Source organism: Oerskovia turbata (genome assembly GCF_000718325.1).
Classification (GTDB): domain Bacteria; phylum Actinomycetota; class Actinomycetes; order Actinomycetales; family Cellulomonadaceae; genus Oerskovia; species Oerskovia turbata.
In genome coordinates this window covers 1-57,671 of the sequence record NZ_JOFV01000011.1, presented here as the reverse complement: position 1 = coordinate 57,671, position 57,671 = coordinate 1, and the positions used below count along the sequence as shown (strand labels likewise).

General features: G+C 72.8%; 42 protein-coding genes. 38 read left to right on the top strand and 4 right to left on the bottom strand.

Annotated features, from left to right (window positions below; all coding sequences use genetic code 11):
* Positions 1–28: 28 nt before the first annotated feature.
* Positions 29–994 (bottom strand): 1,4-dihydroxy-2-naphthoyl-CoA synthase, encoded by a 966-nt coding sequence (locus tag IE95_RS0112840; protein WP_030152022.1) that lies wholly within the window; start codon positions 992–994, stop codon positions 29–31.
* Positions 995–1,234: 240 nt separating this feature from the next.
* Here IE95_RS0112840 and IE95_RS0112835 point away from each other — a divergent pair, with 240 nt between their 5' ends.
* The 4 genes from IE95_RS0112835 (at position 1,235) to IE95_RS0112820 (ending at position 6,381) form a co-directional block, all read left to right on the top strand.
* Positions 1,235–1,843, top strand: coding sequence for a TetR/AcrR family transcriptional regulator (locus IE95_RS0112835; RefSeq protein WP_051703079.1), 609 nt, complete (start codon positions 1,235–1,237; stop codon positions 1,841–1,843).
* 49 nt (positions 1,844–1,892) lie between these two features.
* Positions 1,893–2,897: an o-succinylbenzoate synthase gene (locus IE95_RS0112830; RefSeq protein ID WP_030152020.1), complete on the top strand. Its 1,005-nt coding sequence runs from the start codon at positions 1,893–1,895 to the stop codon at positions 2,895–2,897.
* Complete coding sequence (gene menD / locus IE95_RS0112825) at positions 2,894–4,702, top strand: 2-succinyl-5-enolpyruvyl-6-hydroxy-3-cyclohexene-1-carboxylic-acid synthase (RefSeq protein ID WP_206053336.1); 1,809 nt, start codon at positions 2,894–2,896, stop codon at positions 4,700–4,702. Before IE95_RS0112830 ends, menD begins: the two co-directional genes overlap by 4 nt.
* Positions 4,703–4,815: 113 nt before the next feature.
* Complete coding sequence (locus tag IE95_RS0112820) at positions 4,816–6,381, top strand: S1C family serine protease (RefSeq protein WP_051703078.1); 1,566 nt, start codon at positions 4,816–4,818, stop codon at positions 6,379–6,381.
* 228 nt (positions 6,382–6,609) lie between these two features.
* On the opposite strand, the gene IE95_RS19010 is transcribed toward IE95_RS0112820, so the two are convergent.
* A complete protein-coding gene (locus IE95_RS19010) occupies positions 6,610–7,170 on the bottom strand; it encodes a GNAT family N-acetyltransferase (RefSeq protein WP_036571987.1) in 561 nt (186 codons plus the stop codon).
* A gap of 149 nt (positions 7,171–7,319) precedes the next feature.
* Positions 7,320–8,723 carry an isochorismate synthase gene (locus tag IE95_RS0112810; RefSeq protein WP_051703077.1) on the bottom strand — a complete coding sequence of 468 codons (1,404 nt, stop codon included), beginning with the start codon at positions 8,721–8,723 and terminating at the stop codon, positions 7,320–7,322.
* 33 nt (positions 8,724–8,756) lie between these two features.
* Between IE95_RS0112810 and IE95_RS0112805 the strand changes: the two genes are divergently transcribed.
* The 29 genes from IE95_RS0112805 to IE95_RS0112665 all read left to right on the top strand — a co-directional run bounded on the left by IE95_RS0112805 (position 8,757) and on the right by IE95_RS0112665 (position 52,459).
* Positions 8,757–9,452 (top strand): demethylmenaquinone methyltransferase, encoded by a 696-nt coding sequence (locus IE95_RS0112805; protein ID WP_030152015.1) that lies wholly within the window; start codon positions 8,757–8,759, stop codon positions 9,450–9,452.
* Positions 9,453–9,664: 212 nt separating this feature from the next.
* Positions 9,665–10,966, top strand: a complete 1,302-nt coding sequence (locus IE95_RS0112800; protein ID WP_030152014.1) for a geranylgeranyl reductase family protein — start codon at positions 9,665–9,667, stop codon at positions 10,964–10,966.
* Between the two features lie 151 nt (positions 10,967–11,117).
* Positions 11,118–11,480, top strand: coding sequence for an NADH-quinone oxidoreductase subunit A (locus IE95_RS0112795; protein WP_030152013.1), 363 nt, complete (start codon positions 11,118–11,120; stop codon positions 11,478–11,480).
* A 25-nt stretch (positions 11,481–11,505) separates the two neighbouring features.
* Complete coding sequence (locus tag IE95_RS0112790) at positions 11,506–12,057, top strand: NuoB/complex I 20 kDa subunit family protein (protein ID WP_030152012.1); 552 nt, start codon at positions 11,506–11,508, stop codon at positions 12,055–12,057.
* An 89-nt stretch (positions 12,058–12,146) separates the two neighbouring features.
* On the top strand, positions 12,147–12,851 hold the full coding sequence (locus IE95_RS0112785; RefSeq protein ID WP_030152011.1) for an NADH-quinone oxidoreductase subunit C: 705 nt from the start codon (positions 12,147–12,149) through the stop codon (positions 12,849–12,851).
* Positions 12,848–14,197 (top strand): NADH-quinone oxidoreductase subunit D, encoded by a 1,350-nt coding sequence (locus IE95_RS0112780; RefSeq protein WP_030152010.1) that lies wholly within the window; start codon positions 12,848–12,850, stop codon positions 14,195–14,197. Before IE95_RS0112785 ends, IE95_RS0112780 begins: the two co-directional genes overlap by 4 nt.
* Entirely contained in the window at positions 14,194–15,033 is an 840-nt protein-coding gene (gene nuoE / locus IE95_RS0112775; protein ID WP_030152009.1) for an NADH-quinone oxidoreductase subunit NuoE, read from the top strand. Before IE95_RS0112780 ends, nuoE begins: the two co-directional genes overlap by 4 nt.
* 11 nt (positions 15,034–15,044) lie before the next feature.
* On the top strand, positions 15,045–16,379 hold the full coding sequence (gene nuoF, locus IE95_RS0112770) for an NADH-quinone oxidoreductase subunit NuoF (RefSeq protein WP_036571999.1): 1,335 nt from the start codon (positions 15,045–15,047) through the stop codon (positions 16,377–16,379).
* Positions 16,379–19,138, top strand: a complete 2,760-nt coding sequence (locus tag IE95_RS0112765; protein WP_030152007.1) for an NADH-quinone oxidoreductase subunit G — start codon at positions 16,379–16,381, stop codon at positions 19,136–19,138. The genes nuoF and IE95_RS0112765 overlap by 1 nt, the downstream gene beginning before the upstream one ends.
* Positions 19,135–20,592, top strand: a complete 1,458-nt coding sequence (nuoH, locus tag IE95_RS0112760) for an NADH-quinone oxidoreductase subunit NuoH (protein WP_084690228.1) — start codon at positions 19,135–19,137, stop codon at positions 20,590–20,592. Before IE95_RS0112765 ends, nuoH begins: the two co-directional genes overlap by 4 nt.
* Positions 20,585–21,253: an NADH-quinone oxidoreductase subunit NuoI gene (nuoI, locus tag IE95_RS0112755; protein ID WP_051703076.1), complete on the top strand. Its 669-nt coding sequence runs from the start codon at positions 20,585–20,587 to the stop codon at positions 21,251–21,253. The genes nuoH and nuoI overlap by 8 nt, the downstream gene beginning before the upstream one ends.
* Before the next feature lie 47 nt (positions 21,254–21,300).
* A complete protein-coding gene (locus IE95_RS19005; RefSeq protein WP_420819393.1) occupies positions 21,301–22,146 on the top strand; it encodes an NADH-quinone oxidoreductase subunit J in 846 nt (281 codons plus the stop codon).
* Between the two features lies 1 nt (position 22,147).
* Positions 22,148–22,447 carry an NADH-quinone oxidoreductase subunit NuoK gene (nuoK, locus tag IE95_RS0112745; protein WP_030152003.1) on the top strand — a complete coding sequence of 100 codons (300 nt, stop codon included), beginning with the start codon at positions 22,148–22,150 and terminating at the stop codon, positions 22,445–22,447.
* A 10-nt stretch (positions 22,448–22,457) separates the two neighbouring features.
* Positions 22,458–24,497, top strand: coding sequence for an NADH-quinone oxidoreductase subunit L (nuoL, locus tag IE95_RS0112740; RefSeq protein ID WP_051703075.1), 2,040 nt, complete (start codon positions 22,458–22,460; stop codon positions 24,495–24,497).
* A gap of 7 nt (positions 24,498–24,504) precedes the next feature.
* Complete coding sequence (locus tag IE95_RS0112735; RefSeq protein ID WP_030152001.1) at positions 24,505–26,070, top strand: NADH-quinone oxidoreductase subunit M; 1,566 nt, start codon at positions 24,505–24,507, stop codon at positions 26,068–26,070.
* Complete coding sequence (gene nuoN, locus IE95_RS0112730; protein ID WP_030152000.1) at positions 26,067–27,863, top strand: NADH-quinone oxidoreductase subunit NuoN; 1,797 nt, start codon at positions 26,067–26,069, stop codon at positions 27,861–27,863. The genes IE95_RS0112735 and nuoN overlap by 4 nt, the downstream gene beginning before the upstream one ends.
* Positions 27,860–28,882, top strand: coding sequence for a polyprenyl synthetase family protein (locus tag IE95_RS0112725; RefSeq protein ID WP_030151999.1), 1,023 nt, complete (start codon positions 27,860–27,862; stop codon positions 28,880–28,882). The genes nuoN and IE95_RS0112725 overlap by 4 nt, the downstream gene beginning before the upstream one ends.
* 446 nt (positions 28,883–29,328) lie before the next feature.
* Positions 29,329–35,349 (top strand): Ig-like domain-containing protein, encoded by a 6,021-nt coding sequence (locus tag IE95_RS0112720; protein WP_051703074.1) that lies wholly within the window; start codon positions 29,329–29,331, stop codon positions 35,347–35,349.
* Between the two features lie 58 nt (positions 35,350–35,407).
* Positions 35,408–36,382 (top strand): AAA family ATPase, encoded by a 975-nt coding sequence (locus tag IE95_RS0112715; RefSeq protein WP_030151997.1) that lies wholly within the window; start codon positions 35,408–35,410, stop codon positions 36,380–36,382.
* Between the two features lie 4 nt (positions 36,383–36,386).
* A complete protein-coding gene (locus IE95_RS0112710; protein WP_030151996.1) occupies positions 36,387–37,841 on the top strand; it encodes a DUF58 domain-containing protein in 1,455 nt (484 codons plus the stop codon).
* On the top strand, positions 37,841–40,345 hold the full coding sequence (locus IE95_RS0112705) for a transglutaminase-like domain-containing protein (protein WP_051703073.1): 2,505 nt from the start codon (positions 37,841–37,843) through the stop codon (positions 40,343–40,345). The genes IE95_RS0112710 and IE95_RS0112705 overlap by 1 nt, the downstream gene beginning before the upstream one ends.
* Positions 40,345–41,832 (top strand): RDD family protein, encoded by a 1,488-nt coding sequence (locus IE95_RS0112700; RefSeq protein WP_129429597.1) that lies wholly within the window; start codon positions 40,345–40,347, stop codon positions 41,830–41,832. Before IE95_RS0112705 ends, IE95_RS0112700 begins: the two co-directional genes overlap by 1 nt.
* Positions 41,829–42,671: a PP2C family protein-serine/threonine phosphatase gene (locus IE95_RS0112695; RefSeq protein ID WP_036571986.1), complete on the top strand. Its 843-nt coding sequence runs from the start codon at positions 41,829–41,831 to the stop codon at positions 42,669–42,671. Before IE95_RS0112700 ends, IE95_RS0112695 begins: the two co-directional genes overlap by 4 nt.
* Positions 42,668–44,554, top strand: a complete 1,887-nt coding sequence (locus IE95_RS21115; RefSeq protein WP_030151992.1) for an FHA domain-containing protein — start codon at positions 42,668–42,670, stop codon at positions 44,552–44,554. Before IE95_RS0112695 ends, IE95_RS21115 begins: the two co-directional genes overlap by 4 nt.
* Positions 44,551–46,323 (top strand): serine/threonine-protein kinase, encoded by a 1,773-nt coding sequence (locus IE95_RS0112685; RefSeq protein ID WP_030151991.1) that lies wholly within the window; start codon positions 44,551–44,553, stop codon positions 46,321–46,323. Before IE95_RS21115 ends, IE95_RS0112685 begins: the two co-directional genes overlap by 4 nt.
* Positions 46,320–47,018: an FHA domain-containing protein gene (locus tag IE95_RS0112680; protein WP_030151990.1), complete on the top strand. Its 699-nt coding sequence runs from the start codon at positions 46,320–46,322 to the stop codon at positions 47,016–47,018. The genes IE95_RS0112685 and IE95_RS0112680 overlap by 4 nt, the downstream gene beginning before the upstream one ends.
* A gap of 37 nt (positions 47,019–47,055) precedes the next feature.
* Positions 47,056–51,513: a type VII secretion EssC family protein gene (locus tag IE95_RS0112675; protein ID WP_030151989.1), complete on the top strand. Its 4,458-nt coding sequence runs from the start codon at positions 47,056–47,058 to the stop codon at positions 51,511–51,513.
* Between the two features lie 107 nt (positions 51,514–51,620).
* The gene (locus IE95_RS0112670; protein ID WP_030151988.1) at positions 51,621–51,917 is read left to right on the top strand and encodes a WXG100 family type VII secretion target; all 297 of its coding nucleotides are present in this window, start codon (positions 51,621–51,623) and stop codon (positions 51,915–51,917) included.
* The gene (locus IE95_RS0112665; RefSeq protein ID WP_030151987.1) at positions 51,914–52,459 is read left to right on the top strand and encodes a hypothetical protein; all 546 of its coding nucleotides are present in this window, start codon (positions 51,914–51,916) and stop codon (positions 52,457–52,459) included. The genes IE95_RS0112670 and IE95_RS0112665 overlap by 4 nt, the downstream gene beginning before the upstream one ends.
* 174 nt (positions 52,460–52,633) lie before the next feature.
* On the opposite strand, the gene IE95_RS0112655 is transcribed toward IE95_RS0112665, so the two are convergent.
* Entirely contained in the window at positions 52,634–53,581 is a 948-nt protein-coding gene (locus IE95_RS0112655) for a hypothetical protein (RefSeq protein WP_129429596.1), read from the bottom strand.
* Between the two features lie 230 nt (positions 53,582–53,811).
* Here IE95_RS0112655 and IE95_RS19000 point away from each other — a divergent pair, with 230 nt between their 5' ends.
* The 5 genes from IE95_RS19000 to IE95_RS20450 all read left to right on the top strand — a co-directional run.
* Positions 53,812–54,108, top strand: a complete 297-nt coding sequence (locus tag IE95_RS19000) for a hypothetical protein (RefSeq protein ID WP_036571985.1) — start codon at positions 53,812–53,814, stop codon at positions 54,106–54,108.
* Positions 54,105–55,538 carry a WXG100 family type VII secretion target gene (locus IE95_RS18995; protein WP_036571984.1) on the top strand — a complete coding sequence of 478 codons (1,434 nt, stop codon included), beginning with the start codon at positions 54,105–54,107 and terminating at the stop codon, positions 55,536–55,538. The genes IE95_RS19000 and IE95_RS18995 overlap by 4 nt, the downstream gene beginning before the upstream one ends.
* Positions 55,517–56,317 (top strand): hypothetical protein, encoded by an 801-nt coding sequence (locus tag IE95_RS20680; protein ID WP_164984143.1) that lies wholly within the window; start codon positions 55,517–55,519, stop codon positions 56,315–56,317. Before IE95_RS18995 ends, IE95_RS20680 begins: the two co-directional genes overlap by 22 nt.
* 79 nt (positions 56,318–56,396) lie before the next feature.
* A complete protein-coding gene (locus IE95_RS0112640; RefSeq protein WP_164984142.1) occupies positions 56,397–56,873 on the top strand; it encodes an LpqN/LpqT family lipoprotein in 477 nt (158 codons plus the stop codon).
* A 626-nt stretch (positions 56,874–57,499) separates the two neighbouring features.
* Positions 57,500–57,671 (top strand): NAD(P)-binding protein (locus IE95_RS20450; protein ID WP_157283422.1); only part of this gene is annotated, 172 nt, incomplete at its 3' end.

Genomic DNA, 57,671 nt, shown 5'->3' with positions numbered 1-57,671 from the left:
GTGAGAGCCGACCGGCCCGACCCTCCCGTCAGAAGGAGTACGGGAAGCCGTCCCACTGCGGGTCGCGGCGCTCGAGGAACGCGTCGCGCCCCTCGACGGCCTCGTCGGTCATGTACGCCAGTCGCGTGGCCTCGCCCGCGAAGACCTGCTGGCCCGCGAGCCCGTCGTCCGCGAGGTTGAACGCGAACTTGAGCATGCGGATCGCCTGCGGCGACTTGGTCGCGATGATCCGTGCGTACTCGAGCGCGAGCCGCTCGAGGTCCGCGTGGTCCGCGACCTCGTTCACGGCACCCCACTCGTAGGCGTCCTGGGCCGAGTACTCGCGGGCGAGGAAGAAGACCTCGCGGGCGCGCTTCTGGCCGACCTGCCGGGCGAAGAGCGCCGATCCGTAGCCTGCGTCGAACGAGCCCACGTTGGCGTCGGTCTGCTTGAACCGGGCGTGCTCGCGGCTCGCGATCGACAGGTCCGCGACGACGTGCAGCGAGTGCCCGCCGCCCGCGGCCCAGCCGTTGACGACGGCGATGACGACCTTGGGCATGGTCCGGACGAGACGTTGGACCTCGAGGATGTGGAGCCGCCCGGCCTTGGCGGGGTCGATCGCGTCGGCCGTCTGGGCGTCCTCGCTCGTGGTGTACCGGTAGCCGTCACGCCCCCGGATGCGCTGGTCGCCGCCCGAGCAGAACGCCCAGCCGCCGTCCTTGGCCGACGGACCGTTGCCCGTGAGGAGGACCGTGCCGACGTCGGAGGTCATGCGGGCATGGTCGAGGACCCGGTAGAGCTCGTCCACGGTGTGCGGGCGGAACGCGTTGCGGACCTCGGGTCGGTGGAACGCGACGCGGACCACGGGCAGGTCGCGCTCGTGCGCCTCGCCGTCGCGCGTGCCGCGTTCGACACCGCGGTGGTACGTGATGTCGGTGAGCCCTTCGAAGCCGGCGACGGTGCGCCAGGCCTGGGGGTCGAACGTCTCGGACACCTGTGCGGGGATGCTGCTCACGACCGTCACCCTAGCCTCCCGGGACGCGGGAGCGGGGTCCGTGCCGAGATGTCCGGGGCGGACGCGGGACACCGGGGGCGGTCCTCGTGCCCTACGGTGTGGAGGCGAGGACCTTGGAGGTCTTGACGGCGGTGCACGCAGTCGTGTACTTCGGTGGAGCCCCTTGTGTGCTCAAGATCATGTCGCTGGTCCTCGTCGTGGAGGGTCGTCGGCCTCGAAACCTCCCGGAGGAAGTCACTGATGGCCCCAGAGACCGAGAAGCACGTCCCCCGCAGGCAGGCCCGGGGCACGCAGCGCCGCGACACGATCGTGTCGGCCGCTGCCGAGCTGATCCTGCGCGACGGTCCGTCGAGCGTGACGCACCGGTCCGTGGCCGCGCAGGCGGACGTGCCGCTCGCGGCGACGACCTACTACTTCTCGGGCCTCGACGACCTCCTCGCGGCGGCCGGGCAGCGCATCGTGCGGGACTGGGCGGACCGTGCTCAGGCGATCGGCCACGCGGTCGCGGACGCGGTCGCCGACGGCGGGGTCGACGCGCTGAGCACGCGCTCGCGCGCGCTCCTGCTCGTGGACGCCGTGCTCCCGCCAGGGGACCACGGAGAGCTGCTCGGCTTCTACGAGCACGTGGTCAGCGCGGGACGCAGCCCGGTGCTCGCGACCGCGTTCGCGCAGGGCCGAGGGGAGCTCGACGTCGTCGTCGACGAGCTGCTCGCGCAGCTCGGTCTCCGGTTCTCCGCGGTCCTGCTGATCGCGGTCGTGGACGGTGCCGCGGTCACCGCGCTGTGCGAGGGGCGCACCGTCCGCGACCTCGCGGTCGACTGTGTCACCGAGCTGCTCGGCACCGCCTGACGCGCGGCTCGCGCCGCCCCGGGGCCCGGCACGGAGATAGCCTGTGACCGTGCCTCCCACGTCCCTCTCGACCCCGAGCCCTCGTCTCGTCGCCTGGTCGACGCCCCTGCGCACCCGCTTCCGCGGCCTCGACGCGCGCGACGGTCTGCTCGTGCGGGGCGAGGCCGGTTGGGCCGAGTTCTCGCCGTTCTGGGAGTACGACGACGCCGAGTCCGGCGCGTGGTTGCGGGCGGCGCGGGAGGCCGCGGACGAGGGCTGGCCGGCGCCGGTCCGGGCGAGCGTGCCGGTCAACGTCACGGTCCCCGCGACGGACCCGCAGCGCGCGCACGACATCGTGACGTCGTCCGACGGCTGCCGGACCGCCAAGGTCAAGGTCGCGCAGCGCGACGGGCGCGGCGTCGTCGAACCGGTCGACCAGGAGGTCGCGCGCCTCGAGGCCGTCCGGGACGCCCTGGGGCCGGGCGGCCGGATCCGGGTCGACGCCAACGGCGGCTGGGAGCTCGACGAGGCCCTGCGGCGACTGCCGCTGCTCGACCGCGCGGCCGGCGGGCTCGAGTACGTCGAGCAGCCGTGCGCGAGCGTCGAGGACCTCGCCGCGGTGCGCCGCGCGACGTCGGTCCTGGTGGCCGCCGACGAGTCGATCCGCCGCGCCGAGGACCCGTTCGCGGTGCTGCGGGCCGAGGCCGCGGACGTCGTGGTGCTCAAGGTCCAGCCGCTCGGCGGGGTCCGGGCATGCCTCGACCTGGCCGAGCGGGTCGGGCTGCCCGTGGTGGTCTCGTCCGCGCTCGAGTCCTCGGTCGGGCTGGCTGCCGGGCTGGCGCTCGCGGCGGCCCTTCCCGAGCTTCCCTTCGCGTGCGGTCTCGCGACGGCCCAGCTCCTGACGTACGACGTGGTCGACGAGCCGCTGCTGCCCGTGGGCGGCGAGATCGTGGTCCGGCGTCCTGAGCCGTCGGCGGCGGCTCTCGCGCGCGCGTCCGCGGACCGGGCCACGGCCGAGCGGTGGGTCGAGCGGTACCGGCGCGTGGGTGCCCTCCTCGACGGAGCGGCGGCGTGAGCGCCGCCGACGGGGAGGGCCCGGCCCTGCCGCCTGCGGTCGCGGCGGCCCGCGAGATCGTCGCGGGTCTCGTCGCTGACGGGGTGCGCGACGTCGTCGTGTCGCCGGGGTCCCGCAGCGCTGCGCTCGCCTACGCGCTCGCCGCGGCCGACGCGGCGGGCCTGCTCACGCTGCACGTGCGGATCGACGAGCGGTCCGCCGCGTTCCTGGCCCTGGGGCTCTCGCGCGGGTCGTGGACGACCGAGGGACCGGGCGGGCTGCTCCCCGTCGCCGTGGTGACGACGTCCGGGACGGCCACCGCCAACCTGCACCCCGCGGTGCTCGAGGCGCACCATGCCGGGGTCCCGCTCGTGCTGCTCACGGCCGACCGGCCGCACGAGCTGCGCGGCACGGGGGCGAACCAGACGACCGACCAGGTCGGGCTGTTCGGGGCCGCGGTCCGCCAGGCGGCCGACGTCCCGGCGCCGGACGGGCGGCCGGGCGAGCTGAGGGACCTGCGTGCGGTCCTCGTCCGGGCGCTCGCCGCGGCCCGCGGTACCCGCTCGCGGTATCCCGGCCCGGTGCACCTCAACGTGGCGTTCCGTGAGCCGCTCGTGCCTCCTGCGTCGCTGGGAGCGCTGTCGTCCGGTGCCGACGAGGCCTGGGTCTCTCCCGACCGGACCCTCGTGGCGGGGGTGCGCGACGACGTCGGGCCGTGGCCGCTCGACCCGTCCCCGGCGACCGTGCTCGTCGCGGGCGACGGAGCGGGGGCGGACGCGCGACGCCTCGCCGAGGCGCGGGGCTGGCCCCTGCTCGCCGAGGCGTCGTCGGGGGCCGCCGCGGGCAGCCACGCGATCGCGGCGCACCGGCTCGTGCTGGGCGCGCTGGGAGAGCAGGTCGAGCGCGTCGTCGTCATGGGGCGCCCCACGCTCTCGCGCCCCGTCCAGCGGCTCCTCGCGCGCGCGGACGTCGAGGTGCTCGTCGTCGCGCCCGGGGGCGGGCCCTGGCCCGACGCGGCGCGCTCGGCGAGCGCGATCCTGCCCGGTGTCCCGGCCGGGTGGTGGTCGGGACCGGCGGGCGACCCGCACTGGCTCGACGTGTGGCGCGGCGCGGGGGAGGCGGCGCGCAAGGTCGTCGCCGACCGGTCGTCCGCCCCCGGCCCGACGACGCCGCTCGCCGTCGCGGCAGCGGTCGCCCAGGCCTCGGGCCCCGACGACGTCCTCGTGGTCGGGTCGAGCAACCCGGTGCGCGACCTCGACCTCGTGGTCGACTGGGACGTCTCGCCGCTCGTGCTCGCCAACCGCGGGCTCGCGGGCATCGACGGGATGCTGGCGACCGCGACGGGGGTCGCGCTCTCCGCGGCGCGCGCGGGCCGGCGCACGCGCGCGGTCGTGGGCGACCTCACGTTCCTGCACGACGTGGGCGGGCTCCTGCGCGGACCGCACGAGCCCGCCGCAGACCTCCAGGTCGTCGTGGTCAACGACGACGGCGGCTCGATCTTCGCGACGCTCGAGTACGGGGCGCTCGCCGAGGACGCCCCCGAGACGGCGACGGCGTTCGAACGCGCGTTCTCGACGCCGCACGGTGCCGACCTGGCAGCGCTGTGCGCGGGGTACGGCGTCCGCCACCGGCTCGTCACGAACACCGCTGACCTCCGGGCCGAGCTTGCGCGCGTGCCCCGCGGGGTCGAGGTCGTCGAGGTCCGCGTCGAGCGTGCGGGACGACGCGCCGAGGGTGCAGCGCTCGCCGCCGACGTCGCCGAGGCCGTGCGGCGCGTGCTGCCACGGGGGCGCGACGGCCGTGGCAGCGCCGGGACGGGCGCCTGAGAACCCTCCCAGGGGCCGTCGGGAACTCGCAGCGAACTCACAGGGACGTTCAAGGGACGTTCCAGCGCCGGGGTGTGAAGTAGTCCTCAGAACGAACGAGGAGGGAACACCCCATGACCGAGAACACCCCGCAGGTCCCCGAGCCCCAGGCTCCCCGCGACGGCGACACCCAGCGCATCGAGGCGCAGCCCACGCAGCAGCTCCCCGTGTCCCCGACGAGCCCGGCTGCCCCCGCCCCGCAGGCACCCGCGCGGCAGCACTTCGCCGCCCCGCACCCGGGTCCCGTGCCCGCGCCGCCGGCGCAGCCCGCGCCGCAGCAGCCGGCACCCCAGCAGCCCGCGCCGCAGCAGCACGCGCCGTACGCCGCGCAGGGGCCGTACGCGCCGCCGCAGCACGCCCCGGCCGCGACCAGGCGCAGCAGGACGTGGATCCCCGTGGTCGGCGCCGCCGCTGCGGCCGCGGTCCTCGCGAGCGCCGGCACCGCCGGGCTGCTCGGCGTCCTCGACGGCGACGGCTCGACCCGCAGCTCGCTCGCGTCGGTCGGGGAGGCCGAGGGGAGCTCGACGGTCCCGGTCTCGGACTCGACGTCGGAGAACCCGAACTGGCAGGCCGTGACGAGCGCCGTCGCGCCGTCGGTCGTCTCGATCCAGGTCACCACGGCCGCCGGCGGAGGCGAGGGGTCGGGCGTCGTGATCGACACCGAGGGCCACGTCCTGACGAACAACCACGTCGTCGAGGGTGCGCAGGACGACACCGTCCAGGTCACTCTCAGCGACGGTCGCCTGTACGAGGCGAAGATCGTGGGTCTCGACCCGACGACCGACCTCGCGGTGGTCAAGCTGGTCGACCCGCCGAGCAACCTCACGCCGGCCTCGTTCGGAGACTCCGACGACGTCACCGTGGGCGAGTCGGTCCTGGCCGTCGGCAACCCCCTCGGCCTGGCCAACACGGCCACGACCGGCATCGTGTCCGCGCTCGACCGCCCGGTCGCCGCGTCGGGCTCCGACGGCGGCAGCACCGTGGTCACGAACGCGATCCAGATCGACGCCGCGATCAACCCGGGCAACTCCGGCGGGCCGCTGTTCAACGCGCAGGGCCAGGTCATCGGCATCACCTCGTCGATCGCGACCACGTCGAACCAGTCCGGTTCGATCGGCCTGGGCTTCGCCATCCCGGTGAACCTCGCGAAGAACGTCAGCGCGCAGCTCATCGAGAACGGCACGGCCGAGCACGCGTTCCTGGGCGTGAGCATGACGGACGCGACGGCCACGGCCGACGGCGTCACGCGCCGCGGCGCCGAGGTCAGGTCTGTCTCGGACGGCTCCCCGGCGGCCGAGGCAGGCATCACGACCGGTGACGTGATCGTCGCGATCGACGGCAACCCCGTGAGCGGCGCCGAGTCGCTCACCGGGTTCGTGCGCGAGCGTGCGACCGGTGACGTCGCGAAGGTCACGCTGGTCCGGGACGGCAAGACGGTCGACGTCGACGTGACGCTCGCCGCCAAGCCGACGGAGACGACCTCGGGCGACCAGAGCGGCTCGGGCCGGCAGGGCTCGGGCTCCGACCAGGGTGGTTCGAGCCAGGACGGCTCGGGCCAGCGGGCGCCGGGCAGCGGTTCCGACCAGTCCAGCCCGAACAACCTGCCCAACCCCTTCGACTGGTTCAACGGTCAGGGCTGAGGCGCCACAGCCGGGCCCGGCGGCGTCGGCGGTGGCGGCGGGGATCCCCCCTGTGCCCGCCGTCGGCCGACGCCGCTGCGGTCCTTCGAGCGTCCCCCGGTCCGCGTTCCCCCCTGTCGACCGGCGGGACCACCGAGGTGAGGCTCTGTTCCCCTGCGGGCGCCCCTCGGCACGGATGCCCCGGTCCGTACGGTTCGCCGTACGGACCGGGGCATCCTCGCGTCCGGCCTACTGGTCGCGGACCGGTAGCGCCTCGTCGTCCGGCGTCGGGGCGGCGATCACGGCGGGACCGTCCCAGGGGGACGTGAGCAGGGGGTCGGCGTCGAGCAGCGCGAGCGTCTTGGTCGAGCGCACCTCGGTGGTCGTGTACCCGAGCGCGTCGGCCACCTCGCGGGGCAGGACGTCGGCGAGCGTCACGCGCGTGGCCCGGAACTCCTGGCCCCAGGCCTCGACGGCGGCGACGAGCTGTCCGGCGACGGTCGTACGGTCGGCCGCGGGGTCGACGGCGATCTCGTCGATCTCGACGACCGCGCCGTTGGCCGTGAACGTCAGGCGCTGGCTGGCCAGGAGATAGCCGACGACGCCCGTCGAGTCCTCGGCGACCAGCAGCAGGGTGTCGAGCGCCCGCAGCAGGGGCCCGACGACGCGGTCGTGCGTGGCCCGGTCCGGTGCGTCCGGCTGGAGGCGGACGACGAGGAGCCAGAGGTCCTCACGGTCTGCGGTCGTGGCGCGGCGTACGGCGACGTCGCTTTGCGTGGGGGCCAGAGTCATCGTCGTCGCGTCGGTCACCGGGTGAACTTAACAGGCGGGACCGGCCACTTCCGAGACCTGTCCGTCGAACGGTCGATCCGTCGCGTACTTCACGAAACCACGGGTGGAGTCCGGCGTCCTGGCGCCGTTCCAACGGTGGAGACGCGTCCACCGTGCGGACGCCCGTCTCACTCCCCGAGCGCGTACCGCATGGGTTCGAGCTTGGCCTCGGACTCCGCGAGCTCGGCCGCGGGGTCGGAGGCCGCGACGATGCCGCAGCCCGCGAAGAGGCGCACGTGGTGCGGGTCCCGGGCCGACAGCTCGGCCGAGCGCAGCGCGATGCCCCACTCGCCGTCGCCGTCCGCGCCGAACCACCCCACGGGCGCGGCGTAGCGGGCACGGTCCATGCCCTCGATCTCCCGGATGAGGTCGCGGGCCGCGAGGGTCGGCGTCCCGCACACCGCGGCCGAGGGGTGCAGCGCGGCCGCGAGCGCCAGGCTCGTGGGTGCCGGGCGCCCGTCGGCCCCGGCCACGAGCACCCCCGTGACGTCGGAGGCCAGGTGCAGCACGTTGGGCAGGTGCAGCACGAACGGCGCGTCGGGGACGTTCATGGACGAGCAGAAGGGGGCGAGCGCGTCGGCGACCGACGCGACCGCGTACTCGTGCTCCTCGAGGTCCTTGGACGAGCGGGCCAGGTGGGCGGCGCGCAGCAGCGAGTCGTCGTCGGCCTCGGCGCCGCCCGACCGGCGGATCGTTCCGGCCAGCACGCGCGAGGTCACGAGACCTTTCTCGCTGCGCACGAGCAGCTCGGGGGTCGCGCCGACCATGCCGCCGACCGAGAACGTCCAGCACGCGTCGTACGCGGTCGCGAGACGTCCGAGCATCCAGCGGGGGTCCACGGGCCGCTCGGCGGTCGCGATCACGTCCCGTGCGAGCACGACCTTCTCGAGGTCGCCCCGGCGGATGCGGTCGACTCCCTCGGCGACGACCGCGGTCCAGTCCTGCGCGCTGAGCGACCCGTCGACCGTGGTGACCCGTCCCGGCCCGACCACGGGTGTGCGGTGGGTCGGGTCGAGGACGGACGCGACGTCGTCGGGCAGGGTGTCGCCCCGCGCGACGGTCGTGACCCAGGCCGTGCCGCCGCGGCGTCCGACGACGACCCGGGGGACGACGATCGTGCCGCCCGGGCGGGCGGATCCGGTGGTCCCCGAGGCGTCGTCGAACTCGAACGACCCGAACGCGACGAGGCCGGTGCCCGGCAGGGACACCTCGTCGTGCACGACGGCGGACCCCAGGAGCTCCTGCCAGGCCTCCTCGGCGTCGGCGAAACGACCCGGGCCCCACGACTCGACGCGGAGGGTCTCGCCCCAGCCGACGATCCCGTCGCCGCGCCGCACCCAGGCGAGCGGTCGGGCGTCGGGCAGGAGGTCGGTCAGTGCGGTGAGGTCGTCCGGCAGCCCGTCGGGCAACCTCGTCGTGCGCACGACGAGGCGCGGGACGGCGGGCGAGCCGGGGGAGCCGGTGCGGGGGGACCCTGCCGGGGCGGTGCCGAGGTCGTCGGGGCCTGCCGGGAGGTGGGAGTGCTCAGTCATCGCCTCCAGCGTAGGCGTGAAACGATGGGCGGCATGTCGCGAGCCAGCCTGGACAAGAAGCCCACCGAGGTCGCCTCCATGTTCGACGGGATCGCCCGTCGCTACGACCTCACGAACGACCTCATCTCCCTGGGGCAGGACCGGCGGTGGCGCAGGCACACGGTCGACGCGGTCGCGGCGCTGCCGGGCGAGCGTGTCCTGGACCTCGCGGCCGGGACGGGCACGTCGAGCGAGCCGTTCGCGGACGAGGGCGTCGAGGTCGTGCCGTGCGACTTCTCGGTCGGCATGCTCCAGGTCGGCAAGCGCCGACGCCCCGACCTGCCCTTCGTCGCGGGGGACGCCACGGCGCTGCCCTTCGCCGACGCGTCGTTCGACGCCGTGACGATCTCGTTCGGTCTGCGCAACGTCGTGGACACGAGCGCCGCCCTGCGCGAGATGCTGCGTGTGACACGCCCGGGCGGGCGCCTGGTCGTGTGCGAGTTCTCGGAGCCGACGTGGAAGCCGTTCCGCGTGCTCTACACCGACGTCTTCATGCGGATGCTGCCGGTCGTGGCGGGGGCCGTGACCAAGGAGAAGGGGTCGTACGAGTACCTCGTCGAGTCCATCAGGACCTGGCCCACGCAGCCCGAGCTCGCGCACCTCATGCTCGACGCAGGCTGGGAGGGCGTCGCGTACCGGAACCTCAGCGGCGGCCTCGTCGCGCTGCACCGCGGGATCCGTCCCGTCTGACACGACCGACCGAGCGAGGTGCGCCCCGACACGCGGGGCGCACCTCGCTCCGTGCTGCCCGCCTGCCTCTGCGAGCAGGGCGTTCGTCGCGCAAGGAAGGGTTGCCTTGCTACACATTCGCGAGCATGTGTGGCTAGAGTGGCGACGTCCATTGTGAGCGACTTCACAAGGGTCTTCCTGAGGCGTGCCCTAGGGCGGAGCGAGGTGAGAACGTGCGTGAGCGGACCGATGACGCCGACGTCATCGTCGTGGGTGCCGGACCCGCCGGTGCCACCGCGGCCCACTACTGCGCCGCCGCCGGGCTGAGCGTCCTCCTCCTCGAGAAGGCCTCGTTCCCCCGGGACAAGATCTGCGGCGACGGCCTCACGCCGCGCGCCGTGGGCGAGCTCGTCCGCATGGGCGTCCCCACGCGTGCCGAGGACGGCTGGATCCGCAACAAGGGCCTGCGCGTCGTCGCGAGCGGTCGCCGGTGGGAGCTGCCCTGGCCCGAGCTCAAGGCGTACCCCTCCTACGGGCTCGCGCGCTCCCGCATGAACCTCGACCAGACCCTCGCCGAGCACGCGCAGCGCACGGGCGCCAAGCTCCTCGAGCGCACCAACGTGACCGGCCCGCTCCTCGACGAGCGCACCGGCCGGGTCGTGGGCGTCACGGCCCGCCCCCTCGACGAGAACGGTCGCCGCGCGGGCGACGAGCACGAGCTGCGCGCCCCGGTCGTCATCGCGGCCGACGGCGTCTCGTCCCGCTTCGCGCTCGCGCTCGGCCTCGAGAAGCGCCAGGACCGCCCCATGGGGGTCGCCGTCCGCACCTACTTCAAGACCCCGCGGCACGACGACGCCTGGATGGAGTCGCACCTCGAGCTGTGGGACGGGCCGGCCGGGAGGTCGAACCTGCTGCCCGGCTACGGCTGGATCTTCGCGCTCGGCGACGGCACCGCGAACGTCGGCCTCGGGTCGGTCAACTCGACCCCCGCCCGCCAGTCCGCCGCGAACGTGGACTACAAGGACCTGTTCGCCAGGTGGATGGCCAACGCCCCCGCCGAGTGGGAGTTCACGCCGGAGAACCAGCTCGGCCCCGTGCGCGGTGCCGCGCTGCCCATGGGCTTCAACCGCAAGCCCCTCTACTCGCGCGGCGTCGTGCTCGTGGGCGACTCGGGCGGCATGGTCAGCCCCTTCAACGGCGAGGGCATCGCGTACGCGATGCAGGCCGCGCGCGTCGCCGCGGACGTCGTCGCCCAGTCCCGGGCCCGTAGCACCGACGCCGCCCGCGAGCGCACGCTCGCGACGTACCCCGAGATCATGCGCCGCGACCTGGGGGGCTACTACACGCTCGGCCGGTACTTCGTGCGGCTCATCGAGCACCCCGAGATCATGCGGCTGTGCACGAAGTACGGGCTGCCCCGGCCGCTCGTCATGCGCTTCGTCCTCAAGCTGCTGTCCGACTGCTACGAACCCCGCGGTGGCGACGTCGTCGACCGGGTCATCGCAGGCCTGACGAGGGTGGTGCCATCGGCATGAGACTCCTCGGTGCGACGGCAACGACGCCGTCCTCGCTGTACCCGCAGTCACCACCCTCGTCCCTCTCGGACCCGGGCCCACGCCGTCCCGCGCGGTCGCCCGCCGGCAGCACTCTCGACACGCCCCCGCGCACCCCCCGGAGAGCAGACCGATGACCAACCCGTACGTGCCCGTCCTCGTCCTGATGGGCATCGGCGCCGTCCTCGCTCTCGGCGGCGTCGCCGCGAGCGCCGTGATCGGCCCCAAGCGGTACAACCGCGCCAAGCTCGACGCGTACGAGTGCGGCATCGAGCCCACCCCGCACGCGGTCGGGGGAGGGCGCTTCCCGATCAAGTACTACCTCGTCGCGATGACCTTCATCATCTTCGACATCGAGGTGGTCTTCCTCTACCCGTGGGCGGTGGACTTCACGGTCCTTGCCACCTTCGGGCTCGTCGCCATGCTGAGCTTCCTCGCCCTGATCACCGTGCCGTTCGTCTACGAATGGCGCCGTGGCGGGTTCGAGTGGGACTAGCCGGAACCAGTTAGGGAGAACGCAGATGGGGATCGAGGAAGCTCCCTCGGGCTTCTTGCTCACGAGCGTGGAGAACCTCGCGGGGTACTTCCGCAAGGCGTCGCTGTGGCCGGTGACGTTCGGCCTGGCGTGCTGCGCCATCGAGATGATGGCGGCCGGCGCGTCGCGCTACGACCTGTCCCGCTTCGGCATGGAGGTCTTCCGGGCCTCGCCGCGGCAGGCCGACCTGATGATCGTCGCAGGTCGCGTGAGCCAGAAGATGGCGCCCGTGGTGCGCCAGGTCTACGACCAGATGTCCGAGCCCAAGTGGGTGCTGTCGATGGGCGTGTGCGCGTCGAGCGGCGGCATGTTCAACAACTACGCGATCGTCCAGGGCGTCGACCACATCGTGCCGGTGGACATCTACCTGCCCGGCTGCCCGCCGCGTCCGGAGATGCTCATCAACGCGATCCTCGCGCTGCACGACCAGATCCAGTCCGAGCCGCTCGGCGTCAACCGGCGCGAGGCGGCCAAGGCCGCCGAGGCCGCAGCGCTCGAGGCGACCCCGACGTTCCAGATGAAGGGACTGCTGCGGTGACGAGCACCCACGACGGACCGGGCGGTCGCCCGGCCGACGACGTCGCACGCGAGAAGGTCGCCCAGGGGGACGTACCCGGCGAGAAGCTCGTGGCGGGACCCGAGGCAGGCGGACGCGAGCCGCTCGAGGTCGTCGAGGTCCGCACGGGCATGTTCGGGGCCACGGGCTCGGGCGACACCTCCGGGTACGGCGGGCTCGTGCGGCCCGTGGTGCTGCCCGGGCCGAGCGCGCGCCCCTACGGCGGCTGGTTCGACGAGGCCGTCGACGTCCTGGCCGAGGTCCTCGCCGAGGGCGGTGTGCGGTTCGAGGACGCGGTCGAGCAGGTCGTGGTGGACCCCCCGGGGCGCCACGCCGAGCTCACGCTGCACGTGCGCCGCGACCACGTCGTGACGGTCGCCCGCGCTCTGCGCGACGAGCAGGACCTGCGCTTCGAGCTGAGCATGGGCGTGAGCGGCGTGCACTACCCGCACGACGTCGGCCGCGAGCTGCACGCCGTCTACCACCTGACGTCGGTGACCCACGGGCGCAGCCTGCGCCTCGAGGTCGCCGTCCCGGACGCGGACCCGCACATCCCGTCGACCACGTCGGTCTACCCGTCCAACGACTGGCACGAGCGCGAGACGTGGGACTTCTTCGGGATCGTGTTCGACGGCCACCCGGCCCTCGCCCGCATCGAGATGCCCGACGACTGGCCCGGCCACCCGCAGCGCAAGGACTACCCGCTCGGCGGCATCCCGGTCGAGTACAAGGGCGCCACGGTGCCCCCGCCGGACCAGAGGAGGTCGTACTCGTGAGCACCACCACCCCCCACGCCACGAAGGCGCCGTACGGGGACTTCGACCCGGGCATCCCCAGCTTCGAGGCCTCGGGCGGCGACTGGGCGGACATCGCCGCAGAAGCCACCCAGCTCGGCGAGGAGCGCATCGTCGTCAACATGGGCCCCCAGCACCCGTCGACGCACGGCGTGCTGCGGCTCATGCTCGAGATCGACGGCGAGACGGTGACCGAGGCCCGCTGCGGCGTCGGCTACCTGCACACGGGCATCGAGAAGAACATGGAGTACAGGACCTGGACCCAGGGGGTCACGTTCTGCACCCGCATGGACTACCTCGCCCCCCTGTTCCAGGAGACGGCGTACTGCCTCGCGGTCGAGAAGCTCCTCGGGATCACGGACGACGTGCCCGAGCGCGCGAGCATCATCCGCGTCCTCATGATGGAGCTCAACCGGATCGCGTCCCACCTGGTCTGCCTGGGCACGGGCGGCAACGAGATGGGCGCGACGACCGTCATGACCATCTCCTTCACGGCGCGCGAGGAGATCCTGCGGGTCTTCGAGGCCGTCACGGGCCTGCGCATGAACCACGCGTACGTGCGCCCCGGCGGTGTGGCGCAGGACGTCCCGCCGGACGTCGTGGCCCAGATCCGCAAGGCCGACCCGCTGATCCGCGGCTACCTCGGCCAGCTCGGCGACCTCATGCTCGCCAACCCGATCTTCAAGGGGCGCCTCCAGGGGGTCGGGCACCTCAACCTCTCGGGCTGCATGGCGCTCGCGATCACGGGTCCGGTGCTGCGCTCGACGGGCCTGCCGTACGACGTGCGCAAGGCCGCGCCGTACTGCGGCTACGAGACGTACGACTTCGACGTCCCCACCTCGGACGAGGCCGACTGCTACTCGCGGGTCGTGCTGCGCCTCGAGGAGTGCTACCAGTCGCTGCGGATCGTCGAGCAGTGCCTCGAACGCCTCGAGGCCACGGCGGGCCAGCCCGTCATGGTCGCCGACAAGAAGATCGCCTGGCCTGCGCAGCTCGCGGTCGGAGCGGACGGCCAGGGCAACTCGCTCGACCACATCCGCGAGATCATGGGCACCTCGATGGAGGCCCTGATCCACCACTTCAAGCTGGTCACCGAGGGCTTCCGGGTCCCGGTCGGCCAGGTGTTCCAGTCGGTCGAGCACCCGCGCGGCGAGCTCGGCGTGCACCTGGTGTCCGACGGCGGCACGCGCCCCTACCGGGCCCACTTCCGTGATCCTTCGTTCAACAACCTGCAGGCGGTCGCCGTGATGTGCGAGGGCGGCCAGGTCGCCGACGTCGTCGTCGCGGTCGCCTCGCTCGACCCGGTGCTGGGAGGGGTGGACCGATGACGCTCGAGGCCAGAAGGTCCGGATACGACGAGGAGACGTACGCGCGTCTCGCCACGGACACCGCGGCGATCATCGCCCGGTACCCGGAGAAGAGGTCGGCGCTGCTGCCCATGCTGCACCTGGTGCAGTCGCAGGACGGCTACGTCTCGCGCGACGGCATCGCGTTCTGCGCCGAGCAGCTCGGCATCACGGCCGCCGAGGTGTCGGCCGTCGCGACCTTCTACACGCAGTACAAGCGCCACCCCAACGGCACCTACACCGTGGGCGTGTGCACCAACACGCTGTGCGCGATCATGGGCGGCGACGAGATCTTCGACGAGCTCTCGGAGCACCTGGGCGTCGGGCACGACGAGACGACCGACGACGGGGCCATCACCCTCGAGCGGGTCGAGTGCAACGCGGCGTGCGACTACGCGCCCGTCGTGATGGTCAACTGGGAGTTCTTCGACAACCAGACCCCCGCGGGCGCCACGCAGCTCGCCGACCGGCTCCGGGCGGGCGAGGACGTCGCCCCCACGCGCGGCGCCGCCTCGGTCTGCACGTTCAAGCAGATGAGCCGCGTGCTCGCCGGGTTCTCCGACGGCCGCGCGGACGAGGGCGTCGGGGCCGGCGGTCCCACGCTCGCCGGGCTCCGCCTGGCGCGTGAGCACGGCTGGACCGCACCCGGTGGTACGGCCCCGGAGCAGGTCGACGGGGCAGCCACGGACGCGGGCGCGGCGGCCACGGCGGGCGCCTCCGCCGTCGGGCAGGAGCAGTCCAGCGCCGAGCGCACGCCCACCACGCCCGCCGACGCCACGGGCGCCACGCCCGACGCCTCGAAGGGGAAGCAGCCGTGAGCGAGCAGACGATCGACCCGCTGACCCCGATCCTCAGCGAGACCTGGGACGCGGACCGCTCCTGGACCCTCGACGCCTACGTCGCCGGCGGCGGCTGGCAGGGCCTCGCGAAGGCCCTCGCGCAGCCGCCCGCGGACGTCGTGCAGGTCGTCAAGGACTCGGGCCTGCGCGGCCGCGGCGGCGCCGGGTTCCCCACGGGCATGAAGTGGGGCTTCCTGCCCGCGCCCGACGGCGGACCCCGCTACCTCGTCGTCAACGCCGACGAGTCCGAGCCGGGGACCTGCAAGGACATCCCGCTCATGCTCGCGAGCCCCCAGCTCCTGATCGAGGGTGTGGCCATCACGTCCTACGCGATCGGGTGCGACCACGCGTTCATCTACGTGCGCGGCGAGGTCCTGCACGTGTACCGCCGCCTGCTGCGAGCCGTCGAGGAGGCCTACACGGCCGGGTACCTGGGCAAGAACATCCAGGGCTCGGGCTTCGACCTCGACGTCACGGTCCACGCGGGCGCCGGGGCGTACATCTGCGGCGAGGAGACCGCGCTGCTCGACTCGCTCGAGGGCCTGCGCGGCCAGCCGCGCCTCAAGCCCCCGTTCCCCGCAGTCGCGGGCCTGTACGCGCGGCCCACCGTGGTCAACAACGTCGAGTCGGTCGCGAGCGTCCCGGCGATCGTCACCGAGGGCGCCGACTGGTTCACGAGCATGGGCACCGAGCGCTCGGCGGGCCACGGGCTGTTCTCGCTGTCGGGCCACGTGGTGCGCCCGGGCCAGTACGAGGCGCCCCTGGGCATCACGCTGCGCGAGCTCCTCGACATGGCCGGCGGGATCCGCGGCGGCAACCGCCTGAAGTTCTGGACGCCCGGCGGGTCCTCGACGCCGCTGTTCACCGACGCGCACCTCGACACCCCGCTCGACTACGAGTCGGTCGCGGCGGCGGGCTCCATGCTGGGCACGCGCGCGCTGCAGATCTTCGACGAGACCACGTGCGTGGTGCGAGCCGTGAGCCGGTGGATGGACTTCTACGCGCACGAGTCGTGCGGCAAGTGCACGCCGTGCCGCGAGGGGACGTACTGGCTCAAGCAGATCCTGCGCCGCATCGAGACGGGCTCCGGCACCGAGGGCGACCTCGACGTCCTGCTCGACACGTGCGACAACATCCTCGGCCGCGCGTTCTGCGCGCTCGGGGACGGTGCCACCTCGCCCGTGACGAGCAGCATCGCGCTGTTCCGTGAGGAGTTCGAGGCGCACATCACCGGGCACGGCTGCCCGTTCGACCCGTCGGCCGCGGCCCTGTTCGACTACACGCCCCGGCGTGCCCCGCAGGCCCTGACAGCAGGAGCGCACTGATGACGACCACGACGCCCGGCCCGTCGAGCGCGGTCGCGGCGGGAGGCACGAAGCCCCCCGCCCGCCCCGACGACGTGTCGTTCACGATCGACGGCATCGAGATGGCCGTGCCCAAGGGCACCCTCGTCATCCGTGCCGCCGAGCAGGTCGGCATCCAGATCCCGCGGTTCTGCGACCACCCGCTGCTCGCCCCCGCAGGTGCGTGCCGCCAGTGCCTCGTCGAGGTCGCGACCCCCGACCGCGAGGGCAACGTCCGCCCCATGCCCAAGCCGCAGGCCTCGTGCACGCTCGAGGCCACGCCCGGGATGGTCGTCAAGACGCAGCACACGTCCGCGGTGGCCGACAAGGCGCAGCACGGCGTCATGGAGCTCCTGCTCATCAACCACCCGCTCGACTGCCCGGTGTGCGACAAGGGCGGCGAGTGCCCCCTGCAGAACCAGGCCATGAGCAACGGGCGCGCGACGAGCCGCTTCGTCGACGTCAAGCGCACGTTCCCCAAGCCCATCGCGATCTCGACCGAGATCCTGCTCGACCGTGAGCGCTGCGTCCTGTGCCAGCGGTGCACCCGGTTCTCCGCGGAGATCGCGGGCGACGCGTTCATCGACCTGCAGAAGCGCGGCGCGCAGCAGCAGATCGGTCGCTACGACGCGCGCGTCCTGGGCTTCGCCGACGGCGAGACCGGGCAGGCTGCCCCCGCGGGCGCGCTGCCCTACGGTGCGCAGTCCGGGTTCGAGGCCCCCGTCGGGGCCGCGCTCGAGGACGAGTCGGGCCGCCCGTTCGCGTCCTACTTCAGCGGCAACACCGTGCAGATCTGCCCGGTGGGCGCGCTGACGGGCGCCGCGTACCGGTTCCGGTCGCGGCCGTTCGACCTGGTCTCGACCCCGGGCGTGGGCGAGCACGACGCGTGCGGGTCCGCGATCCGCATCGACCACCGTCGCGGCGTGGTGCTGCGGCGGCTGTCGGGCGAGGACCCGCTCGTCAACGAGGAGTGGATCACCGACAAGGACCGCTTCGCGTTCCACTGGCAGGACGCGCCGGACCGCCTGACCCACCCGCTCGTGCGCGACCGCGAGGTCGACGCCGAGGGCCGTGTCACGCGCGGCGAGCTGCGCCCCGCGAGCTGGGCCGAGGCCCTCGAGGTCGCGGCCGACGGGCTGGCGCAGGCCCGCGCGGCAGGGGGCGTCGGGGTGCTCCCCGGTGGTCGCCTGACGGTCGAGGACGCCTACGCGTACGGCAAGTTCGCCCGCGTCGTCCTGGGCACCAACGACGTCGACCACCGCGCCCGCGTGCACTCGGCCGAGGAGGCCGACTTCCTGGCCCACCGCGTCGCGGGCACGGGCCTGGGCGTGACGTTCGACGAGCTCGAGAAGGCCCCCGCGGTGCTCCTCGTGGCCCTCGAGGCAGAGGAGGAGGCCGGCGTCACGTTCCTGCGGCTGCGCAAGGGCGTCCAGAAGCGTGGCCTGCGGGTCTTCTCGCTCGCCCCCTTCGCGAGCCGCGGCGTGCAGCGCCTCGACGGCACGCTCCTGCGCGCCGCCCCGGGTACCGAGGCCGAGTGGCTCACGGTGCTCGCCTCGGGCACGCAGACGCTGTTCGGCCACGACGGGGCCGTGGGGCCCGACGTCCCCGAGTCGGTCGACGAGCCCGTCGAGGTCGCGGCCCTGCGGGACGCGCTCGCGCAGCCCGGTGCCGTGATCCTCGTCGGCGAACGTCTCGCCGGGGTGCCCGGCGGGTACTCGGCGCTCGTGCGTCTCGCCGAGGGCACCGGGGCACGCCTCGCGTGGGTCCCTCGCCGGGCGGGGGAGCGCGGCGCGGTCGAGGCCGGGACGCTGCCGGGTCTCCTCCCGGGCGGACGCCCCGTGCCCGACGCCGCCGCGCGGGTCGACGTGTCCGTCGCCTGGGGCGTCGAGCACCTCCCGGAGGCGCCCGGTCGCGACACGGGCGGCATCCTCGACGCCTTGTCCGTGGGCCAGCTCGACGGGGTGCTCGTGGGCGGTCTGCACACCGACGACCTGCCCGACCCCGACCACGCCCGCCGGGCGCTGGGGGCCGCCGGGTTCGTCGTGTCCCTCGAGGTCCGTGCCTCCGACGTCACGGAGCTCGCGGACGTGGTCCTGCCCGTGGCGCCGCCGGTCGAGAAGGCCGGGGCGTTCGTGAGCTGGGAGGGCCGCGTGCGGACCTTCGAGGCCGCGCTCGCCACGACCGCGATGCCCGACCACCGCGTCCTCGACGCGCTCGCCGACGCGGCGGGCGTCACGCTCGGGACCCGCACGGTCGGCGAGGTCCGGGACGAGATCGACCAGCTCGGCACCTGGGACGGCGAGCGCTCGGCGGCGCCCGTCGAGCCCGCCGCCGAGCCGCCGGCCGTCGCACCGGGCACCGCGGTGCTCGCAGGGTGGCGCCTCCTGCTCGACGCCGGACGCGGGCAGGACGGCGAGCGGTTCCTCGCCGGCACCGCCAAGCGGCCCGTCGCCCGGCTGTCCGCGACGACCGCCGCCGCGGCCGACCTCTTCGAGGGTGACGTCGTGCGGGTCTCGACCGACCGCGGGTCGATCGAGCTGCCGGTCGTGATCACCGACATGGTCGAGCACGTCGTGTGGCTCCCGCTCGGCTCGCAGGGGTCGACGGTCCACCGTGACCTCGGTGTGGCTCCGGGGGCGCTCGTGCGCATCGAGCCCGCCGGGTCCGCCGGGTCCGCTTCCGTGGCACGGACCGCGGAGTCCGCAGAGTCCACCCAGCACACCGACGGGGGAGCATCATGACCGGCCTGCTGAACCTCGCCCTGGTCTCCGAGGCGGCCCTGGTCTCCGAGACCCCGGGCGTGCCCGGGATCTCGGCCGACTTCTCGCAGGACAACGGCTGGACCTACCTGGTCAAGGCCGTGCTCATCATCGTGTTCCTGCTCACGAGCGTGCTCATCGCCATCTGGTTCGAGCGCAAGGTCGTGGCCCGCATGCAGGTCCGCCCCGGACCCAACGTGCACGGCCCCTTCGGCCTGCTCCAGTCGCTCGCGGACGCCATGAAGCTGCTGCTCAAGGAGGACCTCACGGTCTCCAAGGCGGACAAGTTCGTGTACATCCTGGCGCCCATGATCGCGGTGTTCTGCTCGCTGCTGACGTTCGCCGTCATCCCGTTCGGCCCGAACGTCACGATCCCGTTCACCGACTACTCGACGCCCGCACAGCTCACCGACTTCCCCGTCGCGGTGCTCTACGTCCTGGCGTGCGCCTCGGTGGGCGTGTACGGGATCGTCCTGGGCGGCTGGTCGTCGGGCTCCACCTACCCGCTGCTCGGCGCGGTCCGCTCGACGGCCCAGGTCATCAGCTACGAGCTCGCGATGGGCCTCGCCCTGGTCAGCGTGTTCATCATGGCCGGCTCGATGTCCACCTCGGAGATCGTCGACTCCCAGACGAGGGTCTGGTGGGCGCTCATCCTCATCCCGAGCTTCGTCATCTACATCATCGCGATGATCGGCGAGACCAACCGTCTGCCGTTCGACCTCCCGGAGGCCGAGGGCGAGCTCGTGTCGGGCTACATGACCGAGTACTCGTCCATGAAGTTCGCCTGGTTCTTCCTCGCCGAGTACATCAACATGATCAACGTCTCGGCCGTGGCGACCACGCTCTTCCTGGGTGGGTGGCGCGCACCCTGGCCGCTGTCCGCGATCAACGACGGCATGTTCAACGAGGGCTGGTGGCCCATCCTCTGGTTCCTCGCCAAGGTCTGGGCCTTCATGTTCGTGTTCGTGTGGGTCCGTGGGACGCTCCTGCGCCTGCGCTACGACCAGTTCATGAAGTTCGGCTGGAAGATCCTCATCCCGGCCGCGCTCGCCTGGATCGTGGTGCTCGCGGTCGTCCAGGGCATGATCCGCTTCGGCGACGTCGACAACCGCACGATCCTGATCGCCGCCGGCGCGCTGTTCGCCGTCGCGATGCTCGCGATCTTCCTGTGGCCTGCACGCAAGGAACCCGGAGGGGGAACCGACGCGGCGGGGGGAGCGACGCCGTCGGGCGGCTCGCCCTACCGCAAGGCGGCCACCGCCTCGCCCGAGCCCTTCGACGCCTTCGCGGGCGGCTTCCCCGTCCCGCCGCTGCCCGGCCAGTCCCTGCCCAGTGCCTCGCGCCGCGCCCGGCGCCTGGTCCCCGAGGGCAGCCCGCCACCCGGCGGCGGCCCCGCAGCTCCCGACGCCCAGGACGAGGAGGCCCCCCGTGGCTGACTACGAGTCGTTGATCCCCCAGCGCAAGGGGCTCGGCGGGCTGCTCGCGCCCGTCGCCGGATTCGGGGTCACGTTCTCCTCGATGTTCAAGCCGACCGTGACCGAGCAGTACCCGTTCGAGAAGGTGCCGACCAAGCCCCGCTACCACGGTCGCCACCAGCTCAACCGGTACGAGGACGGCCTCGAGAAGTGCATCGGGTGCGAGCTGTGCGCCTGGGCGTGCCCCGCGGACGCGATCTACGTCGAGGGAGCGGACAACTCCGCGCTCCCCGACGGCGCGCACCGCTCGCCCGGCGAGCGCTACGGCAGCGTCTACCAGATCAACTACCTGCGCTGCATCTTCTGCGGTCTGTGCATCGAGGCGTGCCCCACGCGGGCCTTGACGATGACCAACGAGTACGAGCTCACCGGACCGACCCGTGAAGGGCTGATCTGGGAGAAGGAAGACCTCCTCGCGCCGCTGCGCGAGGGCATGCTCGCCGCCCCGCACCCCATGGTGCCCGGGACGACCGACACCGACTACTACCGGGGAGAGGTGACCGGGCCCGTGCCCGAGCAGATCGACTGGGTGCGCGAGCACCGGCCCGACGACCCCACCCTGCCGCCCGTCGAGGACCCCGCCGCCGCACGGCGCCCCGAGGTCCGGAAGGTGGTCCGGTGACCGTCAGCGGGGGAGAGGTCGTCCTGTTCTGGGTCCTCGCCCCTCTCATGGTGCTGGCCGCGCTCGGCCTGCTGTTCGCCCGCAAGGCGGTGCACGCCGCGATCTGCGTCGTGTTCGTCATGATCAGCCTCGCGATCCTCTACATCGCGCAGGAAGCGGCGTTCCTGGGCGTCGTGCAGATCGTGGTCTACACGGGCGCCGTCATGATGCTCTTCCTGTTCGTGCTCATGCTCGTGGGCGTCGACGCGTCGGACTCGCTCGTCGAGACCATCCGCGGCCAGCGCGCCATCGGTGTGCTGCTCGGGCTGGGCCTCGGCTCGATCCTGGTGGGCGTCATCGCGCAGGCGACGTTCCCGCCCTCGGTGGGGCTCACGGCGGCCAACGCCGAGTCCAACCCGGTCGCGCTCGCCCGCATCCTGTTCGCCGACTACGTGTTCGCGCTCGAGGTCGTCGGCATCCTGCTCGTGACCGCGGCGATCGCGGCGCTCGTCCTGACGCACCGGCGCCGGCTCGTGCCGCGCGTCGGGCAGCGGCAGATCTCCGACGCGAAGGTCGCCGCGCTCGCCGAGGGTGGGCTCCTGACCCCTCTGCCTGCGCCGGGCGTCTACGCGCAGAACAACGCGATGGACACCCCCGCGCTCGACCCGCAGGGACGGCCCATCGAGCACTCGGTCTCGCGCATCCTGCGCATCCGCGGGCAGGAGCGCTCCGCGGGGCACATCCTCGCCAGGGAGCGGGCCGTGCTCGCCGAGCACGAGCCCGAGCTGACGGCCCGGCGCTTCCCCGAGCTCACGGCGCCCACCGACGAGGAGGCCGCAGCGGACCTCTCGGGCGAGGTCCCGACGACCGGGTCGACGACCGGGCCGACGATCGAGCCCGGGAAGGAGAGCTGACGTGGACCTGACCAACTACCTGGTGCTCGCCGCGATCCTCTTCGCGATCGGCGCGACGACCGTGCTGCTGCGACGCAACGCGATCATCGTCTTCATGGGCATCGAGCTCATGCTCAACGCCACCAACCTGACGTTCGTGACGTTCGCCCGCATGCACGGGGACCTCCACGGCCAGGTCATCGCCTTCTTCGTGATGGTGGTGGCGGCGGCCGAGGTCGTCGTGGGGCTCGCGATCATCGTGGCCATCTTCCGTACCCGCCGCTCGGCCTCGGTCGACGACGTCAACCTGCTGAAGAACTGAGAGGGCAGGCATGCCAACGGTGACTCTGCTTCCTGCCCTCGCGCACCTGGTGCCGGCGTCGCTGCCGACCCAGGAGGTCGTCCCGGCCTCGACGGTCGTGCCGGGACCGTTCCTGCTCGGCCCGCTGCTGATCCTGCTGCCGCTGCTGGGGGCCGCGGTCCTGCTGCTCGCGGGGCGGCGCAGCGACCGCTGGGGCGCGTGGTTCGGGGTGCTCATGTCGGGCGGCGCGTTCGTCGTCGCGCTGGTCGTGTTCTTCTCGATGCTGGGCCTGCCCGCGGACGAGCGGGTGGTCGACCACCGGCTCTTCGACTGGATCGCCGCGGGCGGTCTCGACGTCGGGGTGGGCCTGCGCCTCGACCCGCTGTCCATGACGTTCGTGCTGCTCGTGACGTTCGTGGGCACGCTCATCCACGTCTACGCGGTCGCGTACATGGAGCACGACAAGGACCGGCGCCGGTTCTTCGCGTACCTCAACCTGTTCGTCGCCGCCATGCTGGTCCTGGTCCTCGCGGACTCCTACCTCGTGCTGTTCGTCGGCTGGGAGGGCGTGGGCCTGGCCTCGTACCTGCTGATCGGGTTCTGGAACCACGAGCGGGCCAACGCCGTGGCGGCCAAGAAGGCGTTCATCATGAACCGCGTGGGCGACCTCGGCCTGATCGTCGCGCTCATGCTGATGTTCGCGGGCTTCGGCGCGGTCGACTTCGCGACGGTCTTCGCCGACGCCCCGGAGGCGGGCACGGCGCTGCTGACCGCGATCGCCCTCGCGCTCCTGGTCGCCGCGTGCGGCAAGTCGGCGCAGTTCCCGCTGCAGGCGTGGCTCGGTGACGCCATGGCAGGCCCCACGCCCGTCTCGGCGCTCATCCACGCGGCCACCATGGTCACCGCGGGCGTCTACCTGGTCGTCCGCTCGGCGCCCGTCTTCGAAGGGGCCCCGACGGCGCAGCTCGTCGTGGTCCTCGTCGGTGCGGTCACGCTCCTGTTCGGGGCGGTCGTCGGCTGCGCCAAGGACGACATCAAGAAGGTCCTGGCCGCTTCGACCATGTCGCAGATCGGCTACATGATGCTCGCGGCCGGGCTGGGGCCCATCGGGTACGCGTTCGCGATCTTCCACCTCGTGACGCACGGCTTCTTCAAAGCCGGGATGTTCCTCGGTGCGGGGTCGGTCATGCACGGGATGGACGACGGGGTCGACATGCGGCGCTTCGGTGCGCTGTCGAGGTACATGAAGGTCACGTGGGTCACGTTCGGCCTGGGCTGGCTCGCGATCCTCGGCATCCCGCCCTTCTCCGGGTTCTGGTCGAAGGACAAGATCATCGAGGCGGCGTTCGTGCCGATCGACGGCCAGGAGTGGCGCGCGTGGGTCTTCGGCGGCGTCGCGCTGCTGGGAGCGGGCATCACGGCGTTCTACATGTCGCGCCTGTTCTTCATGACCTTCCACGGGCACAAGCGCTGGAACGACGGGTCGGGCAGCCCCACGGGGCCGCTCTCGACCGACGGGCCCGTGCGGCACCCGCACGAGTCGCCCGCGCTCATGACGGCGCCCATGATCGTCCTCGCGGTGGGCTCGGTGGCCCTGGGCGGGCTGCTCGCGATCGGCAACGTGTTCGTCGACTGGCTCGCGCCCGTCACGGGCCACGCGGAGCACGCCGAACCGGTGCTGCCGGTGTGGTCGCTCATCGTGCTGACCCTGGTCCTCGTCCTGCTGGGCGTGCTCCTGGCCTGGCGCCAGTTCGCGGTGTCCCGTGTCCCGATCGTCCCGCCGCACGGTGCGGTCCTGACCCGCGCGGCCCGTAAGGACCTCTATCAGGACCAGGTCAACGAGGCCGTGTTCATGCGGCCCGGGCAGTACCTCACGCGGTCCCTCGTCTACGGGGACCGGCAGATGGTCGACGGCGGCTGGATGGGTCTGGCCGGCCTCGTCGGCGCGACAGGGGAGAAGTTGCGCGGCATGCAGAACGGATTCGTCAGGTCGTACGCGGCGACGATGCTCGCCGGCCTGATCGTGATCGTCGCGGTGGTCCTCGCCGTGACCACCGGAACAGGGAGCTGAGGGACCGATGACCACCGAGATTCCCTGGCTGACACTCCTGATCGTCCTGCCGCTCGTCGGTGCGGCCGCGGTCTGGGGGCTGGGCGCCACGTCGGCGCGCAAGCACCTGCGGACCGTGGCGGTCGTGTTCGGCCTCGCCGAGCTCGTGCTCCTGGGCCTCGCGATCAGCGCGTTCGACACCTCGGACGCGGGCACGTACCAGCTCGCCGAGACGCACGCGTGGATCCCGCAGCTCGGCGTGAGCTACGCGGTGGGGGCCGACGGCGTCGCGCTCCTGCTGGTCGGGCTCGCGGTCCTGCTGGTCCCGCTCGTGATCCTGGCGGCGTGGCGCGAGCAGGACGGCGACCTCGCCAAGCTCCGCCACTACCTGGGGCTCGTGCTGCTGCTCGAGGCGTTCATGGTCGCGGTCTTCGTGGCCCGCGACGTGTTCTTCTTCTACGTGCTGTTCGAGGCCATGCTGATCCCGGTCTACTTCATGATCGGCGGGTTCGGGGGCGGGGCGCAGCGGCGCTACGCGGCCGTGAAGTTCCTGCTGTTCTCGCTCGCGGGCGGGCTCGTCATGCTCGTCGCGGTCATCGCGCTGTACCTCAACGGTCCGGGCGGTGAGCAGGGCTTCCTGACGCAGAACCTGGTCGACCACTTCGCGGTGAACCCGCTGGCGGTGACCACCGAGAGGCTGCTCTTCCTGGGCTTCTTCCTGGCGTTCGCGATCAAGGCGCCGCTCTTCCCGGTCCACACCTGGTTGCCCGACGCCGCCGAGCACGCCCCCGCGGGCACCTCGACGCTGCTCGTGGGTGTCCTGGACAAGGTGGGCACGTTCGGCATGCTGACCCTGTGCCTGCCGCTCTTCCCGAACGCGAGCCAGTGGGCGGCCCCCGTGGTCGTGGTGCTCGCGGTCGTCTCGATCCTCTACGGCGCGCTCATGGCGATCGGCCAGAGCGACATCATGCGGCTCATCGCGTACACCTCGGTGTCGCACTTCGGGTTCATCGTCCTCGGGATCTTCTCGTTCACGTCGCTGAGCGTCTCCGGGGCGTCGTTCTACATGTTCAACCACGGGATCTCGACGGGCGCGCTGTTCCTGCTCGCCGGGTTCCTCGTCGCACGGCACCCGGCGCGTTCGCAGCGCCTGGCCGACTACGGCGGGCTCCAGCGGGTCACGCCGGTCCTCGCGGGGACGTTCCTCGTGGCGGGCCTCTCGGCCCTGTCCTTGCCGGGCCTGTCGACGTTCGTCTCGGAGATCATGGTGCTCGTGGGGACGTTCTCCCGCAGCCACCCGGCAGCTCTCGTGGCCGTCCTCGGCGTGGTCCTCGCAGCCCTGTACGTCCTGCTGACGTACCAGAAGGTCTTCACGGGCAAGACCCCGCACGACCTCGTGGGGACCCCGGACCTCGGGGCGCGCGAGAAGTGGGTCGTCGCACCCCTGGTCGTGGCCCTGCTCGTCCTGGGCTTCTACCCGGCTCCCGCGCTCGACCTGGTGCGCGAGCCCGCGGACGTGACCATGACGGCCGTGGGGGTCGAGAACCCGCCCACCACCCCTGATCTCCTCAGCGTTGAAGGGAGCGACTCGTGACCCCCGCAGCCGCCTTCGTGGCCCCCGTGATCGAGTGGGCCTACCTGGTCCCGGTCCTCGTCGTCCTGGGCGCCGGCGTCGTGGGGGTGCTCGTCGAGGCCTTTGTGCCCGACCGCGCCCGCCGCGTCGTGCAGGTCGTGCTCGCGCTCGCCGCGCTGGCCGGGGCGCTCACGTCGATCGTCCTGCTCTGGCCCGACGTGCTCGCGCAGAACGGCGTGCGGGTCCTGGGCGGCGCGCTCGTCGTCGACCCGTTCGGGCTCGCGGTGCAGGGGATCGTCGTGGTCCTCGCGCTCCTGGCGACGCTCGTGATCGCGGACCGCACCTCGACCAAGCAGGACGCGTTCGCGCCCACGGCCGCGGCCGTGCCGGGCTCGGCGTACGAGGACCTCGCGCGCCGTCGCGGCCTCGAGCAGACCGAGGTGTTCCCGCTCGTGCTCTTCGCGGTCGGCGGCATGATGATCTTCCCCGCGACGGGCGACCTGCTGACGATGTTCGTCGCGCTCGAGGTGCTCTCGCTCCCGCTGTACGTGCTCACGGCGCTCGCGCGGCGCCGTCGGCTCCTGTCGCAGGAGGCGTCGTTCAAGTACTTCCTCCTGGGCGCCTTCGCGTCGGCGATCTTCATCTTCGGCGTGGCGCTCGTGTACGGCTTCGCCGGTTCGGTGCGCCTCGCGGACGTCCGCGGCGCGCTCCTGGAGGGCGGCGGACTCGACGGGATGACGGGCCTCGTGCTGCTCGGCCTCGTCATGGTGCTCACGGGGCTGCTGTTCAAGGTCGGCGCGGCCCCGTTCCACTCGTGGACGCCCGACGTCTACCAGGGCGCTCCCACGCCCGTCACGGGCTTCATGGCGGCGTGCACCAAGGCGGCGGCCTTCGGGGCGCTCCTGCGCGTGCTGTACGTCGTCGGGCAGGCGCTGCCCGCCGACCTCCAGGAGAAGCTCGTGATCGCGCTGTGGGTCGTCGCGATCCTGACGATGATCGTCGGGACCGTGATCGGGGTCATCCAGACCGACATGAAGCGCCTGCTCGCGTACTCGTCGATCGCGCACGCGGGCTTCCTGGTCGTGGCGCTCGTCGGGTTCGGCGAGCTGAGCGGGTTCGGGGTCCGGGCGCTGCTGTTCTACCTCCTGGCGTACGGCCTGGCGACCGTGGGCGCGTTCGCGGTCGTGACGCTCGTGCGCGAGCGTGCCCCGCAGCCCGTCGTGGTCCCCGCCGAGGCGGAGCTCGCGACGGTCGGCGCGGTGTCGGGTGCCGGGACGGGCGGGTCCGCAGACTCCTCCGGCACGTCGCCCGACGGCGGAGTCGTCCTGGGCGAGGCCACGCACCTCACGGAGTGGGCCGGGCTGGGCAAGCGGAGCCCGTGGCTCGCGGGCGCGTTCGCGCTCTTCCTCCTGTCGATGGCCGGGATCCCGCTCACGGCGGGTTTCATCGCGAAGTTCACGGCCTTCCAGTCGGCGGTCGCGGTGGGCGCCTGGCCGCTCGCCCTGATCGGTGTGCTGGCCTCGGCCGTCGCGGTCTTCTTCTACGTGCGGGTCATCGTGCTGATGTTCTTCACGCCCTCGCCCTCGCCCTCGCCCTCGACGGGCGCGGACCGGGAGCCGGGCGCCGAGGCGACGCGAGCGACGGGTGGACCGGGGGGCTCCGTGGCCGCGCTCGCGAGCCGCGTCACGGTCGTCCGGTCGGAGGGATTCACGACGATCGCCCTCACGATCTGTGTGATCGGCGTCATCCTTCTCGGCGTTTTGCCCTCCTCGGTTCTCGATCTGGCCTTCGAGGCGGCTAAGTTCAGACCGTGACCACTGTGCCACCCGTCTCCACGACGGCGATCCCCCTGACCGATCCGGAGCTCGCCGCGACGCTCACCGCCCGCCTCACGACAGTCGAGGCGAGGCTGAGCGACGCCGTCGCGCACTCCGACGGGCTCGCGGACTCCGCGTCCCGCCACCTCGTCAACGCCGGCGGCAAGCGTCTGCGCCCGCTCCTCGCGCTGCTGTGCGCGGAGCTCGGCGACGGCGCCAGGCCCGAGGTGGTGGAGGCGGCCGTCGTCGTCGAGCTCACCCACCTGGCCTCGCTCTACCACGACGACGTCATGGACTCCGCGCCCGTGCGCCGCGGCGCTCCGTCGGCGCACGCCGTGTGGGGCAACTCCGTCGCGATCCTCATCGGCGACCTGCTCTTCGCCCGCGCGGCGTCGACGGTCGCGGCACTGGGACCCGAGGCCGTGCTCATCCAGGCGCGCACCTTCGAGCGCCTGTGCCTCGGCCAGCTCCACGAGACGACGGGCCCCTCGGCGTCGGACGACCCCGTCGAGCACTACCTGGGTGTCCTCGCGGACAAGACCGCGTCGCTGCTGGCGACGTCGGCACGCCTCGGTGCGATGTTCGGCGGGTGCGACCAGTCCGTCGTCGAGGTCGTCGCGGAGTACGGCGAGAAGCTCGGCGTCGCCTTCCAGCTCGCCGACGACGTGCTCGACCTCGCGTCGTCGGGCGCGGAGTCCGGCAAGACCCCGGGCACGGACCTGCGGGAGAAGGTGCCGACCATGCCGGCCCTGCTGCTGCGCGCCCGTGTCGCGGCCGGGTCGGGCACGACCGCCGACGCCGCCCTGGTCGACCTCCTGGACTCGGACCTGTCGGGGGACGAGGAGCTCGCGGCCGCGGTCGCGGCCCTGCGGGCCCACGAGGTCCTCGGTGAGACCAGGACGCTCGCCGTCGGGTGGGCGCGCGCAGCGATCGACGAGCTCGAGCCGCTGCCCACCGGGCCGGTCAAGGAGGCCCTGGTCGCGTTCGCCCAGGCACTGGCGGACCGCGCGGCCTGACTCCGCCTCGCCGGGAGGGCTCGAGACACGGCCGGAGGGCGGTGCGCAGGACCCACGGGTCCGGCGCACCGCCCTCCGGCGTTCCTGGCGTGCGGTGCGTCGGCGCGTGGTGCGTGGCGCGCGGGTGAGCCCGCTGCGTACGGACGCGTCCGGGCTGCGTACGGACGCGTCCGGGACGAGGGAGCCGGCGTCTCGGTTCGTGGACGGGGGAGCGGGCGTCCTGCACCCCGCGCACCGACCGCCGTCGACGCCGTGACAGGCGCCGCTGCCTGCTGCGACACCTCCGTGGCATCTACCACCAGTAGAGAGCGGGGGAGTTCTCCCCATCCAGTGGATGACAGACCTGCCCCTGCGTGCAGCTATCCTTTCACCCGCGACGGGTAGGGGCACCTGGCAGGAGGGGCCCTGGGGACACCGGTGGCACCACTCGCACCCACGGAGATTCTGTGACCTTTCTAGCCCGGCTCCACGACAAGCGACGGTCGATCGCCTCGGTGAGCACCGTGTCGGTCTTCTCAGCCCTCCTGGTCGCGTTCGCCGTCACGTACGACGGTCAGGCGACGGCCGACGTCGAGCTCAACGACTCGGGTGTGTGGGTCACCCGGACCTCGGGTGGAGCGCTGGGGCGGTTCAACGTCGAGTCCCAGGCGCTCGACGGCTCGATGCTCGCAGGGTCCGCGTCGTTCGACGTGCTGCAGAACGCGGGCAAGGTGCTCCTGGTCGACGACGGCGCCGGCTCGGTGAGCCCCGTGGACGTGGCACGGCTCAAGCTCGTCGGCTCGGTGCGCCCCCCGACCGGGGCGGACGTGGCGATGGGTGGCTCGAGCGTCGCGGTCCTCGACGGCGAGAAGGGGCTGCTGTGGGTGCTGCCGTTCGCCGGCGCGACCTCGTTCGACCCCGAGACCACCGAGCCGGTCGCCGAGGTCGACGGCGAGGGCGTCGTGCAGGTGTCCCAGGACGGCACGGTCTACGCGTTGGTCCCGGCGACCGGCGAGCTGACCAAGGTCTCGACCGCGGCCACCGGCACCGCGCAGGAGGTCACGACCTCGAAGGTGCCGGTCGCCAAGGGTGACGAGGTCGAGCTCACGACCGTCGGGTCGGCACCCGTCGTCCTGAACCGGACGCGGTCGGAGCTCGTCCTGCCGAGCGGCGACGTCGTCCCGCTCGAGGACGGGTCGCAGGCGCGGCTCCAGCAGCCCGGCCCCCGGACCGATGCGGTCGCCGTGGCGACCGCGTCGGGGCTCGTGCTGCAGCCGGTGGACGGAGGCGACTCGGTCACGCGCGCGGCGTCGGGCGTGCCCTCGTCGCCCGTCCAGCTCAACGGCTGCACCTACGGCGCCTGGTCGCAGACCGGCCAGGTCCTGCGCGACTGCGACGGCACGGACGGCGACCTCGACAAGCGTCTCGAGGGCCTGGACCCGCAGAGCCGTCTGGAGTACAGGGTCAACCGCACGTCGATCGTGCTCAACGACCTGTCGGCGGGCACCGTGTGGATGGCCGCCGAGGAGTACCAGAAGGTCGACGACTGGGAGCTCGTCCTGCCCGAGCAGGCGGAGGGCGAGGAGTCCGACGCCGAGCTGACGACCCCCGAGCAGGTCGACCAGTTCGTCCTGGACCGTTCGCAGCCCAACCAGCCGCCGTTGCCCCAGGACGACGCGTTCGGTGCGCGACCCGGCCGGACCACCCTGCTGCCCGTGCTGGGCAACGACGTCGACCCTGACGGCGACGTCATGACCGCGACGCTCGCAGGCGACGGCCCCGACGGCGCCCAGGTGCAGTCCGTGCTGGGCGGTGCCGCGCTGCAGGCGATCGTCCCGGAGGACGCCGGGAAGGGGACCTCCGCGTTCCGGTACGCGGTCTCGGACGGCCGCGGCGGCGTGGCCGAGGCGAGCGTGCGGCTCAACGTCTCGCCGTGGAGCGAGAACGCGGCCCCCGAGCAGACCGGCGAACCGGTCCTCGTGGTCGAGCAGGGCAAGACCGCCGAGATCAAGGTGCTCCCCTTCTTCCGCGACCCCGACGGCGACGACCTGTACCTCGCGGCCGCCTCGGCGACGTCGGCGGGCGACGAGGTCCGCTCGCGGCCCGACGGCACCGTGGTGTTCCGCGACGGCGGCGGCTCGACGGGACGCAAGACCGTCACCGTGACCGTCGCCGACGGCATGGGCGGTGTCTTCGAGGGCGTCCTGCACGTCGACGTGTCCGGGGCGGGCCAGCTGCCGCCCGTCGCGGTCGCCGACCACGTCGTCGTGCCTGCCGGCCAGCCCGTGCTGGTCGAGCCGCTCCTCAACGACCACGACGCGAACGGTGACGAGCTGCGGCTCGCGAGCGTCTCGGAGTCCGCTCCCGCGCAGATCACGCCCAACTACGGGTCCGGGACGTTCCAGTTCCTCTCGAACGAGCCGCGGTCCTACGACCTGACCTACCAGGTCTCGGACGGCCCCCACGCGACGACGGGGCTGGTCCGCGTGGACGTCCTGCCCGCCTCGGCGGCCGAGGGCCCGCCGATCGTGGTCTCGGACACCGCGCTGCTGCCCTCGGGCGGCAAGACGCTGGTCGACGTGCTCGCCAACGACACCGACCCCGGGGGCGGCGTGCTCGTGGTCCAGTCGGTCAGCGTCCCCGACGACGCAGGCGTCTCGGTCGCGGTCCTGGCCCACCAGATGCTCCGGATCACCGAGATCCGCCGGCTCGACGCTCCCGTGACGATCGAGTACACGGTCTCCAACGGGACCCAGACCACGGTCGGGCAGGTCCGCGTCGTGCCCGTGCCGTCCCCGACCAGGCTGCAGCCGCCGAACGCGGTCGCCGACGAGGCCACGGTGCGCGTGGGCGACGTCGTCACGATTCCGGTCCTCACGAACGACACGCACCCGGACGGGCTCGAGCTGTTCCTCCAGGACGAGTTCGAGCAGGGCGTCCCGCCCGAGCAGGGAGAGCTCTTCGTCTCCGAGGGACAGGTGCGGTTCAAGGCCGGCACCGAGGCGGGGACCGCCTATGCGATCTACCGGGTCCGGGACAAGAACGGCCAGGAGGACTCCGCCCAGCTCACGATCCACATCCGGGACGGCAAGGAGAACTCGCCGCCGCAACCGCAGACGTTGCAGGCTCGCGTGCTCACGGGGGCGACGGTCCGGATCGCGGTCCCGCTCGACGGGATCGACCCGGACGGCGACTCGGTCCAGCTCACGGGTATCGCGACCCCGTCGACCAAGGGCACCGCGGAGGTCACGGACCGCTTCATCGACTACAAGGCGGCCGAAGGGGCCACGGGGTCGGACTCCTTCACCTACTCGGTGCTCGACGCGCGGGGCATGGTGGCCACGGGAACGGTCCAGGTGGGCATCTCCGCGCCGCCTGCCACGAACCAGAGCCCCGTCGCCGTCGACGACCTGGTCACGGTGCGCCCCGGCCGCACCGTCGCGGTCCCTGCGCTCGCCAACGACACCGACCCCGACGGTGACCAGATCTCCCTCGTCCCGGCCGCGCTCGAGGCCGACAAGGCGCTCGACGCCGAGGTCGTCGGGAACGACCGTGTCGTCCTGACCAGCCCGACCGAGGCAGGCAGCACGACGTTCTACTACGGGATCCAGGACTCCAAGGGGGCGCGCGCCGCGGCGGCGATCACGGTCCTGGTCGACCAGGACGCTCCGCTGCTGGCCCCCGTCGCGCGCGACGACACCGTCCCGATGTCCGCGGTCCTGGGGCGGACGAGCGTCGAGGTCGCGGTGCTCGACAACGACGACGACCTGGACGGTGCGGCCTCCGAGCTCACGGTCAGCACCGACGCGCAGACGGCGAGGGCCAACCCCGACGGCACCCTGAGCGTGACGTTGACCGAGCAGCGTCAGGTGGTCACGTACGTCGTGACCGACGTCGACGGACTCTCGTCCAAGGCGTTCGTGCACGTCCCGGGCCTGACCGAGCAGGTCCCCGTCCTGCGCCCGGGCATCGTGCCGCTCGAGGTCACCTCGGGCGAGCCGCTGCCGATCGACATCACCGACTACGTCCTGGTCGCCGAAGGGCGGACCCCTCGCCTGACGGACGAGACGAAGGTCGCGCCGCTCAACGGTGCCGCCGTGGTCACGGACGCCACGAACCTCACCTACACCTCCGACCCCGAGTACGTGGGGACGGCGTCCGTGACGTTCGAGGTCACCGACGGTGCCGGCCCGGACGACCCCGAGGGGCACACGGCGATGCTCTCGCTGCCGATCTCGGTGCTGCCCCCCGCCAACCTGCCTCCCGAGCTCGGCGCTCCCAACGTGGACGTCGCCGCGGGGGACGAGGGCTCGGTCGACCTCGCCCGGTTCGCGACCGACCCCGACGGTGACTCGCTGACGTTCAAGGTGGGTGCGGTCCCGGCCGGGCTCACGGTCAGCGTGAGCGGCGCGACCGCGACCGTCCAGGCGACCCCGGAGGTCGCCAAGGGCACCACGCTCTCCGTCCCGATCTCGGTGACCGACGGCGGGCACCCGCCCGTGGACGGTGCGCTCACGGTCGAGGTCGTGGCGTCCACCCGCCCGCTGGCCAAGGCCAACGAGGACACGGTCGACAAGGCCCACCAGGGCAAGGCGGTGTCGGTCGACGTCCTCGCCAACGACAGCAACCCGTTCCCGGAGACCCCGCTCACGATCACCGCGGTGACCGTCGACACGGGCGAAGGCACGCCCGCGATCGACGGCGACAAGGTCACCGTCACGCCCAAGGACACGTTCTTCGGGGTCATGGTCGTCCGGTACCGCGTCCAGGACGCGACCAAGGACCCCGACCGCGAGGTCGAGGGGCGCATCCAGATCAACGTCCAGGGACGCCCCGACGCGCCGGGCAAGCCGACCGTCGAGGAGGTCCGTTCCAGGACGGTCGTCCTGAGCTGGGAGCCGCCGGCCAACAACGGGGCCGAGATCACGGGGTACACCGTGACGTCGAACAACGGCTACAGCAAGGCGTGCGGCACCACGACGTGCACCCTCGACGGTCTGACGAACGACGTCAGGTACACGTTCACGGTGGTCGCGACGAACGAGGTCAACGACTCGGACGCGTCGGTCCCGTCGGCCGAGGCACGTCCGGACGAGAAGCCGGACCGGCCCGCGCCCCCGACCCTGGACTTCGGCGACACGTCGCTCAAGATCTCGTGGGTCAACAAGACGTACACCGACCGGTCCCCGATCCAGTGCGTCAATCTCCGGATCTCCCCCTCGGTCGGGGGCAAGGACCAGATGTGCGTGACCGGCACCCAGTTCGAGTGGACCGGCCTGAAGAACGGCACGTCGTACACGGTCGAGGTCCAGGCGGTGAACGCCGCGGAGCTCAACGGTGCACCGGACCCCTCGGACTGGTCCGGCCCGTCGGCGGCCATGGTCCCCGCGGGCGTGCCGTTCGCGTCGGCCGCCCCACGGGCCGAGCGTCGCACGTCGTCGGTCAACGGCGGCGTCGTCGACCTGTCCTGGTCCAAGCCGGACGACGAGAACGGTGACGCGGTCTCCGTGTACTACGTCGACCGCTACAAGAACGGCGCGAAGGACGGCGGGACGGTCACCGTCGAGGGTGCGACCACCCTCGCGGTGAGCGGCCTCGACAACGAGGCGTCGTACACCTTCACCGTCACCGGGGAGAACAAGGCGGGACGGGGGGCCACGAGCCCCGCGTCCGCGGCGGTCGTCCCGTTCGGGATCCCGGGTGCCCCCGGCCGCCCGGGCGTCTCGGAGTCCGCAGGGAACATCACGGTCACGTGGCCTGCGGCCGATGCCAACGGCAGCCCCGTGTCGAGCTACACCGTCAGGGCGAGCAACGGCACCGCGAAGACCGTGGGCGGAGGGACGCGGGAGGCAGGGTTCGACCTGCCCACGGGGTCCTACACCTTCACGGTCACGGCCAAGAACGCTGCGGGTGACTCGCCGGCGAGCTCCGCGTCGCCCGCGATCAAGGCCTACACGGTGCCCGCCCCGCCGTCCGTGTCGGGACGCAAGAGCGGCGCGACGAGCCTGGTCTTCGACCTGTCGGCTCCCGGCGACAACGGGGGCAGCGCCATCACGCACTACGAGTGGAGCTCCGGTGAGAGGGCGACGAGCATCACGGTGGGCAACGGCTACAGCCAGACGCACAGCCGGTCCGCGAAGGCCTGCAACGCGGCCGGGTGCAGCGGGAGCAGCAACACCGTCACCCTGACGACCGACCCCAAGCCCAACATCAAGGTGGTCCGTGGGTCGAGCGCGGGGGGCGGCATGAACTACTTCCGCGTGGCGTACACGAACCTGCCGGCCGGGAACTACGGGTTCGTGTGCCGGGACCAGCAGCCCGACGGCTCCTGGACCACGATCGGTGGCGGCTACGTCTACTCCTTCAACCTGAGCGGTTCGGGGACGACGGGCGACTTCGGCTGCTGGTTCGGCTGGCCGGGCCGACTCGTCAGCGTCAACGTCAGCGGGGCCGGTGACCAGAGCTGGGTGACACCCGTGCCGTGGTGACCCTGGCCCCCGACCCGATCCCGTCCTTCCGCACGACCTCACGAGAGAGCAGCACCCCATGACCTCCATGACCCCCGAGCAGGCCGCCTGGTTCGCTCAGACCTTCGACCGCCTGGTCTCCAACGTGGGCCAGGCGGTCCTGGGCAAGGCCCACGTGGTGCGCCTGGTCCTGACCTGCATGCTGTCCGAGGGGCACATCCTCCTGGAGGACGCGCCGGGCACGGGCAAGACCTCGCTCGCCCGTGCGCTCGCCGCGAGCGTCCAGGGCACCCAGAACCGCATCCAGTTCACGCCGGACCTGCTGCCGTCCGACGTGACGGGTGTGACGATCTACGACCAGAAGACGGCGAGGTTCGAGTTCCACCAGGGCCCGATCTTCGCGTCGATCGTGCTCGCGGACGAGATCAACCGTGCCTCGCCCAAGACGCAGTCCGCTCTCCTGGAGGTCATGGAGGAGGGGCAGATCACGGTCGACGGCGTGACGCACTCGGTGGGTCGTCCGTTCATGGTCATCGCGACGCAGAACCCGATCGAGCAGGCGGGCACGTACCGTCTGCCGGAGGCGCAGCTCGACCGCTTCCTCATGAAGACCTCGCTCGGCTACCCGGACCACGCGGCCACGGTCGAGATCCTCCAGGGCGCCTCGGTGCGGGACCGCAGCGCGGCCCTGCAGGCGCTCATCACGACGCAGGCCGTCGCGGAGATGGCGGACCTGGCCGCGGGCGTCCACGTCGACGGTGCGGTGCTCGAGTACATCTCGCGACTGGCCGAGGAGACGCGCAACGCGTCCGAGTGCCGGGTCGGCGTCTCGGTGCGAGGGGCGCTCGCCCTGGTGCGTTGCGCCAAGGTGTGGGCGGCCGCGCACGGGCGCAACTACGTCCTGCCCGACGACGTCAAGGAGCTCGCGCTGCCCGCCTGGGCGCACCGCCTGGTGCTCGACCCCGAGGCCGAGTTCGCCGGCGCGACGAACGAGGGCGTGCTCGCGCGCATCCTCGCGGACGTCGCCGCGCCGCAGGAACGCCGGTCGGCCTGACGCGATGACCACGACGGAACCCGCTGTCGCCGCACGCAGCAACCCGACCGGACCGGGCGCTGCGGCCGGCGCCCCGGTGAGCGGTGACGGCCCGACGACGTCGCGCCCCGGCCAGGACCCGGCCCCGGCGCCGGGCGCGCGGTCAGGACGGCGTCGACGACGGGTCGGGGCCACGTCCGGCGACGTCCCGCCCGCGCCCGCGCGCCCAGGGTTCGTGACGCCGTCGGGCGGCGGCGGTGACGGACCGGGCGAGCGCCTGCGTGCGCTGCTCGCCCCGGTGACGGGGCGGGTCGCCACGGGGCTGTCGGCGGCGACCTCGGTCGTGAGCCCGTTCGGCTGGGCGGTCCTCGTCGGCCTCGCCGCGGCGTGGTGGACCGGACTGGTCTTCGCGTGGGTCGAGCTGCTCGCGGTCGCGGTCGTGGCGACCGTGGCGATGCTCGGCGCGCTCGCGTTCGTCCGCGGGACGTTCCGGTACTCCGTGCAGCTCGACCTGGGGCAGCGGCGCGTCACGGTGGGGGACCGGGCGGTCGGCACGCTCGAGGTGAGCAACCGGTCCCCGCGCCCGCTGCTGCCCGCCGTGATGGAGCTGCCCGTCGGCGCCGGTGTCGCGTCGTTCCCCGTGCCGCGCCTGCGGTCAGGGGCGAGCCACGAGGAGATCTTCACGATCCCGACGCACCGCCGCTCGGTCATCCCCGTCGGCCCGGTGCGCTCGGTGCGCGCGGACCCGCTCGGCCTGCTGCGCCGCGAGGTCGTCTGGACGAACCCCGAGGAGCTGTTCGTGCACCCCCGGACCAAGAACCTGTCGGGCTCCTCGACGGGCTTCCTGCGCGACCTCGAGGGACGTGTCACCCAGGACATCTCCAACTCCGACGTGTCGTTCCACGCGCTGCGCGACTACGTCCCTGGCGACGACCGCCGCCACATCCACTGGAAGACCACGGCCCGCACGGGCCAGCTCATGGTGCGGCAGTTCGAGGAGACACGGCGATCACACCTCGCGGTCGTGCTCTCGACCCGTGCCGAGGACTACGCCCACCCCGACGAGTTCGAGCTCGCGGTGAGCTCGTGCGGCTCGCTCGGCCTCCAGGCCATCAAGGAGGACCGCGGACTGACCGTCCTCGTCAACGACGGCAGCCTGCGCGGTGACAACCGGGTACGGCTCCTCGACGACCTGGCCCGGGTCGAGACGCGGTCGATGCACACGAGCCTCGTGGACCTGGCTCGCGTGGCCGCCACGAGCGTCACGGACGCGTCGGTCGTCGCGCTCGTCGTGGGGAGCGCCGTCTCGCCCACCGAGCTGCGTGCCGCCTCGGCCCGGCTGCCCCAGGACGTCCGGGTCATGGCGATCCAGTGCCTGCCGGGGGCGAAGGTCAGTCGTCACCGGATCGCCGAGCTCGTCGTGCTCACCATCGGGGAGCTCGGCGACCTCCCCCTCGCGCTGCGGAGGCTGAACGACTGATGACCGAGAACGACACGCGGGGCCGGCCGGCCCCGTCGACCGGTCCCGGTGCGGAACCCGGCCACACGAGCAGGACCGGTACACGGTCGAACCTGACCACGGCACGCTCGTCGACCCGCCTGCGCGGTGGCGACGGACCGCGCGCGCTGCGGGCGACGGGGGCCGTCGACGCCCTCGCTCTCGTCGTGATGCTGGGGGCCGCCGTCGTCGGCTTCGGTCCGGCGTGGGGTTCGACGGCCTACCTCGTGCCTGCGCTCGGGGGCCTCGTGCTGGGGTTGGGCGTCGCGTGGCTCGGCGCCTGGCGGCGGTGGGGCACGGTCACCGTGACCGCCGTGGCCATGGTGACGTACCTGGTGCTCGGCGGACCGTTCGCCCTGCCCGGGACGACCCTCGCCGGGGTCCTGCCGACCGTCGACACGCTTCGCGGCCTGCTGCTGGGGGCGATCACGGGGTGGAAGGAGATCGTCACCTCGGTGCCGCCTCTGCAGTCCTTCCCGGAGCTGGCCGTCGTCCCCTTCCTGCTGCTCTTCCTGAGCGCGCTGGTCGCCGGCACGCTCGCCTGGCGGGTCCGTGCCGGGCAGTGGGCGCTGCTCCCCGTCGTCGTCGCGTTCGCCGGGGTGATCCTGCTGGGCACGCTCGTGCCCGCGTCCCCTCTCGTGCAGGGGCTGGTGCTCGTCGTCGTCGGGCTCCTGTGGGGCTCGTGGCGCGCGACCGAGGCGCGCCTCGGTGAGCGTCAGGTCCTGACGGCCGCGAGCGTCGTCGCGACCCGGCGCCTGCGCTGGCACCGGGCCAGAGGGGGCGCGGCGATGCTCGCGCTCGGCGCGGTCGCCGCCGTCCTGCTCGTCCCCGTCGTGACCCCGGACACCGAGCGCATGGTCCTGCGCGAGCAGATCGTCCCGCCGCTCGACCTCCACGAGTACGTGAGCCCGCTCGTGTCGTTCCGCAAGTACGCCAAGGAGATGACGGACGACGAGCTGTTCACGGTCGACGGCCTGCCCGCCGGTGCACGGGTGCGTCTCGCGACTCTCGACACGTACAACGGTGTGGTCTACGACGTCTCGAGCGGTGCGGGCTCGGGGGTCTTCACGCGCGCCGGCGACCAGATCGCGACCGTCGCCCAGGGCTCCCCGACCGACCTGACGGTCACCATCGGCGACTACCGGGGCGTGTGGCTGCCCGACGTCGGGGCGCTCGCGGGCATCCGGTACACGGGGGAGCGCGGCGAGGCGCTGAGCACCACGACGTACTACAACTCGGAGACCGGCACGGGCGTCGTGACCGCGGGCCTGCGCCCCGGTGACACGTTCCGGCTCGACGCGATCGTCGCTCCGACGCCCTCGGTCGAGGACCTGGAGTCCTCGCACGTCCTGGACGCGAAGCTCCCGGCGCCCCGCAACGTCCCGGACTCGGTCGGGGGCAAGGCCGCGCAGTTCATGGCCGAGGAGACGGACCCGCTCGTCCAGCTCAAGAACCTCGAGACGGGGCTCGAGGCGAGCGGGATCTTCTCGAGCGGGCTCGAGACCCAGCTCCCCTCCCGACCGGGCCACTCGGCCGAGCGCATCGACACGCTGCTCGCGGCCGACGAGATGATCGGCGACGACGAGCAGTTCGCGGTGGCTCTCGCCCTCATGGCGCAGTCGGCGGGCATCCCGGCCCGCGTCGTCATGGGCTTCTACCCGGACCCCGAGGCCTGGGAGGCGGGCACGCCGTTCGTGGCGACGGGGGCCGACGTGCACGCCTGGGTCGAGGTCCCGTTCGCGGGCTACGGCTGGGTCCCGATCGACGCGATCCCCGAGGAGGACAACAAGATCGAGCCCGAGCCCAAGAGCGACCAGGTGCCCAAGCCCCCGGTCCTCGAGGACCCCGAGCCGCCCGAGGAACCCGCCGACGCCGAGGCCGGCACGGTCGACGACGAGGAGAAGGAGGACGACGCCGAGTCGAACGCGTTCGACTGGGGTCGGGCCGCGCTCGTCGCGGTCGCGGTGACCGTTCCGCTCCTGGTCCTCGCCCTGCCGCTGCTCCTGGTCCTCCTGCTCAAGTCGCGACGCAGGAAGAGACGGCGGTCGGCCGACCGCCCCGTCGACCGCATCAGCGGTGGCTGGCGCGAGGTGCTCGACGCCGCCACGGACCTGGGTGCCCCGGTCCCCGCGGGTGCGACCCGTCGCGAGAGCGCCGGCACGCTGGCCGAGGCGTTCCCCGTGGCCGCGGCGCCGACCGTGACGCTCGCGCGCTCGGCCGACGCGACGGTGTTCGGCACCGGGGACCCGAGCCCCCAGCAGGTCGACGCCTTCTGGAGCGAGGTGGACTCGGTCCTGGTGGGCATGAGGTCGACCAGGCCGCGCGGGCAGCGCGTGCGCGCGGCGGTCTCGCTACGATCCCTGCGGGGTGCTCGACCGGCGTGGGTCCCCTCCTGGGTCCCGGCGCTGCGCCGACCGGCCCGACCGTCCGCCCGGACCGTGACGAGACCTCCGACCGGTTCCGGCCCGAAGCCAGGGGAGTCCTGATGTCCGAGCAGCTGAGCTGCAGCGCCTGCGGGACGGCACAGCCGGCGGGTTCGTCGTTCTGCGCCGTCTGCGGGACGAAGATGCCCAGCACGGCGGTGCCGTACGGCGCGCCCGTCGGCGGCGCACCGTCGTCGGGCCGCGAGCCGTCGATCGCGATCACGACCGAGCGCGACGTCGCTGCGGCGACCCAGCGCGCGGTGCCGTTCCTGCGACGGACGGACGCTGCCGCGCCGCAGACGGGGCTCGACGGCGCGCCGGTGGCCGGCACGGGACGCAGGTTCGTCGCGTTCCTCGTCGACGCCGCCGCGGTCTCCTTGGTCTTCGCGGCCGTGCTGCTCGGTGGTGGCGCGGTGGCCGGGGTGTCTCCGACCGCGCTGGCCTCGGTCACGACCCCGGCCGAGGCCCAGGTGCTGCTCGGCCGCCTGCTGTTCGCGTGCGCGGTGGCCGGAGCGGTGTCGCTCGCGTGCTGGGGCGGCATCTGGTTCTGGGAGGGGCGCACGGGCCGGACGCTCGGCAACCTCGCGACCGGCGTCCGGTCCGTCCGGGCCGAGGACCGGTCGCCCCTGGGCTTCGGGCGGGCGGCGCTCCGCTGGATCATCACCTTCCTCGGGGCCCTCGCCCTGGGGATCGGCGAGCTGCTCGTCGTCCTCTCCCCGGCCTTCGACAGCTCGGGACGGAACCAGGGATGGCAGGACAAGGCCGCCAAGGCGCTCGTGCTCGACGTCCGAGGACTCCACGACGGGAACGCCGAGGTCGGCGCCGTCGGGCAGCCGAGCACCCACCAGGTCGCGACGCCCCCGAGCGGGTACCGCGGCCCCTCGCCGTCGGGGCCCCTCCCCGCCGGGTCGTTCGCCGCGCAGACCGGCGGCCAGGCGCCGGGGGCCGGTGCTGCCCCCGTCGGTGACCCGTGGGCCTTCCCGCAGCAGTCGCAACAGGCCCCGGTCGCACCCGTGGGCGGGCTGATCACGGGCGTGCCAGGCGCTGCGTCCCCCTCGGGCTCCGCGCCGGTCACGCCGTCCCCGGCCCTCGGCCCTCTCGCGGTCCCTGCGACCACGGCGACGCCGGCGCCTGCCCACGAGGAACCTGACTGGGACTCCACGCGCCTGAGCGCCCGGGAGATCCGGCACGAGGCGCACGAGGCGACACCCACGCCCGGGGCCGTGCTCGAGCTCGAGTCGGGTCAGCGGGTCCCCCTCACCGGACCCGCGCTCGTCGGACGCAACCCGCAGGCGTCGGGGGGCGAGGCCAGGACCCTCGTCCGGGTCGAGGACCCGACGCGGTCGGTCTCCAAGACGCACGTCGAGCTGGGATTCGACGCCGGCGGCCTGTGGGTGCAGGACCGCGGGTCGACGAACGGGACGGTCCTCCTCCGGCCCGGCGGGGCGCCCGTGGCGCTCGACCCGGGTGTGCGCGTGCCCGTGCCCGTCGGCTCGGTGATCACCGTCGGGGACCGGCGCATCGTCGTCCACCCGGGGTCCGGCGCATGAGCGGGTGGCCCGCCGGGGTGAGCCTGGTCTGGGGCGCGAGCTCGCACCGGGGGGCACGGCGGCTCCTCAACGAGGACAGCTTCCTCGCCGACCGCTCGGTCTTCTTCGTCGCCGACGGCATGGGCGGGCACGACGCCGGCGAGGTCGCGAGCTCCGCGACCATCGACGCCCTCCGTCCGCTCGGCGCGCTGGCCACGGTCTCGCCCGAGGACGTGCGTGACCGGCTCGTCGTGGCGCAGGACGACGTCCGCGCCATCAGCACCGAACCCGGCCGCGGCGCCGGGACGACCGTGACCGGCGTCGTCGTGGCCCAGATGGAGGGCATGCCGTACTGGCTCGTGGTCAACATCGGTGACTCGCGGACCTACCAGATGTCGCACGGGGTGCTCGAGCAGCTGAGCGTGGACCACTCGGAGGTCCAGGAGATGGTGGACGCGGGGACGCTCACGGCGACCGAGGCGCTGACCCACCCGCGACGTCACGTCGTCACGCGCGCCGTCGGGGCCTCGCTCCCGCCCGAGCCCGACTTCTGCTGGGTGCCCATCGCCGCACGGGACCGGATGCTCGTGTGCTCCGACGGCCTGACGGGCGAGCTCTCGGACGAACGGATCACGGAGATCCTGCTCGCTCAGCCGGACCCCCAGGCCGCAGCCGACCGTCTGGTCAACGAGGCCATCGTCGCGGGAGGGCGGGATAACATCACTGTCGTCGTCGTGGACGCGACCGGGGCGTGGGGGGACACCAGCGACGGTTCCACGGCCCCCCGCGAGAACCTGGGGTACGCCGACGAGGACACCTTGCCGCGAGAGATTCGCCTTCAGATGGGGGACAGGACGTGAGACTGCGCTACGACACCGGGAGCGCGTTCGGGTTCGTCCGGGGTGGCGCGATCGTCGTCCTCCCGGAGGGGGCGACGAGCGAGCTCGTCGGACGCCTGTGGGACGGCCTCGACGCGGCAGGAGACACCGACGTCGAGGTCATCGAGGTCATCCAGCTCCTGACCGTGGTCCTCGGGGCGACCTTGCGGACGATGCCGCCGTTCGCCGTCGCGGTCGTGTCGGGGCGACGCGCTCAGGTCGCCGTCCGTGGCGAGGTCTCCGTCACGTTGAGCACGTCCTCCGCCCGGGTCCACGTGGACGGCGACGACGTGACCACCTGGTCCGAGCGTCTCGTGGACGACGTCGAGGAGGTCTCGGTCCAGCTCGGGGTCGAGGACGCCCCTGCGCTGGAGGCGGGCCCGGGACAGGTGGCGCTGGTCGGCCTCCCGCTCCACGAGGGCGTGGTGCTGGTGTCGCGGATCGTCCGGCACCTCGTCGGCACGTCGTCCGTGCCCACGGACACCCCCCGTGGTGAGCACACAGGGACGCCGGAGGCCGTCGAGGCCCGTGCCGTCCCTGGTGCCCGCCCGGCGTCCGCGTTCGAGCCGGTCCTGGTGGGAAGCGCGGTGCCGACCGAGGACGAGCACCTGGACCCGGCCCTCGCGGCGGTACCGGGCCTCGACGCAGCGCCCGACGAGGTCGTGCCGACGCGCTCACCGGTCGACGAGCGGTCGGCCGAGACGATCGTCTCGATGGAGACGATCGCGCCCGAGCTCACGGTCGTCCCCCCGGCCGGCGACCTCGACACCGGTGACCTCGACGCCGACGACGGCCCCGACGTCGGCGGCCTCGACGACGCGGTGGCGGCCGTCGACGACGGCTACGGGCACCTGTGGGAGTCCACCGTTCTGCGGACCGTCGAGGACGCCGCGATCCGCATCGACGAGGAGGACGACGTCGACGCGCCGCCCGCCCCGGCTCCCGCCCCGGCTCCCGCCGCCGTGCCGTCGGTCGAGGACGCGACCCCCGTCCCCGCGCCGCCCGCCGGAACTCCCCAGCCCGTCGCCGGCATGATCGACGGGATCCCTCGGGAGTGGACCGGGTCGACGCCCGCCGCGTCGGTGCGCGCGGCCACGGCCACGGTCAGGGGTGACCAGGCCCAGCGACCTGGCCTCGAGCTGGCGACCGGGGAAGGCCTGGAGGGGGACGACCACGACGGGCACACCGTCTTCTCCTCGGTCATCGCCGATCTCCGCGCGCAGGTGTCCGGTGTCGGAGGTTCCACCGCCGTCCCCGCGCCCCCCGCGCCCCTCGTGCTGCCCGGAGCGGCCGCGCCGCTCGGCGTCGTGCCCGTTCCGGCGGCAGGACCTGGGCTGCTCGGCAGCCCGGCCGCAGGTCCGGCCCCCGCCGCAGGGCCGACCTTCGTGCCGCCCGCTCCTCCGGGCTCCCAGCAGATCCTGGCCCGCACGTGCGTGGACGGTCACGCGAACCCCCCGTCGCGGGAGACCTGCGGGAGCTGCGCGCACGTCCTGGTGGGGGATGCTCACCTCGTGACCCGACCCTCGCTGGGCCGCTTCACGCTCTCCAACGGTCAGGTCGTGGAGCTCGACCGCCCGGTGGTGCTCGGACGCCGCCCTCGCACGACGCGAGCGCAGAGCAACGACCTGCCGCGCCTGGTCGCGGTGCCGAGCCCCGAGCAGGACATCTCGCGCTCGCACGTCGAGATCCAGCTCGAGGGGTGGCACGTGCTGGTGTGCGACCTCAACACGACCAACGGCACCACGCTCCTGCGCCCCGGGCAGCCGCCTCGGCGCCTGCACCCCGGGGAGCCCGCGATGGTCGCGTCGCACGACGTCGTCGACGTGGGTGACGGCGTGACGTTCACCTTCGAAGGGTTGCTATGAGCAGCAAGCGTGCCCCGTCGCCGCCGCCGCTGATCGACGGGTACGAGTACGTGTCGATCGTCGGTTCCGGCGGGTTCTCCGACGTCTTCCTCTACCAGCAGCAGCGTCCCCGGCGTCGGGTGGCGATCAAGGTCCTCCTGCACGAGTGGTCGAGCGAGTCGCAGCGCGCCGCGTTCGACGTCGAGGCCGACCTCATGGCGACCCTCTCGACCCACCCGTCCATCGTGACCATGTACGAGGCGAACGTGACGTCCGACGGACGCCCCTACCTCGCGATGGAGTACTGCTCACGGCCCAACCTCGGGGCCCGCTACCGCTCCGAGCGGCTCAGCGTCGCCGAGGCGCTGCGCGTCGCCGTACAGATCGCGGGAGCGGTCGAGACCGCGCACCGGGCCGGGATCCTGCACCGGGACATCAAGCCCGCGAACATCCTCGTGACCGAGTACGGCCACCCGGCGCTCACCGACTTCGGCATCTCCTCGACCATGGACGACGCCTCCCGGGCCGAGGGCATGTCGATCCCGTGGTCGCCCCCGGAGTCCTTCGCCGAGGACCCGTGGGCGGGCAAGGAGACGGACGTCTGGGCGCTCGCCGCCACCACCTTCACCCTGCTTGCCGGGCGGGCGCCGTTCGAGCTGCCAGGAGGGTCCAACTCGAGCGCGAGCCTCATCACGCGCATCGAGTCGACGCCGCTGGCTCCGACCGGACGTACCGACGTGCCGCCCTCGCTCGAGCGGGTGCTCGGCACCGCCATGGCCAAGAACCCGGCCTCGCGCTACCCGACGATGCTCGCCTTCGCGCGGGCGCTCCAGCAGGTCCAGAACGAGCTCTCGCTCGCGGTGACCCCCCTCGACGTGCTCGCCGACACGGGGATCACGCAGGAGGAGGAGGCCGACGACGACGGCGGTACGCGGTTGCGCGCGGTCGTCTCGATCGACCCCCGTGGAGGAGGTGCTGGCGGGGCCCACCCGACCGGCGCTCCGTCGTCGACGAGCGGCACCGCCCCGGTCCAGCGGCACGTACCCGTCGGAGCGTCGACGGGCGGTTCCGCTCCCGTGGCGCACGCTCCCGCACCGCATGCTCCTGCGGCGCCCGGTGCCTACGCCGGGCAGCCCGGGGCGGGGGGGCCCGCCCAGGTCGGGTACTACGCGCCCGCACCCGCGCGCCCGGCCCAGGCTCCGGCGTCGGGCCCCGGGTACGTCCCGCCGCGCCCCGCTGCCGGCCCGGAGAGCACCGGGACCGGGACCGCCGTGTGGGGGCCGCCGACCGACGACACCGTGCACCGCGCACCGGGCGCCTCGCCCGAGCCCGAGCAGGCACGACCGCGGACGCGGCGTGCCCTCTGGACGTTCCTCGCAGGCGCCGGGTTCCTCGTGCTCGTGGTGGTCGGGATCTACGCGCTCCTCCCGGACGGGACCCCGACCGACACGGACACGGTGGGCGGTACGACCTCGGCGGACGAGCCGGACGACGTGCCGAACGACAACCTCGGTGACCTGGTCCCGCCCCCCGAGGACCTGCAGGCGCAGTACGACGTCACGAGCGGGAGCGCCTCCTTCACCTGGTCGGCCCCCGAGGGTGTCGAGGTCGGCGACACCTACGCGTGGCAGCACATCGACCCGACCACGGAGACGTGGTCGGCCCCGGTGCCCGCGGGGAGGGAGTACGTGAAGGTCCCCGCGGGGGAGACCGACACCGTCTGCGTCGAGATCCGTACCGTCCGGGACGGGAAGCCGTCCGTCCCGGTGAAGGGCTGCGTGAACCCATGAGCGACCTGGCGATCGAGTTCTGCGGCGAGTGGTTCCGCCCCGTCCCCGGCGGGACGTTCGACATCGGGCGCGACGGCGACCTCGAGATCGAGGACAACCCGTACCTGCACCGGCACTTCCTGCGCATCTCGCACGAGAACGGCATCTGGTGGCTCGCGAACGTCGGCTCGCTGATCTCCGCGACCGTCTGCGACGCCGGCGGCGGCGTCCAGTCGTGGCTGTCGCCCGGCAACCGCCTGCCGCTGGTGTTCCCGTCGATGGCGGTCGTCTTCACGGCCGGGCCGACCACCTACGAGATGCGGGTCCGGCTTCAGGGCGCGCCCTACCAGGAGATCCGTTCCGAGGAGCCGTCCGACGGAGCGACCACGATCGGGGCCATCCCTTTCACGATCAGCCAGAAGCAGCTCATCCTGTCGCTCGCCGAGCCCGTGCTGCGGCGGGACGGGACGGGACTCTCCGAGATCCCGACCTCCGCCGACGCCGCACGCCGCCTCGGCTGGGCCACGACCCGCTTCAACCGCAAGCTCGACAACGTGTGCGAGCGGCTGGACCGCATCGGCGTCAAGGGGCTGCGCGGGGGAGTCGGGGCGCTCGCCACGAACCGTCGTGCACGCCTCGTGGAGTACGCGGTGGCCTCGCGCCTCGTGACGACCGAGGACCTGCCCCTGCTCGACCTGGTGGACGAGAGCTCCTGAACCCCGTCCACGCACCTGCTACGAAGGACACGTCCCTGTGCGTCTCAAGATGACTCTCGTGCGTCACGACGGCACGAGCGACGACATCGTCGTCACGGCCGACGCCGGAAGCACGGTCGGCGACGTCGCCCGCGCGATCGCCGTGCGCGACCCCCGGAACATGGGGTCCCTGGTCGACGTCCCACCGCTCACCCTGCGCGCCCAGCTCCCCGCGCAGGAGCAGTCGGTCGTCCTCGACCCCGACGTCCCCATCGCGGAGGCGTGGCTCGGGTCCGGCGCCGTCGTGCACCTCCTGGACGCGGCCCGCGCCGCCAGCACGATGCAGGACGTCCAGAACGTGCTGGCCCGCGTCCGGGTCGTGGCCGGGCCGGACGCCGGGCTGCAGCGCGACCTCGTCGCGGGGCGCTACGTCGTGGGACGGGAGCCGGGGTGCGACCTCGTCCTGTCCGACCCCCTCGTCTCGAAGAAGCACGCCCGGATCGACGTGTCCGACCGTACCGAGGTCGTCGACCTGGGCTCGGCCAACGGGATCGTGGTCGACGGCGGTCTGGTCACCCGGCTGCGCGTCGACCGGCAGCAGACCCTCGTGCTCGGCGACACCGTCGTCGTGGTCGACCCGCTCGGCAGCGCCGCCGGCGGTCCGGTCGCAGGTCCCGTCCCGTTCAACCGCTCGCCCAAGGTCGAGCCGCGCTACGCGGGGGAGAAGTTCACGGCGCCCAGCGCCAACCGTGAGGAGGAGCCCCAGACCTTCCCGGCGCTGGCCCTCGTCGCCCCGGTGGTGATGGGCCTCCTGATGTTCTTCGTCACGCAGCGCCCGACCGCGCTCCTGTTCATCCTCATGAGCCCCCTCATGCTCGTCGGCAGCTACGTGACCGAGCGTCAGCGGCGCCGTCGTCGCCTGGAGCGCGACGTCAAGAGGTTCGACGAGCGGCTCGAGGGCCTGCGGTCCGCGCTGCGCGACGAGGAGGTCGCCGAACGGTCGGCGCGGCTCCAGGAGGCGCCGGCGACCCCGCTCACGCTGGCCGAGGGGCTGCGTCGCGGTCCGCTGCTGTGGACGCGCCGCCCCGAGCACTGGTCCTTCCTCAACGTGCGGCTCGGGCTCGGCTCGATGCCCTCGCGCAACGAGGTCGAGACGCCGGGGCGCGGTGAGATGGTCCCAGAGCTCCAGGGGCGCCTCGACGAGCTGGTCGACCGGCACGAGCTCGTCTCGGGCGTCCCCGTCGTCGAGAACCTGCACGACGCCGGTGCGCTGGGGCTGGCCGGGGCCAAGAACCTCGTGGAGCCCGTGGTCAACTCCGTGCTCGTCCAGCTCACGGTGCTGCACTCGCCCACCGACCTCGTGGTCTGCTCCCTCGTGACGCCGACGTGGTCGCGCTCGCTCGAGTGGCTCAAGTGGATGCCGCACACCTCGGCCTCGACGAGCCCGATCGAGGGCAACCACCTCGCCGACAGCGCCAGCAGCGGCGCCGTGCTCCTGGCCCAGCTCGAGGAGCTGATCCGGACCCGGCTCAAGAGCCAGCGCGCCACGCGTCGAGGCGCGGCCCGGACCCGCGACGCCGCGCTCGAGCGTGGTGCGAGCGTCGGCGAGGGCGGTGGCGGGCCCGTCGAGGGGACGAACTCGCCGCTGCCCGCGGTCGTGGTCCTCGTGTCCTCGGAGGTCGACGTGGACCGTGCACGCCTCGCACAGCTCGCCGAGACGGGGCCCGACGCGGGGGTGTTCCCCGTGTGGGTCGCCGACAGCGTCCGGGGGCTGCCGGCCGCGTGCCGAACCTACGTCGAGGTCGGACCCGACCACGCCTCGGTGGGCATGGTGCGGCTCGGCCTGGCGGTCGACGACGTCGTGCTCGAGACGGTCGACGCGGCCGACGCGGTCGAGTACGGCCGTCGCATGGCACCGGTGTTCGACGCGGGAGTCGTCGACGAGGACGCGAGCGACCTGCCGCGCACCGCCTCCCTGCTGACGCTCCTCGGCCCCGACATGGCGACGTCCTGCGAGGCCGTGATCGACCGGTGGAACCAGAACCTCTCGATCACCGACCGCACGCCGGGCGCCGTCCCGAGGCGACGCCGCGCCGGGGGGCTGCGGGCGCTCGTCGGCTCGGCCGGGTCGGAGGCGATGCAGCTCGACCTGCGCACGCACGGCCCGCACGCGCTCGTGGGCGGGACGACCGGCTCGGGCAAGAGCGAGTTCCTCCAGGCGTGGGTGCTCGGTATGGCAGCCGAGTACAGCCCGGACCGGGTCACGTTCCTGTTCGTGGACTACAAGGGCGGCTCCGCGTTCGCGGACTGCGTCCAGCTCCCGCACTGCGTGGGGCTCGTGACCGACCTGTCGCAGCACCTCGTGCGGCGTGCCCTGACGAGCCTGCGGGCCGAGCTCCACCACCGCGAGCACCTGTTCAACCGCAAGAAGGCCAAGGACATCCTCGAGCTCGAGAAGCGGGGCGACCCCGACGCGCCGCCGGCCCTGGTGATCGTCATCGACGAGTTCGCGGCGCTCGTCTCCGACGTGCCCGACTTCGTGGACGGCGTCGTCGACATCGCGCAGCGCGGGCGCTCGCTCGGGATCCACCTCATCATGGCGACCCAGCGCCCGGCGGGCGTCATCCGCGACAACCTGCGGGCGAACACGAACCTTCGCGTCGCCCTGCGGATGGCCGACGAGTCCGACTCGTCCGACGTCGTCGGGACCCCCGACGCGGCCCACTTCGATCCCGGGCTCCCGGGGCGTGGGCTGGCCAAGACGGGCCCCGGCAGGGTACGCCCGTTCCAGTCGGCCTACGCCGGCGGGTGGACCTCGGACGAGGCGCAGCCGCTGCGCATCGAGGTCGCGGCACTGCGGTTCGGCGGCGAGATCCGCTGGGACGCGCCGCAGCCCGCGGTCGTGCCCGAGGAGACGGACCTCGGTCCCAACGACCAGCAGCGCCTCGTGGCGTGCATCGGGGCGGCGAGCCGGCACGCCGAGATCCCGAGCCCGCGTCGCCCGTGGCTCGACTCGCTCGCCGGGGTCTACGACCTCGCCCGCCTGCGTCAGCGCACCGACACCGAGCTGTTGATCGGCGTCGCCGACCTGCCCGAGGTGCAGGCCCAGCGGCCGACGTACTTCCGCCCGGACGCCGACGGGCACCTCGCCGTGTACGGCACGGGCGGTGCGGGCAAGAGCACCGCGCTGCGCACCCTGGGCATCGCGGCGGGGATCACGCCCCGGGGTGGAGCGGTCCAGGTCTACGGCCTCGACTTCGCGGGCGGCAGCCTGCGGATGCTCGAGTCCCTGCCGCACGTCGGGTCCGTGATCATGGGCGACGACGTCGAGCGCGTGGTCCGCCTGCTCCGTATGCTCCGCGCCGAGCTCGACCGCCGCGGCCCGCTCTTCGCGGAGGCCTCCGCGTCGAGCATCACCGAGTTCCGGGCGCTCACGGGCCGGACGGACGTGGCGCGCATCCTCGTGCTCGTCGACGGCTTCGGCGCGTTCCGCGACGACTTCGAGCAGGGTGCGGGCCGGGCCGTGTGGTTCGACGTGTTCCGCGACGTGCTCGCCGAGGGACGACAGCTCGGTATCCACGTGGCGCTCACGGCCGACCGTGCGGGCGCCGTGCCGAGCGCGGTCCGCTCGGCCGTGCAGCGCAACGTCGTGCTCCGCCTCTCGGACGACGGGTACGGGCTGCTCGACGTGCCCGGCGACGTGCTCACCCCGTCGTCGCCGCCCGGCCGCGCGGTGGTCGACGGTGCGGAGACCCAGGTCGCGGTCATCGGCGGGACGACCTCTGCCGCCGAGCAGGCGCGTTCCTGCGTGCGGCTGGGTGACTCGATGCGCAAGGCCGGGGTGCTCCAGGCGCCGAGGATCGGCGCGCTCCCGCACGAGTACACGGCCGACGTGCTGCCGGACGAGGTCGACGGACAGCCCGTGCTGGGGATCGGCGACGAGACGCTCGACGCCCTCGGCTGGGCCCCCGAGGGGACGTTCCTCGTGTCGGGGCCCGTCGGCAGCGGTCGGACGACGGCGCTCGCGGCGCTCGCGAGGTCCCTGGTCCGGGCCGCCCCGAAGACCCGGATCGTCCTCGCGGCGCATCCCGGGTCCTCGCTGGTGTCGGCGGTGCCCTGGGACCGGGTCGCGCAGAGCGTCGACGAGGTCGTCGCCCTCGCCCAGGACGTCGCCGAGGACCTCGCGGCGGGACCCGTCGCCGTCTTCGTCGAGGGCGTCGACGAGTACCTGCAGTCAGCCGCGGACGCACCGCTCGTCGCGCTCATGAAGGCGGCCCAGCGCGGCTCGTGCCTCGTGGTCGCGGAGGCCGAGTCCTCCCGCTGGGGCTCGCCGTGGCCCCTGCTCGCCGAGATGAAGAACGGTCGCCGTGGGCTGCTCCTGCAGCCCGAGGCGCTCGAGGGCGACTCGTTGCTCAAGACCTCCCTGCCGAGGGTCTCCCGTGCGGAGTTCCCCCCTGGCCGGGGCTACTACATCGCGCGCGGAAGCACTACCCGGGTACACGTCCCGATGGGCTGACGCACGCGTGGGGAGTTCTCCCCATACCCAGGCGACCGCACCTTCGGTACGGTTGCGACGACAACGGGCCGCGAGGCCGATGATGGATCAAGAGAGCGGGAATCGACATGGCGAACGTCAACGTCACCTACAGCGAGATGCGGGACGCAGCGGGCCGTCTGGAGATCGGCAAGGGGCACCTCGACGAGATCCTCGCGGATCTGATGAAGCAGGTCACGGCGCTCGTGTCGTCCGGCTTCGTGACGGACCAGGCCTCGACGCAGTTCATGGCCTCCTACGACCAGTTCAACCTCGGCGCGAAGAACGCGGTCGAGGGACTCGTCGAGATGCACACGTTCCTCGCGCGCGCCGCGGACTCGATGGAGGAGCTCGACGCGCGTCTCGGCTCCGCGATCGCCCGGTGACGACTGCTGGACCCTCGGACGGCCGCCCCGACGTCGGGGCGGCCGTCCTGCCGTACCGGGAGTCGGGCGGCGGGTACGGCCGGGCGGCGAAGTGGGTCGCGGTGCCGACGGCCGTCGCGTTCCTCGTGGACGCTGCGATCCGTGGCTGGTGGGACGCGCTCGTGTGGCCCATGATCGGCGTGATCGTCGGATTCTTCGTGCTGTTGACGGTGTACTCCACCCGGCGGTACCAGAAGATCGTCGTCGACCACACGGGGCTGCGGGCCGGCAGGGACCACTTCCCCGCCACCACGATCGACCCGGGCGTGGTCGCGCACGTCGCGGCGCACGGTCCGCTCCACGAGGGCGAACGCCTGCCGGACGGTACGACGGTCGTCGGGGGCAAGCTCGTCGGTGGGGCCTACGCGCCTACCCTGGGCGCCGGGATCCTGCTGCTCCGTCTGACGGACGGGAGCTGGGTGCGGGTGCAGTGCAGCAAGCCGCAGCAGGTCGTCGCTGCCTTGCAGGTCTGCCTCGTCGGGGCAGCGGGCGTACAGGCCTGACCGACCGAGGGCCTGCTCCCCTGGTGGCCCGGAGGAGGCCTCCGCCCTACCAGGAGAGGACCGAGGGTCAGGTGAGGATCGTGTCGTCGTCGGGCTGTCGGGTCGTCGACCTGCCGACCGGGGACGCGGGTGACTCGTCGTGGCATGTCCCGGAGCCAGGCGACGGGCGCAGGATCAGGAGCCAGCGCCGCCCCACCACGAGAGGATCGCTGCCCACACGAGAAGGGCGGTCTGGTCGTCGTCCAGGGGGCCGACCGTGAGGGAAGCGACCCCGTTCTGGGTCGTTATCGAGGCAAGCTCGACGTCCTCCCGCCACACGCGTGCGGCCCGCCGCTCGTGGGGGTAGAGGTCCAGCGGGTCGGTCGAGACCCTGGTCGCGCGGACGTCGCCAGCAGGCACGACCTCGCGGGTCCGTGCCTTGCGATGGCTGAAGGCGATCTCCGCGACGGGAGTCCCGTCGGTGAGGGCCACGTCGCGCACGGTCCAGCCGTCGCCACGTCGCCGCGTTCCCGGCGTGCTGCGAAGGAGCACCTGTCCTTCGAGGTCGAGCAGCTCGACGGTGCGCAGCTGATCGTCCGTCGAGTACGAGTTCGCGATGGTCTCGACGGCGAGGTCTGCGGCCAGAGTCAGAGCGCGCACTCCCCTTGAGGCCTGTTTCCGGGGCAGGCGGCGGATGAGAGCGCTCGGTGCGCCTTCGCCGACGAGGTAGATCTCTCCGGTCCAGCCGAGGGGTTCGACGAGTCCGTTCGCCTGCGGGACGGGGAGCTCGAGGGCGCGGGGGAGCAGGGCGGCGACCTCGGCCTGCTCGCGGTGCTGGGGGTGTGCGGGGGCGGTGGGGACGCCGGTTGCGGGTCTGGGGGGGCCGAGCAGTGCGCCGGGTGCGCGGAGCCGGCGTCCGGCATCGCGGAGGGTGGCGCCGACCGCGTCGATGTTGGTGCGGGCTGCCTCGACGCCGGCGAGAGCTGCTCGTCCTCGGTCGGCGACGTTCCCGGGCACGAGCGAGTCGAGGCGCGGCGGACGCCAACCGCGGGGCCGTGGTGCTGTGTCGGCCCGGTCGGAAGCGTCGCTGGGGCCGTCAGGCGCTCGAGGAGCCGGCTCGCCCGTGTCGTCCTTGTCTGGCACGAGCACAGGCTACCGGCTCTGGTCCTGTCGGGATTCCCCCCGCTCCTGCTCGGGACGAGTCCGAGCACGTCCTGCTCGCGCGCCAAGCTCAGAGGGCACCCCGCAGCACGGATCGCCATCTCCCGAGCATCCTCTGGGCATGGGGAGAGGTCCCCATGGTCGGGACGGCCCGACGTCTGGCACCATGGCGTCGCACGGTGGGAAGCCGTGCGGACGAGAGGACACGACCGATGACGCTTCGCGTCGACACCGAGGCCATCGACGCGGCCGCGGCCTCGCTGGGCACCATCGCCGTCACGCTCGCAGACCGGGCGGACGACACCGCACAGCACTCAGGCGCCGCAGCCGCCGCCGGCGGGCACGCGCACGTCGTCACCGGCGCGACCGACTTCGGCGACTACTGGGGAGCAGGGCTAGGTGCCCTCGCGATCGCGTTGGGGGAGCTTGCGACGCAGTTCGGCGACGCGGCCGCCGCGTACGCCGAGGAGGACCGGGTGCTCGCGAGCGGGGCGAGGGACCTCCTGTGACGTTCTTCGTGGACGCCCCCGCGCCGTCGGCGCCTCACCTCGAGCCTGTCGAGGGCGACCCTGAGGCGCTGCGGTCCGCCGCGCGAGGTCTTGACACCGTGCACGACGGTCTCGGCGAGTCGGTGCGGGCCATGCGGGCTCGGGCCGGTGCGCTCGGCAGCGACTGGGCCGGGGTCGCGGGTGACGCCGCGCCCGTCGCGGTGGAAGGAGTGGCGCTGCTCGTCGAGAGCGCGCAGAGTGCGATGAGCACGGGCGCGGCGGCGCTGCGGACCTATGCGGACGCCCTGGAGACAGCGAGGGCGACCGTCGTCTCGGCGCAGGGCTTCGCCGACGACGCGGCGACGTCGTGCCAGTCGTCGTTGCGGACGATCGACGCGGCCACAAGCCCCGACATGGCGTTCTACACCGGGCAGCAGCGCCAGGCGGCCATCTGGGAGGCCCACGCCGCCTTCCAGGCGCAGGTCGCGGCAGCGGACCGAGCGCGCGAGACGCTGGCGACCGCGGCGCTGACGTGCCGCCGCACGCTCGAGGACACGCGGTCCGTGCTCGTGCGCGGGCACCGTGAGTCGTTCGAGGACTACGTCAACGGGATCGTCGCGGACGGCCTCGGGCGTCTGCCGGGGCTGAGCGGTCACGAAGGGACGCTGAGCTCGGCCGTCTGGGCGACGACGACCGTCGGGGGGCTCGTCGCCGGCGGCATCTACGTCGGCAAGAACAGCGTCAAGCTGTGGCAGTTCTGGACCTTCCAGGGGCCGCTGGCGCAGAGACCGCCGTTGCCCCAGAACTCGTTGTCGAGCATGTGGGTGGGGGCGCTCAGCCGGCCCCTGAACGCGCTCGGGATGAGGATGGGTCTCGGACCTGCGCTCGCCACCAACACGTTCAACGGGCTCAACCGGTTCGGTCAGATCGCGTTCGGCACGTCAGGCGTGACCGGCTCGATGAACGGGATCACCCCCTGGGCCGCCGGTCGCACTGCGGCGGCCGCCGCCGACACCGGCGCTTTGCGCGCCGGTCTGAGCGCGGGCGCGAAGGCCACCGGTGTCGTGCGAGGGCTGGGCGTGGTCGGCGCGGTCGGCGCGACGGGCATGAGCCTCGTGAACGTGGCCTCGCAGGGCAACCCGATCGAGGCGTTCCAGGAGAACGGCATCGACTACGTCGCGGATGTCGCGGAGCTCGGATTCAACGTGAGCCTCACGGCTGCGATGATCGCCCCCAACCCCGTGACGATCGGTGCTGCCGTCATCACGGGAGCGATCTACGGCACGACCGAGATCATCGCGCACTGGGACGAGATCGAGGACCTCGCCGCGAACGGCGCGGAGATGGTCGCAGACGGATGGAACGCCACGACCGAGGTCGTGGGCGACGCGGTGGACGCCGGCGTCGAGAAGGCAAAGGAGTTCGGCTCGTGGCTCAACCCGTTCGACTGACCGAGGGGCTGCCCGCGGCGATGGACCGTCGCCGCCGACGCTTCCTGCTCTTCCCCGACCACCTCGCGGTCCTGGGCCAGCTGGCCCAGGAAGGCGTGGTGGAGGAGGGACTGGAGGTCGCCGTCGAGGCGCTGCGTGAGGCGGGCGTGCTTGGCGCTGACGACGCGGTCGACCCTGCGGCAGCGGAGCTCGCCCAGGCTCTGGCAGGGAGCTCGCTCCTCGTCGACGTCGAGACGAGCAGCGACGACGGGATCGTCTATCACGGCCTCGCCTTCGCCTCGGTCGGTGGCCAGGCCGTCTGCTGGGCGCGCTCGGGCTGGCCCGGGACGGCGCAGGCAGAGTATCTTCCGGTCGACGTCGGCATGGTCGTGCCGTGGATCGCCACGACGGTCGGGCTCGGGCGGGACGGCGCCACCGGGGACGGATCGCTGCCCGACGTCCTCGCCACGACGGTCGGCGCGCTGTCGACGTCCGACGACACGGGGGCGCCCGACGACTCGGCGTCACCCGGCGAGACAGGGGCCGCTGCGGTTCTCGACGCCGCGAGGCTCACCTGGCGCGTGACGGTCCACGGGCCCGGCCGGTCCACGGTCCGCGCGCTCGCGGTCGTCGACGCGGGGGAGCACGGCCTCTGGGAGCGTGTCGCGCCCGCCGAGCCGTTCGGGCTCGACGTCCCGGATCCCGCGACGCCCGTGGTTCTCGAACGGCGGAGCCCCGGCGACGTGTGGCGTGCCCTCGTCGGCCTGCTGCAGGACGTCGGCGAGGTCGCGGCGTCCTGACGTTCCGCAGGGCCCGGACTGCCAGGGCGCGTCGCCGCCTAGACTGTCCGGGCCCTGTGGACCCCGAAGAGGAGTGACCGTGCCGTCGACCCTGCAGTTCCCGAGCGAGCAGTTCCCCGCCTACCCAGGGGTGAGCCTCGACCAGCCGGACGGCTGGCAGCCGCTCCCCGAGGTGGGCCTGCCGCTCGCGCTCGCGAAGGACGCCACCGACGGCGGGTTCCGGCCGAACGTCATCGCGGTCCTCAACCGTGTGCGGGCCGAGCACACGCTCGAGCAGGCGATCGGCGAGGTCGTCGCGCGGTTGACCGCGCTTCCGCAGTACAGGGAGCTCGGACGGTCGGAGATCGAGGTCCAGGGGAACGCCGGGTTCCGGATCGAGGGGATCTTCGCCGAGCCTACCCTCGGGGCACTCGTCCAGGCGGTGCGGATCGTGCTCGTCGACCGCGGGCCGGTCAAGGACCTGGTCCAGGTGACGGGGTCGTGCACGGGGGCACAGATGCCGAGCACGCTGCCGGAGATCCGTGCGATCCAGGACAGCCTGAGCGTCACGCTGTGAACGGAGCGGTGGCGGCGGACGCCGCACCGCTCGACGACGTGGTCGCGGCCCTGCTGGATCTCGGGTCCGCCGACGTGCCGTACGCGGCTTCCGTCGAGGAGTGGAAGCACGGAGTCCAGGTCACGTTGACCTGGACGGGCTGGAAGGCCCGGTGGCGCTCGTTGCTCGGGGCGGGGCGGACGGCCAGGTCGTACCGGCTCGTGGTGCGGCTCGACGCCCGACGCGCGGTCTACCGGTTCACGGAGATCAGCGGGAGGTCGCGCACCTCGCCGCCGTGTCGGCGAGCCCGTCGACCATCAAGGTCCCGGTCTTCTCGACGCTCCGGTCTCTCGGCTGGCGGCCTCGCGTCGACAACCGCTTCCTGCGCCTCTTCGAGAGGTGAGGCTCACGAGCGGAGGCTGCCCCTGACCGCCGCCACCCGCCCCACCGCCCCGTAACATTCAGCCGGATCATGAGACGCCATTCCATCAGGCGAGATCGGCTGTCAGTGTGAAGGTTCACCTCAGTCGTACAATCGAGTGGTTCTCCCGTAGGCGGCCGCGGACTCACCCGGACAGCCCGCGTGACCGGTCCGCCCACCTCCGGCGGGCCGACCTCCCCTCCTCGACCGGAAGGCGTTCTTTCTTGTGAGCAGCTCTCGTCCTTTGCGTGTAGCCATTGTTGGTGCTGGTCCGGCGGGGATCTATGCGGCGGACATCTTGTCGAAGTCGGGTGTCGAGGTGGGTATCGACTTGTTCGAGCGTCTTCCTGCGCCGTTTGGTTTGGTGCGGTACGGGGTGGCTCCGGATCATCCGCGGA

What these genes read in the sequence shown, in the direction of transcription:
- IE95_RS0112835 (WP_051703079.1), top strand. Translation starts at nt 1,235, where the DNA reads ATGGCCCCAGAGACCGAGAAGCACGTCCCCCGCAGGCAGGCCCGGGGC.
- IE95_RS0112820 (WP_051703078.1), top strand. Translation starts at nt 4,816, where the DNA reads ATGACCGAGAACACCCCGCAGGTCCCCGAGCCCCAGGCTCCCCGCGAC.
- IE95_RS0112810 (WP_051703077.1), bottom strand. Translation starts at nt 8,723, where the DNA reads ATGACTGAGCACTCCCACCTCCCGGCAGGCCCCGACGACCTCGGCACC.
- IE95_RS0112805 (WP_030152015.1), top strand. Translation starts at nt 8,757, where the DNA reads ATGTCGCGAGCCAGCCTGGACAAGAAGCCCACCGAGGTCGCCTCCATG.
- IE95_RS0112795 (WP_030152013.1), top strand. Translation starts at nt 11,118, where the DNA reads ATGACCAACCCGTACGTGCCCGTCCTCGTCCTGATGGGCATCGGCGCC.
- IE95_RS0112790 (WP_030152012.1), top strand. Translation starts at nt 11,506, where the DNA reads ATGGGGATCGAGGAAGCTCCCTCGGGCTTCTTGCTCACGAGCGTGGAG.
- nuoE (WP_030152009.1), top strand. Translation starts at nt 14,194, where the DNA reads ATGACGCTCGAGGCCAGAAGGTCCGGATACGACGAGGAGACGTACGCG.
- IE95_RS0112765 (WP_030152007.1), top strand. Translation starts at nt 16,379, where the DNA reads ATGACGACCACGACGCCCGGCCCGTCGAGCGCGGTCGCGGCGGGAGGC.
- nuoH (WP_084690228.1), top strand. Translation starts at nt 19,135, where the DNA reads ATGACCGGCCTGCTGAACCTCGCCCTGGTCTCCGAGGCGGCCCTGGTC.
- IE95_RS19005 (WP_420819393.1), top strand. Translation starts at nt 21,301, where the DNA reads ATGGTGCTGGCCGCGCTCGGCCTGCTGTTCGCCCGCAAGGCGGTGCAC.
- nuoL (WP_051703075.1), top strand. Translation starts at nt 22,458, where the DNA reads ATGCCAACGGTGACTCTGCTTCCTGCCCTCGCGCACCTGGTGCCGGCG.
- IE95_RS0112735 (WP_030152001.1), top strand. Translation starts at nt 24,505, where the DNA reads ATGACCACCGAGATTCCCTGGCTGACACTCCTGATCGTCCTGCCGCTC.
- IE95_RS0112715 (WP_030151997.1), top strand. Translation starts at nt 35,408, where the DNA reads ATGACCTCCATGACCCCCGAGCAGGCCGCCTGGTTCGCTCAGACCTTC.
- IE95_RS0112710 (WP_030151996.1), top strand. Translation starts at nt 36,387, where the DNA reads ATGACCACGACGGAACCCGCTGTCGCCGCACGCAGCAACCCGACCGGA.
- IE95_RS0112705 (WP_051703073.1), top strand. Translation starts at nt 37,841, where the DNA reads ATGACCGAGAACGACACGCGGGGCCGGCCGGCCCCGTCGACCGGTCCC.
- IE95_RS0112700 (WP_129429597.1), top strand. Translation starts at nt 40,345, where the DNA reads ATGTCCGAGCAGCTGAGCTGCAGCGCCTGCGGGACGGCACAGCCGGCG.
- IE95_RS0112695 (WP_036571986.1), top strand. Translation starts at nt 41,829, where the DNA reads ATGAGCGGGTGGCCCGCCGGGGTGAGCCTGGTCTGGGGCGCGAGCTCG.
- IE95_RS0112685 (WP_030151991.1), top strand. Translation starts at nt 44,551, where the DNA reads ATGAGCAGCAAGCGTGCCCCGTCGCCGCCGCCGCTGATCGACGGGTAC.
- IE95_RS0112680 (WP_030151990.1), top strand. Translation starts at nt 46,320, where the DNA reads ATGAGCGACCTGGCGATCGAGTTCTGCGGCGAGTGGTTCCGCCCCGTC.
- IE95_RS0112670 (WP_030151988.1), top strand. Translation starts at nt 51,621, where the DNA reads ATGGCGAACGTCAACGTCACCTACAGCGAGATGCGGGACGCAGCGGGC.
- IE95_RS19000 (WP_036571985.1), top strand. Translation starts at nt 53,812, where the DNA reads ATGACGCTTCGCGTCGACACCGAGGCCATCGACGCGGCCGCGGCCTCG.